Here is a 57,439-nt window from a genome sequence, read left to right on the forward strand (position 1 = left end):
GATCCTGCTGCTGGACGAATCGACGTCGTCGCTGGACGGCGTCAACGAGAAGCGCATGCGCGAGGCGATCGACGCGGTCTCTGCCGACCGCACGCTGGTGGTGATCGCGCACCGGCTCTCGACCGTCGTCGACAGCGACCTGATCGTCGTGCTCGAGGGTGGCGAGGTCGTGGGCAGCGGCACGCACGCCGAGCTCATCGAGTCGACCCCGCTGTACCGGGATCTCGCCCGCCATCAGCTGCTGGCGTAGCGTTCGGGGTGGGAGGGCTTCGACTCGCTCAGCCCGTTTCGTCTCGCTCCGCTCGCTCAACGACCCGCTCGGGGACCGGTGCGCGAGAGGTCGCGGAGGTGCGGACGCTGTCCCGTTCTGCAGACTGATTCCCCCGAAACGTCCGCAGAACGGGACAGGCCCGGCTATCTCGCGGCGGCAGGATGACGGGACCACTCAGCCATGGGTCTGTCCCTGCCATCCCGCCGCCGCGGGTCTGGTGCGCGGCGCTTACTGCGCCTGCGCGAGTCGGTAGCGCAGCGAGGCGAGCTCGGTGCGCAGGGCCGCCGGCAGTGTCTCACCGAAGGTGTCGTAGAACGCCTCGGTCGAATCGGCCTCCTGCTGCCACGCGGCGGGGTCGACGCTGAAGAGCTCGTCGAGGTCCTCACTCGGGATCTCGATGCCGTCGAGGTTGAGGTCCTCCGTGAGGGGCAGCCGGCCGATCGGGCTGTCGACGGCGGCGACCTCACCGCTGATGCGGCGGATGAGCCAGTCGACCACGCGGGCGTTGTCGCCGAAGCCGGGCCACAGGAACCGGCCGTCGGCGCCGCGACGGAACCAGTTGACCTGGAAGATCCGCGGTGCACGGTCGAAGCGCAGGGACCGGCCGACCTTGAGCCAGTGCGCGAAGTAGTCCCCCATGTTGTAGCCGCAGAACGGCAGCATCGCGAACGGGTCGCGGCGCAGCTCGCCGAGGGTGCCCTCGGCCGCAGCGGTGCGCTCAGACGAGATGGTCGAGCCGAGGAAGACGCCGTGCGTCCAGTCGGTGGCCTCGACTACGAGGGGGACGTTGCTCGCCCGGCGGCCGCCGAACAGGATGATGTCGAGCGGGACCGCTTCTTCCCAGTCGTCCGAGATCTGCGGGCACTGCGCTGCCGCGACGGTGAAGCGCGAGTTCGGGTGCGCGGCGGGGCGCCCGGAGTCCGGCGTCCAGTCGTTGCCCTCCCAGTCGATGAGGTTCGCCGGAGGCGTGTCGGTCAGCCCCTCCCACCACACGTCGCCGTCGGGACGGAGCGCGACGTTGGTGAAGATCGTGTTGCCCCAGAGGGTCTCGATCGCAGTGACATTTGTCGACTCGCCGGTGCCAGGTGCGACGCCGAAGAAGCCGGCCTCAGGGTTGATGGCCCACATGCGACCGTCTTCGCCGGGACGGATCCATGCGATGTCGTCGCCGAGCGTCTCGACCTTCCAGCCGGGAATGTTCGGGCGGAGCATCGCGAGGTTCGTCTTGCCGCAGGCCGAGGGGAACGCAGCGGCCACGTGGTACGCCTTACCGTTCGGGTCGATGACGCGGATGAGCAGCATGTGCTCGGCCAGCCAGCCCTCGTCGCGGGCGATCACCGAGGCGATGCGCAGCGCGAAGCACTTCTTGGCGAGGATCGCGTTGCCGCCGTAGCCCGAGCCGTAGGAGTACACCTCGAGCGAGTCGGGGAAGTGCACGATGTACTTGTCGTCGTTGCAGGGCCACTCGACATCCTGCTCGCCCGGGGCGAGCGGGGCGCCGACGGAGTGCACCGTCTTGACCCACGGGGCGCCCTCGGCGATCTGACGGGTGACGGCGTCGCCGACGCGGGTCATGATGCCGATGGATGCCACGGCGTAGGCGCTGTCGGTGATCTGCACCCCGATGTGCGAGAGAGGCCCGCCCACGGCGCCCATCGAGAACGGCACGACGTACATCGTGCGACCGCGCATCGACCCCTCGAAGATCTCGGTCATCTTGGCGCGCATGTCGGCGGGGTCTGCCCAGTTGTTCGTGGGGCCGGCATCCTTCTCCTGCTCGGAGGCGATGAAGGTGCGCGCCTCGGTGCGTGCGACGTCGCTGGGGTGCGAGCGCGCCAGGTACGAGCCGGGGCGCCACTCGGGGTTGAGCTTGATCAGCTTGCCCTCGTCGACAAGACCGCGCAGCAGAGCGTCGTTCTCGGCCGCCGAGCCGTCGACCCAGTGCACTGCGGCAGGCTGGGTGAGTTCGCGGATCTCTTCGACCCAGGCTTTGAGCTCGGCCATCTCCGCAGTGTCATACGTCGGAGCGGCGCCCAGCGAACGCACCGGGGCGACTGCCCGAACGCGAGATGTGAAGGTCTCGACCATAGCCATGACTGCTCCTTGAGGATCGAAGAGATCGGTGTCTGCATCCATTCTGAGCAACCAACACGCGCACTTTCGGTCGATTTCGTTCTAAAGAAGTGCGTTTCTTTCGGTATGCTCAAGGAATGAACACGGGCCTCCATCTCACGACCCTCGGTCATCGCATCAGGCACCACCGTGTGTCTCAGGGGCTCACCCTCGACGAACTCGGCGCGAAGGTGGGTGTCGCCGGTTCCCAGCTCAGCTTGATCGAGAACGGCAAGCGCGAGCCGAAGCTCTCACTGCTGCAGGCGATCGCCCAGGCCACCGGAACCGAAGTTCCTGATCTGATCTCGGATGAGCCGCCGAACCGGCGCGCCGCCCTGGAGATCGAACTCGAGAACGCGCAGGCGAGCCCGGTGTTCCGCCAACTCGGCATCACGCCGGTGCGGGTATCGAAGGGGATGCCCGACGAGACGATCGAGGCGATCCTGGGGCTCCATCGCGAACTGCAGCGCCGCGAACGCGAGGCCATCGCGACGCCGGAGGAGGCACGCCGGGCGAACACCGAACTGCGCCTGCGCATGCGCGCGCAGAGCAACTACATCGGCGACATCGAGAAGCTCGCCGAGAAGCAGCTCAAGGCCGCCGGGCACGTCAGCGGGGCGCTCACCCACCGCACCGTGATCATCATGGCTCAGCAGCTCGGCTTCGAGCTGCTCTATGTCAACGACCTGCCCCATTCCACGCGCTCGGTCACGGACCTCGAGAACAGCAGGATCTATCTGCCCCCGGCATCCATCCCCGGCGGTCACGGACTGCGCTCGATGGCGCTGCAGGCGATGGCGCACCGCCTGCTCGGGCACACGCCGCCGACCGACTACGCCGACTTCCTGCAACAGCGGCTGGAGATCAACTACTTCGCCGCGGCGTGCCTGATCCCCGAGACGGCGGGGGTCGCCTTCCTGCAGCAGGCGAAGAAGGACCGCAACCTCGCCGTGGAAGACTTCCGCGACGCGTTCGGTGTGACGCACGAGGCGGCCGGTATGCGGATGACCAACCTCATGACCGAGCACCTGGGCATGAAGCTGCACTTCCTGCGCGTCGACAACACCGGTGCGATCACGCGCGTGTACGAGAACGACGATCTGCCGCTGCCGATGGATGTCACCGGCGCCGTGGAAGGGCAGCCGGTGTGCCGCAAGTTCCAGGCGCGCGCCGCCTTCACTCAGCAGAACCGCACCACCGAGCGCTACCAGTACACCGACACGCCGTCCGGAACCTTCTGGTGCGCGACGCAGACCGGTTCAGGAAGCGACGGCGAGTACTCGGTCACCGTCGGCGTGCCGTTCGATGACGCACGCTGGTGGCGCGGGCGCGACACTCCGGATCGCACCGTGTCGACCTGCCCGGATGAAGCGTGCTGCCGCCGGCCCGATCCCCATCTCACCGACCGGTGGAGCAGCCAGTCGTGGCCGAGTGCGCGCGTGCACATGCACATGTTCTCGCCGCTCCCCCGCGGCGCCTTCCCTGGCGTCGACGACAGCGAGGTGTACGCATTCCTCGACCGGCACGCGGCGGAGTGAGCTTGTCTCCCGCATGCGGGAAGGGTTTCGCCGGTTACGGGCGCTCAACACCCGCGAAAAGCTTCCCGCATCATCCGGTGATGAACGCGGCGTAGCGGTCGAGGGCCGCGGCGATGGCCGCATCGCTCGCGCCGCCCGGAGTCAGCAGCTCGGGCACCGGGTCGTCGGTGTGCCGCCCGACAGCGGTGGAGTGCCGCCAGGTTCCGACGACGACGCCGTCCGCGAGGAGGATCGGGCGCACCATGCCGTTCTTGCCCGGTCCGACGGCGGCCAAATGCTCGGGCGGGCAGGCGATCGTGCGGTCACGATACGAGATGTAGTACTCCTCGAACGGGCCGAGGGCGAGGACGGATGCTGCGCGCGAGCTGCGCCGCGGATGCGTGCGCGCGGCGAACACGCCCTCCGTCGTCTCGTGGATGCGCTGGTCGGAGACGGATGCCGCGGCGCGGGCGGTTCCGAGGGTGACACCCGCCCACCAGGCGAAGTCCTCGGCGGTCGCCGGTCCGTGCCCGACGATGAAGCGCACGAACATCTCGGCGGCGGGGTCGGCCGGTGCTGCAGCGGGTGTGCGGATGTGCTCGTCGGTGAGCACGAACAGCTGCTCACGCGAGGCGCCGCCGGGCCGTGGGACGACCGGCCCCTGGCAGAGGATGCCACGCAGCGCCAGGTTCTGGATGGCATGCAGCCCGCGCTGACCTGCCGGGTCGATACCGGCGTTCTCGAGCACGGTGAAGAGTTCGGTGCGTGTCATCGCGTTGCCACCGCGCAGCGCACCGCAGAGCACCCGTTCGACCGTCGCAAGCACGTCGGTGTCGAGCCCGAGTTCGCGATATCGCGGTGCGGCCAGGCGCAGCTGACGCTCCCCCGTCACCGCTAGCACCCACGCCAGATCTTCGGCGGGGAGAACGTGCAGGGTGCCGCGCTGAGTCCACGCACGGATGAGCGTGCCGCGGTCGAAGAGTCTGTCGACCGCGCGCAGCGTCGGCGCACCGGTCGTGCGCGCGGCGATCGCCCAGCGCCCGGCCCAGAACTCCTGCGCCTGCACCGCGAGCATGTGGCGCGCAGCATCCAGCACTGTCCGCGCCGGAGCCGTGAGCCGATGCGAGCGCAGCCGCTCTGCGCGGAGCATTCCGGGGGTCATGCTCCCATCCTGCCCGCTGCCACCGACATCAATACCTCGCGATGCGAGATGATCCATGTCGGTTATGGAACTCCGTAGCCGACCGAAACCATCTCCCCTAGCGCGAGACGACAGGTCACGCCGCGATCGGCTCCAGCACGAAGACCGCGATCCGGCGATCCGTCTTGGTCTGATACTCGGCGTAGTCGGGAAAGGCCTGGACCGCCCGGTCCCACCACAGTGCGCGCTCCTCGCCGTCGACTTCCCGAGCGATGTAATCACGCCGGACGTCGACGTCCTGCAGTTCGACGTGCGGATGCTTGCGGATGTTCGACGCCCACTTCGGCTCCTGCGGCGCACCGCCGAGCGATGCGATCACCGCGTACTGACCGTCGTGCTCGACGCGCATGAGAGCTGTCTTGCGCAGCGCGCCGGTCTTGGCGCCGACTGTCGTCAGCACGATGATCGGCATCCCCCTCAACGACCCGGCTTCCGTGCCCGCCGATGCTTCGAACTTCTCGGCCTGCGTGCGCGCCCAGTCCGACGTGGACGGCTGATATTCCCCGTTCAATGGCATGCTTTCATCCTAGACATCCCGCTCCGAGACGGTGAGCCGGGTCACGCCTGCAGCGTCACCTCGCGACGCGGGGGCAGTACGACGGGGTGGGAGCCGGCCATGACCTCGAGCACGCGGATGACCTGGCACGAGTAGCCGTACTCGTTGTCGTACCAGACGTACAGCACGACGTCGCGGTCGTTCGCGATCGTGGCGAGGCCGTCGACGATGCCGGCGCGGTGCGAGCCGACGAAGTCCGTCGAGACGACCTCGGGAGATTCGACGTAGTCGATCTGCTGCCGCAGCTTCGAGTGCAGCGAGACCCGGCGCAGGTAGTCGTTGAGCTCGTCCTTGGTCGCCGCGTTCTCGAGGGTCAGGTGCAGCACGGCGAGCGAGACGTCGGGGGTGGGGACACGGATCGCCGACCCCGTGAGCTTGCCCTCGAGCTCCGGCAGCGCGCGGGCGACGGCCTTCGCGGCGCCGGTCTCGGTGATGACCATGTTCAGCACCGCCGAGCGGCCGCGCCGGTCACCGGAGTGGAAGTTGTCGATGAGGTTCTGATCGTTCGTGAACGAGTGCACCGTCTCGACGTGGCCGCGCACGATTCCGTAGGCCTCGTCGACGGCCTTGAGTACCGGGGTGATGGCGTTCGTCGTGCAGGATGCCGCCGACAGGATGCGGTCCTCCGGGGTGATGGTGGCGTCGTTGATGCCGTGCACGATGTTCTTCAGCATCCCCTTGCCGGGAGCGGTCAGCAGCACCCGCGCGACCCCCTTCGCCTCGAGGTGGCGGCTGAGGCCCGCCTCGTCGCGCCAGCGCCCGGTGTTGTCGACGACGATCGCGTTCTGGATGCCGTAGGACGTGTAGTCGACGGATGCCGGATCGTCTGAGTAGATCACCTGGATGCGCGTGCCGTTGGCGATGATCTGCGAGGCTTCTTCGTCGACGGTGACCGAGCCGGCGAAGCGGCCGTGCACGGAGTCGCGCATCAGCAGCGACGCGCGCTTGACGAGGTCGTTGTCCGAACCGCGGCGCACGACGATGGCGCGCAGGCGCAGTCCGCTGCCGCCGCTGGTGTGCGCGATGAGGATGCGGGCGAGCAGGCGCCCGATGCGGCCGAAGCCGTACAGCACGACATCGGTGGGATCGGCGGGTTCCGCCCCCATCGCCGGGGCGAGGGCCTCGCGCAGGTACTCGTCGAGGTCGGCATCCGTGCGCCCGGCGACGAGCCGTGCGACATCGATCGACGATGCTCCGGGCGCCAGCTCACGCAGCGCCTCGAGCACGGCGAGGGTGTCCTCCAGCGCCAGTTCCTCGTGGCCGAGCTGGGCGACGCGCTCGTGCATCTCGATGATGCCGGTGGTCGACAGGCCCAGCAGACGATGCCCGTGCAGCGAGGTCACCACCTCGTGATCGCGGCGAAGAGCTCCGATCAGCGGAACCATCCGCTCGGCGAGCTCTTCCTTGGTCATCCAGTCGTCACGATATGCCGCGAAGTCGTTCATCAGCGTCCTTGCATGTTCTGAGCGCGCCGAAGATCGTCCGGCGCGCGAGTTGCCGGGTGGAACATCGGGGGATGCCACCAGAATAGTCGGCGTCGGAACCCGCTCGTGACCGGGCTAGCCTGGATGCATGGCAACCGTCACCGCCCGCGCCGCGCTCCTCGACATGGACGGCACTCTCGTCGACTCGACCGCCGTCGTCGAGCGCCTCTGGTGGGAATGGGCTGAGCCGCACGGCCTCGATCAAGACACCGTGCTCAAGACGGTCCACGGACGCCAGGGCTGGCAGAGCATGGCGATACTGCTGCCCGAGCGCGACCACGAGATCAACCTCGTCGAGAACCAGCAGCTGCTCGCCCGCGAGAGTGCCGAGACCGACGGCGTCTTCGAGATCTCCGGTGCCGCCGAACTGCTCAGTGCTCTCGCCCGCCTGCCGCACGCCATCGTCACCTCGGCCGACCTCGCTCTGATGACCGCCAGGATGGGCGCCGCAGGGCTGGCCATCCCCGAACTCGCGATCACCGCCGAACGAGTGACGAACAGCAAGCCCGATCCGGAGGGGTTCCTGCTCGCAGCATCCCTTCTCGGCATCGACCCCGTCGACTGCGTCGTATTCGAGGACTCCGGCGCCGGCATCCGCGCCGGACTCGACGCGGGCATGATCGTCATCGGCGTCGGGCCGCACGCCCCCGAGTTCGGCCCGGCGCATCACGTCGACGACCTCACGCAGATCGAGATCTCCCCGGCCGGCGACGGCTTCGAGGTGCGGATCAACTGAGCGCTGAGATCGCCTCACGCAGGATGCCGCCGGCCTCGGCCAGCGCGGCCCGCGCACGTTCGACGTCGGCACCGCTGGCGAGGGTCAGCAGTGCGAGCTTCACGGAGCCCCCCGCCTCTCGCAGCGCCGCGGCCGCCTCGTCGACGCCGACCCCGGCGAGTTCGGTGACCGTACGGATCGAGCGGGCGTGCAGCTTCTCGTTGGTGGCGAGCAGATCGACCATGACGCCGCGGTAGGTCTTGCCGAGCTTGATCATCGACAGGGTCGTGAGCATGTTCACGACGAGCTTCTGCGCTGTGCCCGACTTCAGCCGGGTGGAACCGGAGATGAATTCGGGGCCGGTGACGACCTCGATCGGGATCTCGGCTGCGGCACCGATGGCGGAGTCGCGGTTCGATGCGATCGCGACGGTGAGCGCGCCGATCCCCCGGGCGTACTCGAGGCCGCCGACGACGTACGGCGTGCGGCCGGATGCTGAGATACCGACGACCGTGTCGCGGTCGGTGAGTGCGAGGTCGCGCAGGGATGCCTCAGCGGCATCCGCATCGTCTTCGGCGTTCTCGACGGCCGCGCGGATCGCAGTCTCGCCGCCGGCGATGATGCCGACGACCATCGACGGATCCGTGCCGAACGTGGGCGGGCATTCGCTGGCGTCGAGCACGCCGATGCGTCCCGCCGTCCCCGCACCGATGTAGATGAGGCGCCCACCGCGGCGGAAGCGCTCGGTGATTCCGTCAACCGCGCGGGCGATCTCCTCCGTCCGCTCGGCGACGGCGACGGCGACCCGCTGGTCTTCAGCGTTCATCCGGCGGACGAGCTCGACGGTGCCCTGCAGATCGAGGTCGCCGCGTTCAATGGTCGCCGCCTCTGTGTCGAGCTGCGAGAGCACCCCGAGCAGTTCGGCCAGGCGAGCGGGATCGTGGTCAGGGGCTGCTGCATCAGGCACGGTGGACGAACCTTTCGTGGGGCATATCGGTACGGCGGGCGAGGAGTGCGGCGCCGTCGAGGGCGTCGCCAGCGGCAGGGGTGACGTCTCGGCCGGCGGAGGTCAGGGAGCTCTCCAGTCGGGAGCGGAATCCGTCGTGGTCGGTCAGTCCACCGTGGACGACGACGCGCGGAGCATCGGATGCCGCGACGGCGGATGCCGTGAGCAGACGAGTCGCCTCGGCCACGATCCGGTCGGCAACGGCGTCTCCGGTGACGGCAGCGTCGAGCACGAGGGGTGCGAGCGAGGCCAGCTGCCGTGCCACAGCGAGATCGCCGGCGAGCCACGCGACGGCATCCGAGGCGGGTGCGATGTGTGCGCGGATGGCATCGGTGAGTGCGGTCGCCTCTCCGAGCCCGTCGCGGGCGCGCAGCGTTGCCCGGATGCCTTCGCGGCCGATCCATGAGCCGCCGCCGAGGTCGCCGAGGTCGGGCCCCCAGCCGTCGACGAGGTGGACGCCGTTCGTTTCGACGGCGTTCTTGTCGACGCCGTTTTTATCGACACCGAGCGCTGCGGCGCCGGTGCCGGCGATCAGGAGCGTTCCGGGTGCGCCCTCCAGTGCACCGGCATGGGCTGTGACGACGTCGGAGGCGACCGCGACGCGGGCGCCGGTCTCATCGGCGAGCCGTCGTGCGAGTTCGAGCGCCTGATCGGGTGCGGTCCAGGCGCCCGCGGCGCCCACTCCCAGTGCGTCGATCCGCCCCGTGTGCCCTGCCTGCCCCGCTCGCTCGAGCAGTGGCAGGATCGCGCCGAGCGCGGCGTCGATGCCGTTCGCAGAAGCCAGACCCGGCGCACCGTCACCGAAGAATGTGCGCAACCCGCCAGCATCCATGACCGCGACCCGGCAGCGGGTCTTGCCGAGGTCGACGGCGGTGGTGATCTGCATCTCTCGACTCTCGGTCGGCGTCATATGTAAAGAGTCTATACATACTCACGAGCCGCCGCGGGAACGGTCACCACAACGGGCGCGAGCTCGTGCGCGGCACGCAGGAAGACGATGATCCAGCTGAAGATGAGAATGGCGGCGATCAGTTCGACCGCGGTGAGGTTGTAGTAGCCGGTGACGAAGAAGATGGCGAGCAGCGCGATCACGGCGACGTAGACGTAGCCCAGACCGATGAAGACCTTCGAGATCGTGGGCAGCAGCCAGGGCAGCGCGATCACGACGGCTGCGAACGCGACGGTCATACCGGTGGCGACGGTGTTGTGCACGAGGAAGAAGGCGTCGATGGGAAAGATGCCGACGCAGGTGAGGAAGATGCCGACGCAGATCATGCCGATGCGGATGAGGCGACGACCCCGCTTCTCCTTCCGAGTCGTCACCGGCAGTCCGGCCGTCGCGTAGCGGGTGATGATGGTGACGATGACGCCGGCGACGATGAGCGTTCCGTTGAAGATCCACCGCGAGTCGTTGCTGGCCATGCCGAGCGCCGAGAGGTTGTCGCGCCACCAGTGCACGTCCGACGCCGTCAGCATACTGGCGAAAGCGCCGACGACGAGGAAGATCGCGAGCACCAGTGAGAGCATCATCGGCGTGAGAGATGCGGCGCTGAGGAAGCACACATACGCCGTCAGGGCGAAGGCGACGCCGACGATCACCGCCCCGGGGAAGTCGAAGACCGGCGCATCGGTGAAGCTCATCTCGAGGAGCGACGCGATGCCCGACCAGCCCAGCAGTGCCGTCACCGCGTATGCCAGCGTGATCGCCGCCGTGTCATACCAGCGCAGGCGATCGTCGCGCATGGTCAGGCCGTCTCGGCGCGACCTCATCCGCCCGTGCAGCACCGCGGCCCGGCCCAGCAGGACGGCGATCACGGCGACGGCCGCCCCGCCGACCGCCGCATAGGCACCGATCGACCATGCCCCGGAGATCCGCAGCTCGCTCCCCCAGAAGATGATCAGCGTCACCAGGAACCCGACGATGAAGAAGGCCGCTCCGACGAGCAGCGCGATGTTCTCCAGCGACAGTGCGCCGTCCCGAGCACGCCGAACCAGGTCATGCCGGAGAGTATTGAGTCGAGTCGCCATGGACCCATTCTGGCGTCAACGCAGAGCTAGAATCGACATGTCCGGCACTGCCGGTGCTCGAAAAAAGGGCACGAAGCCTCCGACGCGCGGAAGCGTCGAGCGAGACACATACGGAATCCGCAACCGTACCGTCTCGAAAGGCTCCGTCATGCCCACCGTATCCGCGCACGCCGCCATCACCCTCGCCCGCCACGTCGACCATGTCTTCGGAGTGATGGGCAACGGGAACGCGTACTTCCTCGATGCCCTCGAACGCGAGACGTCGGCGTCGTTCACGGCGGTCCGCCATGAGCAGGGCGCCGTGGTCGCCGCAGACGCGCATTACCGCGCCTCGGGGCGCATCGCCGCAGGCACCGCCACCTACGGCGCCGGATTCACGAACACGCTCACCGCGCTCGCCGAGTCTGTGCAGGCGCACATCCCGCTCGTGCTCGTCGTGGGAGACGAACCGACCTCGGGCCCGCGCCCCTGGGACGTCGACCAGATCGCACTCGCCTCGGCCGTCGGCGCCCGCACCTACACGGTCGGGCGAGCGGATGCCGCGGCAACCACCGTCATCGCCATGGAGCACGCCCTCACCTATCGCGTGCCCGTCGTGCTCGCGATCCCCTATGACGTCGCCGCGCTCGAAGCCGGCCCCGTGCCCGATGCGCCCGCCCCCCGCGTTCCGCGTGCACTCGACCCTGCCGGCGGGTTCGCCGAGGGGATGCTGGATGACATCGCCGCAGCCCTGCGCGATGCAGAGCGGCCATTCCTGCTCGCCGGGCGCGGCGCCTGGCTCGCCGGCGCCGGGGAGGCGCTGGGGGCTCTGGCCGACGCATCCGGAGCGCTCACAGCATCCACCGCCCTCGGGTGCGGCGTGTTCCCCGCCGCCGAGTACGACCTCGGTGTGACCGGCGGATTCGGGGCCGAGGGGGCGATGGAACTCGTCCGCAACGCCGACGTCGCCGTCGTGTTCGGGGCGTCGCTGAATCAGTTCACGATGCGATTCGGCGAGCTGTTCGCGCCGGGGACGCGGGTGTTCCAGGTCGATGTGGCTCCGGCGGCGACCCACGCGCACGTGGGCGGGTACGTCCGCGGCGACGCCCGTGTTGTCGCAGAGGCACTGGTCGAGCGGCTCCGCCCCGCGCACGATCTCCGCCCCGTGCACAACTTCGGATCCGGCGACCGACACGCCGGCGCGCACGTGCCCGCCGACGGCGTGTCGTCCACGGCATCCGAAGCTGTGCGGCGGCCGTGGCGCGAGGCCATCGACGTCGTGGCCGCCCGGGCGTACGACACGGGTGACGAGCTCGCGCCGGACGGGCGCCTCGATCCCCGCTCGGCGGCACGGCGCATCGCCGAGCTGCTGCCCGAGGACCGTGTCGTCGTCTCGGACGGCGGGCACTTCATCGGCTGGGCGAACATGTACTGGCCGGTCGCCTCACCCGATCGCATGATGATGGTGGGCACAGCGTTCCAGGCGATCGGTCTGGGGTGGCCGAGCGTCGTCGGGGCGGCCAGAGCCCGGCCCGAGTCGACCGTCGTTCTCAGCACCGGCGACGGCGGCGGGCTCATGGCGATCGCCGACCTCGAGTCAGCGGTGCGCACCGCCGGCGGCCGTGGGTGCGCCGTCGTCTGGAACGACGCCGCCTATGGCGCAGAGGTGCACCTCTACGGACTCAAGGGGCTCGCCGAGGAGCCCATGCGCATCCCCGAGGTCGACTTCGCGGCGTTCGCCGCAGCGGTCGGCGCCGAGGGCGTCGTCGTGCGCACCCTCGACGATCTCGACCGGCTGGGGAGCTGGGCGGCGCAGCCCGTCGCCGAGCGTCGGTTCCTGCTGCTCGACCTGCGCATCTCCCCGATGGTGATCGCGCCGTATCAGCAGGAGATCATCCGCGTGAACAGCTGAGGCCAGCTCGCGTCTACCCCGGGTCAGCCAGCTGCGCTGTAATCCGGTATCTGCTGGAGCGTCCAGCTGTTGCCGTCGGGGTCGTCGAACGTGACGAACCGGCCCCAAGCCTGCTCGTCGACGCCGTTCGCCTCGACGCCAGCATCGCGCAGCTGCGCCAGCGCAGCATCCGCATCGGGCACCACGACCTGGATCGAGTCCTGCTGCCCCGGTTCGAGATTCCCGCCGATGCCCGTTCCGAACGCGATCGAGCACGCCGAACCCGGCGGGGTCATCTGTACGAATCGCAGACCTTCGTAGGGCACGTGATCATGGTCGGCGTTGAAGCCGATCTTCACGTAGAAGTCCTTCGCCCGGTCGACATCCGTGACCGGCATGAAGATGAGTTCGATCTTCCAGTCCATCGTGCACTCCTCCTGGTGGGCGTCGGCGCCCGACCGTCGTCAACGCTACGCGCGGGGTCAGACATTGCGCCCGGCACCGGGCGCCCGGCGCCCGGCGCCGGCCAACCCAACACGTTCAGGTCGCAATCTCTGCCGCTATGACGCGCACATGCCGACAAGGATTGCGACCTGAACAGTCCCGCACCGGGACGCCGCGGCTAGATCCAGCCCTTGTCCTGCGCGATTCGCACGGCCTGCGCGCGGTTCGCCGCGCCGACCTTGCCGATCGCGGCGGAGAGGTTGTTGCGCACGGTGCCCGCAGACAGGAACACCTCGGCGGCGATCGCGGCGGCGCTGCGCCCGTCGGCGGCGAGCCGCAGCACCTGCTGCTCGCGTTCGCTCAGCGGATTCGCGCCGTCGAACAGACTCGCCTCGGCGAGAGCCGGGTCCACGACCCGCAGCCCTGCGTGCACCCGGCGCACGGCGTCGGCGAGCTGCTCCGCCGGGGCATCCTTCACGACGAAGCCGCTCGCTCCGGCATCCAATGCGGCACGCAGGTACCCAGGGCGCGCGAAGGTCGTCACGATGAGCACGCGCGTCTCGGGGCTTGCTGCGCACACCGCCTCGGTCGCCGCGATGCCGTCCATGCCCGGCATCTGGATGTCCATGAGGCACACGTCCGGCGCGGTCTGCGACACCAACTGCACGGCTTCATCTCCGTCGCCAGCGACGCCGACGACCGTGAGATCGTCTTCGAGCTCCAGCAGAGCCGCGAGCGCACCGCGCAGCATCGCCTGATCGTCGATGATGACGAGGCGGATCTGTTCCGTATCGGTCACCATGTCACCTCCACCTGCGTGCCGCCGTGCGCTCCCGCGGTCACCGCGAGTGTCGCCCCGCCGGTGGTCGCCCTCTCCCGCATCCCGCGCATTCCGTTGCCCTCGCCGGATCCGAGGCCGCGGCCGTCGTCGACCACGGCGAAGCTCCCCGGCGCGATGCGCACCGTCACCGCGCGCGCACCGGCATGGCGCAGCACGTTCGTCGTCGCCTCGCGGAGGATCCAACTCGCTGTCAGCGACTGCGCGGGTGAGAGCGCCGCGGCATCCCCCTCCACCTCCATCAGCACGTCGGCGGCCTTCAACGCCTCACGGCACGAGGCGATCTGCTCGGTGAGCGCTGCGCTGCGAACACCGGCGACGGTGGCTCGCACTCCGGAAATCGCCTCTGCGGTGAGGGTTTCGATGTCGGAGAGCTCTGCCTTCGCCCGCTCCGGATCGCTGTCGATGAGTCTGCGCACGAGCTGCGCCTTCAGGCTCACCACCGTGAGCGAGTGTCCGACGAGGTCGTGCACGTCGCGGGCGACGGCCTCGCGGCCTTCGCTGGTGGCGAGCTCGAGCCCCAGCTGTTCGGCCTGGGCAGAACGGATGATCAACGTCGTCGAAACCGTGTTCACCACTCCCAACAGCCCGACGATCACCAGCACCGTGATGTAGTTCGTGCCACTTGGCGTGAAGAAGACGACGGCCGCCGTAATCACGATGCTGACGATGAACGTGGTCCAGTGCGCGATGCGCGTCAGCCCGTACGACGCGAACGACATGATGAACGGCAGGAAGCTCAGCGCCGCCCCGAGCGTCGCCGGAACCGTCAGCGCCGCACACACGATGAGAACGACGAATACGACCCACTGAATCGGCTTCGGAGGGTCGGTGAGTCCGCCGCCGCCGAAGCTCATGCCGTGGACGAACCCGGCGACATAGGAGACGACGAAGGTTCCGAGGCCGATCCAACCGGTGATGATCCAGCCCTGGGCGGCATCCGATCTCACCAGGGCGACGATCGGATACGTGAGGAAGACCAGCCACACGGCCGCCATCACCCAGCCGAAACGTTCCCAGGGCGACTTCGCGCCTTCGCTGCCGGCGCGACGAGTTCCCTGCGCCGCCCAGGCGGCGGGAGCGGCGCCGGCCGCTGAGGCCGCCGCCGCTCGCCGGGTCAGGTCATCCGCCATGCAGTCGACCCTATCGGCGCGATCGCGAGCGCTTGGCGCCTGCCGCGACGAGCGCGGCGAACACTCCGAGCCACACGAGAATGTTCAGCACGACCATCCACAGCTGATCGGTCTGGCCGGTCGTGAGGACGCCGTCGGTGAGCGGCCAGCGGCTCAGCGCGACGAAACCATACAGCGGGGTGAAACGGGCGATATCGAGCATGACACCATCGAGCGGGATGAACACGTTTCCGAAGAACGCGAAGAAGGTCATCGAGATGGATGCCAGGGCCGCCGCAGAGTCGGAGTTGAAGAACAGTCCGACCCCGAGTCCGTAGAGACCGTAAATGAGTCCGACGGCGAGCATGATCCCCGCCGCGGCCCACCAGCGCCAGGCATCAGCAGCCTCCGCCCCGGTGAGCAGCCCCGCAGCGAACACGAGGACCACGGCGAGCGCGGCGAACGAGACCGCCGTGAGCAGCTTCGTCATCGCGTATCCGGCTGTGCCGAGCGGGGTCATGGCGAGTTGGCGGCCCCAGCCCTGCTTCGCCTCGGTGGCGGCGAGCGATGTGAGCGAGCTCATGGCGACGGCCGTTCCGTATGCTCCCATCGACACCATCACGTAGAACTTGACGTTGCCGTGCCCGGCCGACATCGAGCCGTAGCCCATGCTCGCACCGAACAGCAGGTACATCGCCACTGGCATCGCGAGGGTGAAGGCGAGCGTGTAGGGGTTGCGGAGCTGCCGCATCGCTTCGATGCGCATCATGGTGGGTGAGATCGTCATGGTCATGATCAGTCCTCCGTCAGGGCTGTGAAGGCGGTTTCGAGGGTGGGGGCGGTGATCTCCAGATCGTGCGCGCCGGCGTTCAAGAGGGCGGATGCCGCGGCATCCGAATCCTTCGCACGCAGGCTCACGCGATCGCCGTCGACATGGACGTCGACGATGCCCTCGGTCGCGGTCAGCTGCCGGACGATCGTGTCGGCGCCCCCCGCGGGAAGGCTTGCGGCGACGGTGCGGCCGCCGAGGTTGGCGCGCAGTTGCGCGGTCGGAGCATCGGCGACGATGACACCACGGTGCATCACCACGGTTCGCCGTGCGAACTGCTCCGCCTCCTCCAAGTAGTGCGTGGCGAAGATGATCGTTCGACCGGCATCCGCATCCGCGCGCATGACGTCCCAGAAATGCCGGCGGGCGTTGACGTCCATACCGGCGGTCGGCTCGTCGAGCACGAGGATGTCGGGGTCGGCGACCAATGCGAGCGCGAACTTGACGCGTTGCTGCTCACCGCCGGAGCATTTCGAGAGACGGCGCCGAGCAATGGGCGCAAGTTCGGTACTGGCGAGCACATCGGGCACGCGGGAGAGCGCCTCCCGGCCGTGCAGCGATGCTATGACTTCGACGGTCTCGCGCACGGTGAGGTCAGACAGCAGGCCGCCGGTCTGCAGCACGCCGGCGATCACACCCGCCTTGGCTGCCTTGATGGGTTTCTGGCCGTACACCGAGAGGGTGCCGTCGCTGGGGTCGGTGAGACCCAGCAGCATGTCGAGCGTGGTCGTCTTACCGGCGCCGTTCGGGCCGAGAAGTGCGATGACCTCGCCACGGCGGATGCTGAGATCCACACCGTCGACGGCCTTCACCGTGCGCTCGCCCAGGCCGAAATGCCGGTGCAGATTGGTGATGACGACGGCATCGTCGGATGCCGTGGCGCGTGGTTTCGTCGATGCCCGTGTGTCCGGTGCTGTGCTCATGCTTACAGCCTGGCCGCCGACGGCTGCGGTGTCCGGACGGCGGTGTCACCGGATACTCGTGACAGGTGTCATGCGGTGTGCTTCAAGTCGCAAACGCTGCCGCTCTGGCGGCGCCACACCGGCGGTTTCTGCGACCTGAGTGATCTCGTCCTGCTTCGGGGCAGTTCACAGACTGGCGAGATGAGCGGCGATGCGCTCGGCGATGTCGTTCGACGTGCGCATGGACTCGCGCCAGTCATCGTGGAGCAGGGCGTGGTCAGCGCCCTCGACGCTGACCAGTTCGGCGGCTGTGCCCTGGACGGCCTCCGGAATCCAGTGCCGGTCGTTCGTACCGCCCACTGCCAGGTGACGCCGGTCGGCTGTGAGCAGCGCCGCGGCGACCTCGCTCCTGTTGAGAAGCGGTGTCAGCCAGACGCCGGCGATGTTCTCGTCGATGCACCGCGGCAGAGCGAGAGTCCCGAGCGACTTCGCGACAACGAGGTCGAGCGTCCCGGCTCCTTCTGCCGCGTTGAGTTCGAACACGTGCTCGATCAAGTCCTGTGGGGTCGCGTGCGCCCGATCGCCTTCTTCCCAATCCGCGATGCGGATGTGCCAGCCCGCCGAGAGGAGCACCGCGGTGGACCAATACAAAAGCGGCGCCTGCGCGGTGTAATTGACCCCGGGAAGCAACAGTGCCGATCGGCGCCCCGTTGCCTCATCCGAGCCCAGCGTTGTGATCCGAACCATGAGACGAGAATAACGACGCCCACAGTTCAGGTCGCAAACGTTGCCGCTCTGGCGGGTGCCACACCGGCGGTTTCTGCGACCTGAACAGCGGGCATACGACTCAGACCGCGAGGAAGACACCCTGCAGGAATGCGTCGAGCTCGGCGACGCCATCCAGCGGCAGCACGGCGGCCACGTACTGGTCCGGCCGCACGACGACGACCACGCCGTCCCGCGCGAGCTCGCGCTCGTCGAAGATGTCCGTCGGGCACCACGCGTTCGGCGTCGCGGCGTAGACCTTCTCCCAGTCGATGAGCCCGAGCGGACCGGTGCGCGGCACGAACAGCGACGGTGCCGACAGCACGTCGAGCTCGTCGAACGCCTCCTGGTAGATGACCTTCGCGTCGATGACGGCATCCACATCGGCATCCGCCGGCGTGACGCGCGCGATCAGCGGCTCGACAGCCGATGCCCACTCGCGCAGGCGTGCGCCCCCGGCATCCGCGAACGCGTACACGCGCCAGCGGCCATCGGCCTTCGCGTGGTGGCCGAGGTGCACGGCGTTTCCGTCGCTGACCCGCACGACCTCGGACGACTTGAACCGCCGCCCGATCGGGAATCCTGCGGCGAGCGCCTGGTGCTCGCTACCGCCGGTGATCGCCGAGGGCGTGTAATGCGTCATGAACCCGGACGGGAACTCGGCCGTCGCGAGGTAGTAGTTCGACAGCTCCTGCGGGTCCGAGATCTCCTCGGGCTTGCGGGCCATGAGTGACGACCACTCGCGGTCGAAGTCGATGAGGTGCTGCGCGACGGGCTGCCGCTCGGCAGAGTACGTGGCCAGCAGGCTCTCCGGCGAACGCTCCGTGAGCACCGCTCCGAGCTTCCAGCCGAGGTTGAAACCGTCCTGCATCGAGACGTTCATACCTTGCCCTGCCTTCGCGCTGTGCGTGTGGCAGGCATCGCCGGTGAGGAAGACCCGCGGCGAACGGTCTGAGTCCAGGGCGTCGTCGAAGCCGTCCGTGACGCGGTGCCCGACCTCGTACACGCTGTGCCAGGCGATCTCTTTCACATCGAGCGTGTAGGGGTGCAGGATCTCATTGGCCTTCTCGATGACCTTCTCGATCGGCGTCTGACGCACCCGATGATTGTCGTCGGAGGCGACCTCACCGAGATCGACGTACACCCGGCTGAGGTACCCGCCCTCGCGCGGGATGTGCAGGATGTTCCCCGCCTTCGCGTTGATCGCGCACTTGGTGCGCCAGTCGGGGAAGTCGGTGTTGACGAGCACATCCATGACGCCCCACGCGTGGGCCGCGAATTCGCCGACGTGGGTGCGGCCGATGGCCTCGCGCACGCCGCTGCGGGCGCCGTCGCAGCCGACGACGTACTTCGCGCGGACGGTGCGCTCCCCCGCGGCATCCTGAACGCGCACCTCGACGGGGAACTCGCCATCGTCGTGCACGGTGAGCCCGAGGAACTCGACGCCGTAGTCGGGAACGATGCGCCCCGGGCCGTGCGCTGCGGCCTCGGCGAAGTAGTCGAGCACGCGCGCCTGGTTCACGATGAGGTGCGGGAACTCGCTGATCTTCAGCCCGTAGTCCTCAGTGCGCGTGGTGCGGACGATGTTGTCGGGGTTCTCCGGATCCGGGTTCCAGAAGTTCATGTAGGCGATGTTGTACGCCTCGGCGGTGATCCGCTCGGCGAAACCGAAAGCCTGGAACGTCTCGACGCTGCGCGGCTGGATGCCGTCGGCCTGACCGAGCACGAGGCGACCGTCGCGCTTTTCGATGATCCGCGTGGTGATGCCGGGGAACTGCGACATCTGTGCGGCCAGCAGCATGCCGGCGGGACCAGAGCCGACGATGAGCACGTCCATCTCATCCGGCAGATCGGCGGGGCGATCGACACCGGTGCCCGCCGCCGCGATGGTGCGCGGGTCCTCGGAGACATAGCCGTGGTGATGGAACTGCATCGGAACTCCTTCTTGGTTCTTGCGAACCCTTCGGTTCTGGGGCGGATGCCGCAGCATCCGCCCCAGAGATCTGTCAGGCCCTGGCGAGGCCGCGGATCGGACTGACCGACTGCTCTTCCTCGTGGTCCGGGCCGAGCGGGATGCCGCTGCGGTCGCGGAGCAGGAGCGTTGCAATCAGTCCGATCACCGTCATGCCGGCGAGGTACCAGGTGACCATCTCGGTCGAGCCGGTGGCATCGACGATCGCCGCGGCGATGGTCGGGGCGAACGCGCCGCCGACGATCGCGCCGATCGCGTACGAGATCGACACTCCGGAGAAGCGGATGGATGCCGGGAACAGCTCCGTGTACAGCGCGGCCTGCGGGCCGTAGGTGAACCCGAGCCCGATCGTGAGGACGGCAAGCCCGAGGAACAGCAGCCCGACGTTCGCCGTGTTCACCAGCGGGAACAGCAAGAAGACGCCGCCGAGCTGCAGGATCCACCCGGCGATGTAGGTGTTTCGTCTGCCGATCCTGTCGGAGACCCATCCGGCGAGCAGCGTCGTCAGGAGCCACGTGACAGCCGACCCGGTGACGGCCCAGAGCACCGGCCCGCGGTCGAGGCCGATGTGCCCCTCGGGGTCGGTCGCGTAGCCCTGGATGTACCCGCCCGTGGTCATGTAGCCGACGGCGTTGTTGCCCGCGAAGACCAGGGCTGCGATGACGACGAGCAGCGTGTGCTTGCGGAACAGCTGCACGATCGGCATCTTCGCCTTCTCCTTGCGCGCGGCGAGTTCGGCGAACACGGGGCTCTCCTCGACGTTGCGGCGCACGTAGTAGCCGATGAGGATCAGCACGACGCTGAGCAGGAACGGAATGCGCCAGCCCCAGGCGAGGAACTGATCACCCGGGGCGATCGCGGTCATGATCGCCATGACGCCCGATGCCAGCAGCAGCCCGAGCGGGACGCCGATCTGCGGCGAGGCGCCGAAGATGCCGCGCTTGCGCTTGGGGGCGTGCTCGACGGCCATCAGCACAGCACCGCCCCACTCGCCACCGGCCGAGATGCCCTGCAGGATGCGCAGCAGAACGAGCATGATCGGGGCGCCGACGCCGATGACCTCGGCGGTGGGCAGCACGCCGATCAGCGCGGTGGCCGCGCCCATCAAGATGAGCGTCCACATCAGCACGCGCTTGCGGCCGAGCTTGTCACCGAAGTGGCCGGCGAGGAACGCGCCCAGCGGACGGAACAGGAAGCTGATGCCCACGGTCGCGAACCCGAGGATGACGGTGTTCGTGCCGAGTGCGGAGAAGAACAGCTGGCCGAACACGAGTCCGACCGCGGTTGCGTAGATGAAGAAGTCGTACCACTCGACGGTGGTTCCCACGACCGTGGCGAACACCACGCGTCGCCGGTCTGCGGCACCGGCGATGGTGCCGGTCGGTGTGAAGCCGGGCTGATCAGTCATTGAAGCTCCTTGAGAGACGTCGTTGTCCGGGTGTTCTCTTCGCCTGGAAGCGATGCTTGCCACCCGTTGTCAGGATGATATACGATTTCAAATACATCGCACAAGGCCGATGATTCAGACGCAAGGAGGCGCACAACGTGACAGACCAGATCGCCCGCCCCGGCAAGATCATCGCGATCCACCTCAGCTACGCATCCCGAGCCGATCAGCGCGGCCGGCGCCCTGCACACCCCTCCTACTTCTTCAAGGTCGCCAGCTCCATCGCAGCATCCGGCGGTACGGTCGAACGCCCCGCCGGCACCGAGCTGCTCGCCTTCGAAGGCGAGATCGCCCTCGTGATCGGCACGCCCGCTCGCCGCGTCAGCCTCGAGAACGCCTGGTCGCACGTGGCATCGGTCACCGCGGCGAACGATCTCGGCCTCTACGATCTGCGCGCGAACGACAAGGGCTCGAACGTCCGCTCCAAGGGCGGCGACGGCTACACCCCGCTCGGCCCGAACCTCATCGATGCGCAGACTGTCGACCCCGCAGCCATCCGCGTGCGCACCTGGGTCAACGGCGAGCTGCGTCAGGACGACGACTCTGCCGGGCTCATCTTCCCGCTCGCGCAGTTCGTCGCCGATCTTTCGCAGCACTTCACGCTCGAGACCGGCGATGTGATCCTCACCGGCACGCCCGCCGGGTCGTCGGTGATCGTTCCCGGCGACGTCGTCGAGGTCGCGGTCGATGCCCCGAACGCACCGGGCGCGCCGACCTCGGGGCGCCTGGTGACCACGGTCACGCAGGGCGATGTGCCGTTCGACGAGACGCTCGGATCTTTGCCGACCGTCGACGACAAGCAGCGCACCGAAGCGTGGGGGTCAGCAGAGGAGGCCGGGATCGCGTCCGGGTCCACCGGCCTCTCCCCTGACCTGCGCGCCAAGCTCGAGAAGGCGCCAACCGCGGGCCTCTCGTCGCAGCTGCGCAAGCGCGGCCTCCACCACTGCTTCATCGACGGCGTCAGCGCCAATCTTCCCGGCACGAAGATCGTCGGCACCGCCCGCACGCTGCGCTTCATTCCGGCTCGAGAAGACCTGTTCAATACTCACGGCGGCGGCTACAACGCGCAGAAGCGACTGTTCGACGCGGTCGGCGACGGCGAGATCATCGTCATCGAAGCACGAGGGGATGCCACGACCGGCACCCTCGGCGACATCCTCGCCCTGCGCGCCCAGGCACGCGGTGCGGCAGGCGTCGTCACCGACGGCGGCGTGCGCGACTTCGACGAGGTCACCCGCATCGGCCTGCCGGTGTTCTCGCAGGGCGCGCACCCCTCGGTGCTCGGCCGCAAGCACGTGCCGTGGGAACTGGATGTCACGATCGGATGCGGCGGCGCAGCCGTGCAGCCCGGCGACATCATCGTCGGCGACGGAGACGGCGTGGTCGTCATCCCGCCGTCCATCGCCGCTGAGGTCGTCGACGCCACGCTCGCCCAGGAGGACGAGGATGCCTGGATCGCCGAACAGGTCGAGGCGGGGCATCCGGTCGACGGGCTGTTCCCGATGAACGCGGAATGGCGCGCGACGTACGAAGCGTCACGCACGACGGACGGCGAGCGCGCATGACGAAAACCCTCAGCAAGTCTCAGCAGGCGTACCTCTGGATCAAAGAGCGCATCGCTGGCCAGAGCTTCACGCCGGGCTACCGACTGGTGCTGGGCAGCATCGCCGGCGAACTCGACATGAGCGTCGTGCCGGTGCGCGAAGCGATCCGGCAGCTCGAGGCCGAGGGGCTCGTGCACTTCGAGCACAATGTCGGCGCGCGCGTCGCGATGGTCGACGACTCGCAGTACCGGCACAGCATGGAGGCCCTCAGCATCCTGGAGGGCACCGCCACCGCGTTGTCTGCACCGCACCTCACGGTCGATGACCTGAAAATCGCACGCGCCATCAACGCCAAGATGATCGAGACCCTGGACCATTTCAACCCGTCGGCGTTCACGCGGCTCAATCAGGAGTTCCACGCCGCGCTCATCGCACCGTGCCCCAATCCGCGTATGCGCGACCTCGTGGGCGCCGAGATGGAGCGGCTGAACCGACTGCGCGACTCGACGTTCAGCTTCGTTCCCGGTCGCGCGCACGAGTCGGTGCGCGAGCACGAGCAGATCGTCGCGCTCATCGAGAACGGCGCACCGATCGCCGAAATCGAGCGCGCTGCACGCGATCATCACGCGGGCACCCTCGATGCGTACCTCACCAAGAAATACCCCGACGAAGCCGTCGGCGCACCCGTCCACTGATATCGGAGGAACAATGACTGATTCACGCATTCCCGCTGATCTGCCCGACCGCATCCAGCACTACATCGACGGCGAATACGTCGACTCGATCGACGGCGACACCTTCGATGTGCTCGACCCGGTCACCAATAAGACCTACATCCAGGCGGCATCCGGCAAGGTCGCCGATATCGACCTCGCCGTCGCCGCGGCAAAGCGCGCGTTCGAAGAAGGCCCATGGCCGCAGATGCTGCCCCGCGAACGCTCGCGGGTGCTGCACAAGATCGCCGACATCGTCGAGTCGCGCGACCAGCGCCTGGCCGAACTGGAGTCATTCGACTCGGGACTGCCGATCACGCAGGCGCTCGGACAGGCCCGCCGCGCCGCCGAGAACTTCCGCTTCTTCGCCGATCTGATCGTCGCGCAGGCCGATGACACCTACAAGGTGCCGGGACGCCAGATCAATTACGTCAACCGCAAGCCGATCGGCGTCGCCGGCCTCATCACGCCGTGGAACACGCCGTTCATGCTCGAGTCGTGGAAGCTCGGCCCTGCGCTCGCGACCGGCAACACGGTGGTGCTCAAGCCCGCCGAGTTCACGCCGCTGTCGGCATCCCTGTGGGCCGGGATTTTCGAAGAGGCAGGGCTCCCGAAGGGCGTCTTCAATCTCGTGAACGGTTTCGGCGAAGAGGGTTTCGCCGGCGATTCGCTGGTCAAGCATCCTGACGTGCCGCTCATCTCGTTCACCGGCGAGAGCCGCACCGGGCAGATCATCTTCGCCAACGCCGCGCCCTACCTCAAGGGACTGTCGATGGAACTCGGCGGCAAGTCCCCCGCGGTCGTGTTCGAAGACGCCGATCTGGAGGCCGCGATCAACGCGACCATCTTCGGCGTGTTCTCGCTGAACGGCGAGCGCTGCACGGCCGGCTCCCGCATCCTCGTTCAGCGCAGTGTCTACGACGAATTCGTCGAGCGCTACACCGCGCAAGCGAAGCGCGTGAAGGTCGGCCTGCCGAACGACCCGGCCACCGAGGTCGGCGCTCTCGTGCACCCCGAGCACTACGACAAGGTCATGAGCTACGTCGAGATCGGCAAGTCCGAGGCGCGCCTGGTCGCCGGCGGCGGACGCCCGGAGGGCTTCGAAACCGGCAACTACGTCGCCCCGACTGTCTTCGCCGATGTCTCCCCCGACGCCCGGATCTTCCAGGAGGAGATCTTCGGCCCGGTCGTCGCGATCACGCCGTTCGACACCGACGAAGAGGCGCTGGAGCTGGCGAACAACACCCGGTACGGCCTCGCCGCGTACATCTGGACCAACGACCTCAAGCGCGCGCACAACTTCGCGGGCAACGTCGAGGCCGGAATGGTGTGGCTGAACTCGAACAACGTGCGGGACCTCCGCACCCCGTTCGGCGGCGTGAAGGCCTCGGGTCTCGGGCACGAGGGCGGCTACCGCTCGATCGACTTCTACACCGACCAGCAGGCGGTGCACATCAACCTCGGCGAGGTTCACAACCCCGTCTTCGGAAAGAACTGACCCCTCCTCCAGGTCGCGATTTCTGCCGCTCTGGCCCGCTCAAACCGGCAGATATCGCGACCCGAACCACCTAGCAAGGATGCTGACATGACGAACCGTGCAGACATGACCCTCACCTCCTCGGGCTACTACGTGAGCCAGGAGGCCCCGATCGAGACCGACAACCCGGTCGCGACCCCGCAGGCATCCCCGCCGGACATCCTCCGCTGCGCCTACATGGAACTCATCGTCACCGACCTCGCGGCATCCCGCCAGTTCTACGTCGACATCCTCGGCCTGTACGTGACCGAAGAAGACGACGAGGCGATCTACCTGCGCTCGACCGAAGAGTTCATCCACCACAACCTCGTGCTGCGCAAGGGCGCGATCGCGGCGGTGCGGGCGTTCTCGTACCGTGTGCGCACCCCGGAGGACCTCGACCGCGCCGTCGAGTTCTTCACGGAACTGGGCTGCGATGTCCGACGCGAGGTGGGCGGGTTCGTCAAGGGGATCGGCGACTCCGTGCGCGTGGTCGACCCGCTCGGCTTCCCATACGAGTTCTTCCACCAGTCCGACCACGTCGAGCGGATGTCGTGGCGCTACGACCTGCACGTCCCCGGCGAGCTCGTGCGTCTGGACCACTTCAACCAGATCACCCCCGACGTGCCGCGCGCTGTGAAGTACATGCAGGATCTCGGCTTCCGCGTCACCGAGGACATCCAGGACGAAGAGGGCACCGTCTACGCCGCGTGGATGCGCCGCAAGCCCACCGTGCACGACACAGCGATGACGGGCGGCGACGGCCCGCGCATGCACCACGTGTGCTTCGCGACGCACGAGAAGCACAACATCCTCGCGATCTGCGACAAGCTCGGCGCCCTTCGCCGCTCGGACGCGATCGAGCGCGGCCCGGGCCGCCACGGCGTCAGCAACGCGTTCTACCTCTACCTGCGCGACCCCGACGGCCACCGCGTCGAGGTCTACACGCAGGACTACTACACCGGCGATCCCGATAACCCGGTCGTCACCTGGGACGTGCACGACAACCAGCGGCGCGACTGGTGGGGCAACCCCGTCGTCCCGTCGTGGTACACCGACGGGTCGCTCGTGCTCGATCTCGACGGCAATCCGCAGCAGGTCGTCGCTCGCACTGACGACAGCGAGATGGCTGTCACGATCGGCGCCGACGGCTTCTCGTACACTCGCAAGGATGAGGGCGAGGACTCGATGCCCGAATGGAAGCAGGGCGAGTACAAGCTCGGCAACCAGCTCTAGGAGGACGGATGCTGTCACCCGAAGCGATCGAGCAGATCGCCGAAGAACTCGCAGAGGCCGACCGCGCGCACAGCGTGGTCCCGCGCATCACGGCGCGCTACCCGGATGCGACGATCGAGGACTCTTATGCCATTCAGGGCATATGGCGGGACAAGAACCTCGCCGCGGGGCGGAAGCTGGTCGGCCGCAAGATCGGGCTGACGTCCAAGGCGATGCAGCAGGCGACCGGGATCACCGAGCCGGATTACGGCGTGATGTTCGACGACACGGTGTATCCCACGGGCTCGGAGATCGCGTTCGACGAGTTCTCGAACGTGCGCATCGAGGTCGAGCTCGCGTTCGTGCTGAAGGAGCCGTTGGCAGGCTCGGACTGCACGCTCGATGACGCTCTGGCCGCGATCGACTACGCCGTTCCTGCCCTCGAGGTGCTCAACTCGCACATCGAGCTCGAGGGCAGAACGATCGTCGACACGATCAGCGACAACGCCGCGTACGGCGCGATGGTGCTCGGCGACGTGCGCATGCGGCCGGACGAGATCGACCTGCGCTGGGTGCCCGGCGTGCTCTCGCGCAACGGCGATATCGAAGAGACCGGGGTCGCCGCAGGCGTACTCGGCCACCCGGCCACCGGCGTAGCGTGGCTGGCGAACAAATTCCACCAGCACGGGGCGCGGCTCGAGGCCGGAGAGATCATCCTCGCCGGATCCTTCACCCGCCCGATGTGGGTGCACAAGGGCGACGAGGTGCGCTGTGATTACCGCGAGATGGGAGTCGTCGAATGCCGTTTCGTGTAGAGCCCGCACCGTCGTTCCGCGACCGCTTGGCCGCTGTCGATCGGCCGCTGGCCGGCGCGTGGATCTGCTCCGGCAGCCCGATCGCGGCGGAGATCGTCGCCGGCTCCGGTCTCGACTGGACGCTCATCGATGCCGAGCACAGCCCGATCGGCCTGGAGTCGATCCTCGCGCTGCTGCAAGCTGTCGCCCCGTACCCGATCACGCCGGTCGTGCGGGTGCCGTCGGCGGACGCGACCCTGATCAAGCAGGTCCTCGATGTCGGTGCGCAGAACCTGCTGGTGCCGATGGTGAACACCGCTGAGGATGCCGCGGCCGCCGTCGCCGCGACCCGCTACCCGCCGCGCGGCATCCGCGGGGTCGGCAGCGCGCTCGCCCGCGCCGGACAGTTCAACCGCATCGAGAACTACCTGCAGCGGGCGCACGAGATCACCTCACTCAGCGTGCAGATCGAGACGGATGCTGCGGTGCAGAACGCCCGAGCGATCGCCGAGGTCGACGGGGTGGATGCTGTCTTCGTCGGGCCGAGCGACCTCGCGGCATCGATGGGACTGCTGGGTCAGCAGGAGCACCCCGACGTCGTCGCCGCCGTCGAACGCGCCATCGCCGAGGTGCGCGCCGCCGGCAAGCCGGTCGGCGTGAACGCGTTCAACCCCGACATGGCGCGCCGCTATCTCGATGCCGGCGCAACGTTCGTGCTGGTCGCCGCCGATGTGTCGATCCTCGCGCGTGCGACCGAGAAGCTCGCCGCCGAGTGGATCCCCGACGCCGACGCGACGGAGCGCGCCGGGTACTGACCGCCTCTGTTCAGGTCGCGAATACGGCCGTTCTCAGCTGCGCAGAGCGGCAAGGTCTGCGACCTGGACCCGGTGCGCGCCGAACTAGGGTGGCCCTATGCCTCGTCTGCTGGTTGTGCACCACTCTCCGACGCCACGCATCGCCGAGCTCAGCGCGGCCGTGCTGCGGGGCGCCCGCACGGCCGAAAGCGAGGGTGTGGAGGTCATCGAGCGCGCAGCTCTTGAGGCCACGGCGCAGAATCTGCTCGATGCGGATGCGGTGATCTTCGGCACGACCGCGAACTTCGGTTACATCTCCGGCGCCCTCAAGCACTTCTTCGACACCACGTTCTACGAGACGCTCGAGCAGACCACGGGCCGCCCCTTCTCGTACTGGATCCACGGCGGTCACGACACCACCGGCGCCGAGCATGCGATGCAGTCGATCACAACCGGCTATGGCTTCCGTCTCGCCGCCGAGCCCGTGGTGTTCACCGGTGGCATCGACGACGCGCACCTCGAGCGCGCCGAGGAAATGGGCGCGAGCGTCGCCTGGACACTCACGATCTGAGCGACGCTGCGTGACGCCGAAGAAGCGATCAGCCCAGCGGGTCCGCAAGCAAGCGGGCGAAGGCCGCCTCGGCAGCTCCGATCAGCAGCCGGTCCTGCCCGAGCGCGGCCGAAGCGATCTGCAGATCTTCCGCCGCAACGGCCAACGAGCGCTCACGCACGTCAGCGTCGAATCCCTCGGGGTCCTGATCACGCAGGATGCCGAGGAAACCACCGAGCACGACCATCGAGGGATTCAGCACGTTGACGGCATTGCTGATCGTCGCCGCCAGCACCCGTCGCTGTCGCGCGATCTCCTCGTGTGCGGTTGGGCCCGAGCCGACAGTGAGAGCAGCGGCGAGCGCAGCGTCATCCCCACCGACCAACTCGGCCGCGGCCAAGAGCCGGGCACGACCCACCTCGTCTTCGAACACGCCGTCATGCGTGCGACGGTGCGACTCGTTCGCGATGCCGGGCCGGGTCTGCCCCCACTCCCCCGCGTAGCCGCCGGTACCGCGGATGATCGTGCCGTCCATGATGAGCCCGCCGCCGATACCGCTGGCGCCGCCATTGAGGTACACCACGTCACGGTGCTCACGTGCGGCACCGAACAGATACTCGGCCTGCGCGCCGAGAGAGGCGTCGTTGTCGACCGTCACGGGCATCTCGAGCGCATCGGCCAGCGGCGTGGCAATGTCTTCGTCGCGCCAGTCCAGGTGCGGCGCGAGCCGCACGAGTCCGTCGGATGCGCGCACCAGGCCCGGGACCGCGACACCCGCGCCGATGAGCCGGCAGCCGGCGAGCTCGTCCCGCAGCCACGTCGTGATGACGTCGGTGGCGATGGCGACAGCATCCCTCACGGTCGGGACGTCGGCGAGATCGATACGTGCACGGGCGCGCGTTTGTCTCCCGAGACCGACCGCGCCGATCTCGATCGCATCGACCTCCGGGTTGATGCCGATCGCGACGATGTCATGGTTCGCCGTGACCACGGGACTCGGCCGTCCCACCCGCTTCGTCGGGTCAGGGCCGTGCTCATCGACAAGGCCGCGCTCGGCGAGCGCGGTGACGAGGTCGGCAATGGTCGACCGGTTCAATCCGGTCTCGGCAGTGAGAGCTGACCGCGACCGCGGTCCCTCCCGATGCACGAGCCTCAGCAGAGCGCCGAGGTTCGCGCGACGAACACTCTCGATGCCGGGCGTCTTGTCCGCCATGTGTGCTCCTCATCCGATTCGACCTCTGTCACCCTACTCGCCGTTCATGATATGTTTCCACTCACAACATTTCCTCGACGAAGCTGGATCCTCATGTCTCTCACCCCCACCCGCGAAGACAAGTTCTCCTTCGGCCTCTGGACGGTCGACTACTCCGGCACCGATCCGTTCGGCGGTCCGACCCGCCCGCACCTCGACGTCGTCCATGCCGTCGAGAAGCTCTCCGAGCTCGGCGCGTACGGCCTGACGTTCCACGACGACGACCTGTTCGCCTTCGGCTCCACGGACGCCGAGCGCCAGAAACAGATCGACCGACTCAAGGGCGCACTCGCCGACACCGGCCTCGTCGTCCCCATGGTCACCACCAACCTCTTCAGCGCACCGGTATTCAAGGACGGCGGCTTCACCTCGAACGACCGCGACGTGCGCCGCTATGCGCTGCGCAAGGTGTTCCGTCAACTCGACCTCGGCGCCGAGCTGGGGGCGAAGACCTTCGTCATGTGGGGCGGCCGCGAGGGCGCCGAGTACGACACCGCGAAGGACGTGCGTCAGGCATTGGAGCGCTACCGCGAGGCCGTCAATCTTCTCGGCGACTACGTCACGGACAAGGGCTACGACATCCGTTTCGCGATCGAGCCGAAGCCGAACGAGCCCCGCGGCGACATCCTGCTGCCCACGCTCGGCCACGCGATCGCGTTCATCGGCTCCCTCGCGCGTCCCGAACTGTTCGGCGTGAACCCCGAGGTCGGCCACGAGCAGATGGCGGGCCTCAACTTCACCGCCGGAATCGCCCAGGCGCTGTACCACGGCAAGCTCTTCCACATCGACCTCAACGGTCAGCGCGGCATCAAATACGACCAGGATCTCGTGTTCGGCCACGGCGACCTGCACAACGCTTTCTCGCTCGTCGACCTGCTCGAGAACGGCGGCCCCGGCGGCGTCCCCGCCTACGACGGTCCGCGCCACTTCGACTACAAGCCCAGCCGCACCGAGGACGAGACCGGAGTCTGGGACTCGGCGGCCGCCAACATGCGCACCTACCTGCTCCTCAAGGAGCGTGCCGCGGCCTTCCGCGCCGACCCCGAGGTGCAGGAGGCACTCGCCGCCGCCAAGGTCGACGAGCTCGCCACCCCGACGCTGAACCCCGGCGAGAGCTACGACGACTTCCTCGCCGACCGCAGCGCGCTCGAAGACTTCGACGCCGACGCATACCTCGGCGGCAAGGGCTTCGGCTTCGTGCGGCTGCAGCAGCTCGCCACCGAGCACCTGCTCGGCGCACGCTGACCCGCCCCTGCGGCATGTCGGGGAAGGTGCGGGTGCGGTCGTCCGTCACCCGCACCTTTCCGGACACGCCCCCGCGGCATGTCGGGGAAAACGCCAGCGAACCCCCGCCCGACCCGCACCTTCCCAGACACGCTCGCACCGCCCGCACGCCTGCACGCCCGCACCTTCCCAGACACGCCCGCACCATCTGAAAGGATGACTCCGTGCCTCTCGTCCTCGGCGTCGACAGCTCGACCCAGTCCTGCAAGGTCGTCGTCGTCGACGCATCGACCGGTGACGTCGTCCGCACGGGGCGCGCGCCCCACCCCGACGGCACGTCGGTCGATCCTGAGGCGTGGTGGCTGGCTCTGAATACCGCGATCGAGGATGCTGGTGGCCTGAGCGACATCGCCGCGTGGGCGATCGGCGGACAGCAGCACGGGATGGTCGCGCTCGACGCGGACGGCCGCGTCATCCGTGACGCCCTGCTCTGGAACGACACACGATCGGCGGATGCCGCCGCAGCACTGATCGCGGAGTTCGGCGCGGACGAGCTCGCCGCCCGCACCGGGCTCGTGCCGGTGGCATCGTTCACGATCACGAAACTGCGCTGGCTGCGCGACAACGAACCCGAGAACGCCGCCCGTGTCGCGGCCGTCGCTCTCCCCCACGACTGGCTGACCTGGCGATTGCGCGGCTTCGGCCCCGAGAACCCGAATCTGGACGAGCTCGTCACCGACCGCTCGGACGTGTCGGGAACGGGCTACTGGAGTCCGGCAACCGGTGAGTACGACCGCGAGCTGCTGATCTCGGCACTGGGCCATGGAGCCGCACTCCCCCGCGTACTCGGGCCAGCAGAGCACGTGCTCGATGACGAAGGTAGGCGAGTCGGCCCCGGCGCCGGCGACAACGCGGGGGCCGCCCTCGGCCTCGGCGCAGAACCGGGCGATGTCGTGGTCTCCATCGGCACCTCCGGCACGGTTTCCGCCGTCAGCGCCCGCCCGATCACGGATGCTTCGGGCACGGTGGCGGGGTTCGCCGATGCGACCGGAAACTTCCTCCCCCTCGTCGCGACGATCAATGCCGCGCGGGTGCTGGAGGCGACAGCATCCCTGCTCGGCGTCTCGCTCGATGACCTGGGCACCCTCGCCCTGGAGGCCGAGCCCGGTGCCGGCGGGCTGACCCTCCTCCCCTACTTCGAGGGAGAACGCACCCCGAACCTGCCGAACGCCACGGCAGAGCTCACCGGCATGACACTGTCGTCGACGACGCGCCCGAACCTCGCGCGCGCTGCCGTCGAGGGGATGCTGCGCGGACTCGGCGCCGGCCTCGACGCGATGCGTGCGCTCGGGGTCCCGCTGGATCGCGCACTGTTGATCGGCGGCGGGGCGCAGTCCGAGGCCGTGCGTCTGATCGCGCCGGAGGTGCTCGGCGTCCCGGTCGAGGTGCCCAGGCCCGCTGAGTACGTCGCGCTCGGTGCCGCCCGTCAAGCGATGAGCATCCTGCCCCGTTAGTGACCGACCGCGTCAGGAATTTTCCCCACGATCGGCGATGGGCAGATCTCCCCGCAGGCGCCAGTGGCGGAATCATAGGCTCTGCGGCCAGACTGGTCGTATGACCTTCGCAGCACTCCAGCCCCTCGCCGACCGCGCAGCCCTCTTCGCCGCCCTCCGTCAGGACGCGCTCACCACCGCCGTGGACGCGCTCGGCGAATACCGCTGGGACGCTGACATGGCCGCCGGCACGCTGACCTTCAGCTCGACGACCGACCCCTCGCACAATCTGGTCACCCGCCCGCACCTGATCGCGACGATCGCTCCGGGGCCGCGTTCCCTGCTGTGGGCCTGGGCGCACCCGCAGGGCGACCGGGAGGGCGTCGCCGCGCAGCTGCGCGACTACGGAGCCCAGTACGACATGCCTGAGCTGACCCAGTCCGAACTGCCGTTCCCCGAAGACACCGGATCCGACATCGAAGCGTGGATCGCCGATACCGCGCACCAGATCGGCACCATCGCCGTGGAGATCACCGGCCGGTCGCCGTATTATTCCGCTCCCATCGGCGGCGGCACGCGCGCGGTGTTCCTGCTCGACGCGCCGATCCCGCCGACGACGGTCGCCGAGGTGGTGATCAAGTCGCCCCGCCTGCTGTCGAACCTCGGACTCGACGACGCGCGCTCCTCGGTATGGGATGCTGCGCGCCTCGCCGGCTGGAACCTGCAGTGGTCCGACGCAGAGTTCACCGGTGCGACCATCAGCGACGGGTCGAGCTCGGCGACGTTCCAGTTCGACGAGCAGGCCCGTGTCACCAACGTGGAAGGATCCCTCCGGTCATGAAAGCCTGGCTCATCCGCGCGCTCTCCCTCTACGTCTTCAACGTCGTCGTACTGCTGCTGATCGGTCTGTTCATGCGCGGCGTTGCCGTCGGGTGGAACGCGCTGTGGGCCTCTGTCATCCTGACGCTGGCGACGCTCGCTCTCAAGCCGCTGCTGCTGAAGGTGTTCCGCAGCGCTGCCTCGAAGTCCGCCAGTCGGCGCTCGAAGCTCGGCGAGAAGGGCATCCAGTATTTGCTGGTCTTCGCCGTCGCGCTGATCATCTGGGTGCTGACCGTGATCTTCAGCGGTGTCAGCATCGGCGGCTGGTTCTGGGGTTACCTGCTGCCGCCGGTTTTCCTGCTGATCGCCTGGGTCATCTACGATCTCGTCGACGATCGAATGGAGGCGAAGACCGGTCAGATCATCGGGTCGGTCTCGTCTCGTATGAAGAGGACGGATGCCGCGGCGCCCGCCTCCTCGACCACCCCGTCGCCGGAGTCGAAGATCGGGAGCACCGAGCTCGCCGACGAGCTGACGCCCGAACAGCGCCGCATGCTCGACGAGCTGTAGCCCCGGCTTCACTCAACGCCCCGTAGGGCCGAGATCGCCGGTCGTTGAGCGAAGGCGGCGCAGCCGCCGCAGACGAAACGCGTTGAGCGAGCGTCAGCGAGCCGAAACGACCTCAGCCCGCGAGCCGCTCCGCGGCCTCGACGACGTTCGTCATGAGCAGCGCGACCGTCATCGGCCCCACTCCGCCCGGGTTCGGGGACAGGTAGCCGGCGACCTCTGCGACGTCAGGATGCACGTCGCCGAAGACCTTGCTCTTGCCGGTCTCGGGGTCGTTCTCTCGGGTGACACCGACATCGAGCACCGCGGCGCCCGGCTTGACGTCTTCGGCACGGATGAGGTGCTTCACCCCGACGCCGGCGATGATCACGTCCGCCATGCGAAGGTACGGCGCCATGTCCGGCGTGCCGGTGTGCACCTGAGTCACCGTCGCGTTGATGCTGCGGCGGGTGAGCAGCAGCCCCATCGGACGCCCGATGGTCACCCCGCGGCCGACGACCACGACGTGCTTGCCTGCGAGGTCGTAGTCGTTGCGCAGCAGCAGCTCGATCACGCCGCGCGGCGTGCACGGCAGCGGCGTGTGGATCGGCCCGTTCACGTTCAGCACGAGGCGCCCGAGGTTGGTCGGGTGCAGACCGTCAGCGTCCTTCGCCGGGTCGATGCGCTCGAGGATCGCGTCGGTGTCGATGTGCTTCGGCAGGGGCAGCTGCACGATGTAGCCGTGGCAATCCGGGTCGGCGTTCAGTTCGTCGATCAGGGCCTCGACCTCGGTCTGCGTGGCGTCCGCTGGCAGCTCGCGCTGAATCGAGTTCATGCCGATCGCCTCGGACTGCCGATGCTTCATGCCGACGTAGAGCTGCGATGCCGGGTCGGCCCCCACGAGCACCGTGGCGATCCCGGGCACGATGCCCCGTGCCTTCAGCGCCGCGACCCGTTCGGTCAGCTCGCTCCGGATCTCGGCAGCTGCCGCCCGGCCATCCAATACTCTCGCAGTCATGTCACGCTCCGTTCATGTGCGTCTCGCGAGACTGCATTCCGCGGATGAGATCGCTCGGAGTCCGGCGCGTTTCATCCGCGGAATGCAGTCTCGAAGAAGAAAAAGAAGAAGAAGAAGAAAGGAAGTTACTGGGCGAGGGTCGGGTAGAGGGGGAAGCCCTCGGCCAGACGGTCGACGCGGGCCTTGAGAGACGCCGCATCCGCCCCGGGGAGCAGCGCGAGGGCGATGATGTCGGCGACCTCGGTGAACTCGGCATCCCCGAACCCGCGGGTGGCGAGCGCGGCCGTGCCGATGCGCAGCCCCGAGGTCACCATCGGCGGACGCGGGTCGTTCGGGACGGCGTTGCGGTTCACGGTGATGTGGATGTCGTGCAGCAGGTCTTCGGCCTGCTTGCCGTCGATCGCGGCATCCCGCAGGTCGACGAGCACGAGGTGCACGTCGGTGCCGCCGGAGCGCACGGCGACGCCGGCATCCTTGACGTCCTGCTGGGTGAGGCGATCGGCGAGGATGCTGGCGCCGGTGAGCGTGCGCTGCTGACGGTCCTTGAACTCCGGGGTCGCGGCAAGCTTGAACGCCGTCGCCTTCGCGGCGATCACGTGCATGAGCGGCCCGCCCTGCTGGCCGGGGAAGACGGCGGAGTTGATCTTCTTCGCGATGTCGGCGTCGTTCGAGAGGATGAAGCCCGAGCGCGGGCCGCCGATCGTCTTGTGCACGGTCGACGAGACGACGTGCGCGTGCGGCACCGGGTTCGGGTGCAGGCCCGCGGCGACGAGGCCGGCGAAGTGCGCCATGTCGACCCACAGGTACGCACCGACCTCGTCGGCGATCTCGCGGAACTTCGCGAAGTCGAGCTGGCGCGGGTACGCCGACCAGCCGGCGACGATGACCTTCGGCTTGTTCTCGATTGCGAGGCGGCGCACCTCGTCCATGTCGACGAGCGAGGTCTCCGCGTCGACGCCGTACGCGACGATGTCGTACAGGCGGCCCGAGAAGTTGATCTTCATGCCGTGCGTGAGGTGCCCGCCGTGGTCGAGCGAGAGCCCCAGCAGCGTGTCGCCGGGGCGCGCGATCGCGTGCATGACAGCCGCGTTCGCGGTGGCGCCGGAGTGCGGCTGCACGTTCGCGAACTCGGCACCGAACAGCGACTTCACGCGCTCGATGGCGAGCGACTCGGCGACGTCGACCTCTTCGCAACCGCCGTAGTAGCGACGGCCAGGGTAGCCCTCGGCGTACTTGTTGGTGAGCACAGAGCCCTGCGACTGCAGGACGGAGACGGGTACGAAGTTCTCGGATGCGATCATCTCGAGGAACGTCCGCTGGCGGTTCAGTTCGCGATCGAGGACCTCGGCGATCTCGGGGTCGACCTCTGCGAGCGGGGCGTTGAAGTACGGATCAGTCATGTCCTCTTCTTTCGTTGCGGAAACGGCCATCGGGGATGGATGTCATCGGCCCAGGCGCGCGGTCGAATTCCGTAACGGTCGCTCCCCGGTGGTGACCCACCCAGACGCCAGTCGCGACGTTTCGAGCATAGCGGAATCACTCGCGCGGGGTAGGTTTTGTTCATGGTCTCAACCGTCATCCACTCCGCCAGACTCATCACCGATGGAACCGAGACGGCAGACGGTTGGGTGCGATTCGAGGACGGATTCGTCACGGCCGTCGGCGCCGGTTCCGGCTGGACGGATGCCGACACCGTCGTGGATGCAACGGAGGTCGCCGGTCCCGGCGCGATCCTCACGCCCGGGTTCGTCGACATCCACGGGCACGGCGGCGCCGGCGCATCTTTCGATGAGGGGATCGGTGCGATCCGCACGGCGCGCGACCTGCACCGTGCGCACGGCACGACACGTGCCGTCGTCTCGCTCGTGACCGCCCCGCTCGACGACCTCGCCCGTCGCGTCGACGAGATCGCGGAACTCGTGCAGACGGATGCCGACATCCTCGGCTCTCACCTGGAAGGGCCGTTCCTCGACCCCGCGCACCATGGCGCACACGAGCCGTCGCTGTTGCGCGACCCGGTCGCCGCAGACGTGCAGCGCCTGCTGGATGCCGGTCGCGGCACCGTGCGCCAGGTGACCATCGCACCGGAACTGCCCGGCGGCATCGAAGCGATCCGACTGATCGTCGCCGCGGGTGCTGCCGCCGCCGTCGGCCATACCGATGCGGATGCCGCGCAGACCGCCGCCGCGTTCGATGCGGGAGCCACGATCCTCACCCACGCGTTCAACGCGATGCCCGGCATCCATCACCGCGCGCCGGGGCCGGTGCTCACGGCCGCCGCCGATCACCGCGTCGTGCTGGAGGGCATCGCCGACAACGTGCACCTGCATCCGGCCGTCGTCAGGCTGCTGTTCGATTCCGCTCCCGGGCGAGTGGCGCTGGTGACGGATGCGATGGCTGCTGCCGGCAGCGCCGACGGCAGCTACGACCTCGGAGCCGTCCGGGTGACGGTGACCGACGGCATCGCCCGTGCCGATGACACCGGCTCGATCGCGGGGTCGACCCTCACACAGGATGTCGCGCTGCAGCGCGCCGTGCAGGCGGGCGTGCCGCTTGTCGATGCCGTGCGCGCCCTCACCTCGACGCCAGCCGGGGCCATCGGGTTCGGCGGCCGGCTCGGTTCACTGGCTCCCGGATTCGCCGGAGACGCCGTACTGCTGGATTCGACACTGCAGGTCGCGCAGGTGCTGACCGGCGCTGCCGTGCGCTGAGCCGGCCGTGGGCCGCCATCCTCTCGACGGCGGCCCCTCGCGCTCCGGCCCGAGACCGGGCGGCTCGGCTTCTCCTCCCCCGAGGAACCCGAGCCGGCCCGACCAGCGCAATTGCCCCGCGCCAGTGCCGGACTCCGCCCCCCGGTGGAGTCATGTCGGCTGTCTCTATGTGATGAGACGACACCGCACGCCGTTCACTACGCGATCCGCGAAAAAAGTTCTGCGAACCCCCTCCGAGTTATCAACAGGGGTGGCCAGGCTGGGAGTTTCGAGGGAGAATAGCTGAGGCGCGTGGAGATCCAACGATTCCCGCGTCTCTTCATGTGAGGGCACACAACACGCCCCCACGACCGATTGATGATTTGTGCGAACTGACGAACCCAGACACCCCCATTCCACCGCAGACGCCGACCTGATTCTCCGGACACGATCCGGTGACGGCGGTGCGTTCGGCGAACTGTGGCGCCGCCACTACCCGTCGGGGATGTCGGTCGCGCGATCGATCACCTCGAGCATCGATCCGGACGACCTGGTGCAGGAGTCGTTCACGCGCATCTACCAGGCGGTCCTCAAGGGCGGCGGCCCGAACGGATCCTTCCGCGCCTACCTGTTCACCAGCATCCGCAACACGGCTGCGGCCTGGGGTCGTTCCCGTCGCGAGACCGCGATGGACGAACTCGACACCGTCCCTGATCCCGACAGCACCGAGCAGGCGGCCAGCGAGGCCCTCGACCGCGGACTCACGGCACAGGCGTTCCGCAGCCTGCCCACGCGCTGGCAAGAGGTGCTCTGGTACACCGAGATCGAGCAGATGAAGCCGGGCGAGATCGCCCCGCTGCTGGGCATGAAGGCCGGCGCGGTGTCGCAGCTCTCCTTCCGTGCCCGCGAGGGTCTGCGCGAGGCGTGGATTCAGGCGCACCTGCGCAGCACGGGCGCCGATTCCGAGTGCCACTGGACCATCGAGCATCTCGGCGCGCACTCGCGCGGAAACCTGAGCACTCGCGACCGCAAGCGCGTCGATGCGCACCTCGATGACTGCGCGCGCTGCCTGATCGTCGCCGGCGAAGCCAAAGACGTCTCGAGCCGTCTCGCGCTGGTTCTCCTTCCGCTGGTGCTCGGCGTCAGCGGCGCCACCGGGTACGCCGCCCTGCTGCAGAGCGGCGGCGCCACGGCGGTTGCCGTGGCGGCCATGCCGTCCAGCGTCGTGGCGGGCGGTGTCGTGGCGGACGGTGTCGTGGCGGGCGAGGGCCTCGTCGGCCTCCCTGTCGGCGTTGACGGAACATCGGCCGCCGGCGGCGCGGGAGGTGCCGGTGGCACGTCCGGCGGCGCCATCACCGGCCTCGGCGCGCTCGTCGGTGCTGGTTCTGCCGCACTCGTGGTCGCCGGCGTGGTCGCGGCCGCGACGATCGTCCCCGGGCTCGTCAACGCGAGCCCTGTCACGTCGCTGCCCAATGCCGGGGACGCCGACGACTCATCGATCTCGTCGGACGTCTCGCCGGACAACGGTATCGACTCCACCGAGAAGCCGCTTCTCAAGGTGCCGGAAGATGCACCTGAGGAGAAGGACGACGAGGGCCGAGCGCCCGAGACCAGTCCCCCCGTTGCACCGCCGGTGGCCGACGAGGTTCTCGAGATCCCCGCGGAGACGCCCGCCGGTGAAGGCGGCGACCAGAGCGTGCCGCCCGAGCCCGATCCTGATCCCGGCAACGACGCGGGTCAGGAAGAAGAAGACAACGGCGGTGAAGACACCGGCGGCGGCGATGACGGGGAAGACAACGACGGCGGCGAAGAGGGAGAAGGTCCCGAGGACCCGACCGATCCTGAGGACCCGTCCGACCCCGGAGACCCAGAGGAGCCAGCCGCTCCGACCGGTCCAGTAAGCATTGCGGATACATCGATCGAGCGCAGCGACGAAGGATGGCGGCGCTACATCCTGACGATCACTGTCGATGGCGTTCCCGGAACAACCGTCGAGACGCTTCTTGGCGACAATACGATCTCCGACCCGGTCGTCCTCAACGAGCAGGGGTCGGGCGACATCGTCCTGAATCTGCCAATAACGCAGTCTCCGTTCACGGTCGTGACAATCCAGTACCTCGTTGATGACGTCGCACAGCACCCCCTGCGCAAGCGGCTTTGGCAGCTCGGCCTCGAAGCACTGCCGTCATCCGCATCGGCACCGACAGAAGATGCGGTGGCGAAACCCACCGACCAGGAGCGACCAGCAGCTGATCAAACTGCTGAGCCACCGACCGAAGAACGCGACACTGAAGATGCCGTCGCCGAAGAGCCTGCTGTCGAAGCACCTCCGGTTGAAGAGCCTGTATCCGAAGAGCCCGTCATCGAAGACCCCGCTCCTGAAGAGCCACAGGCCGAAGAGCCCGTGACCGAAGAGCCCGTCGTTGAAGAGCCCGCTGTCGACGCGGCACCAGAGTCCGTTCAACCGACCGAACAGGCCGTCGAGACTCCGGCTGAGGACGCCGCCGCGACCGAGGACACCGCGCCCGCCGAATAGACTGGGAGCATGTCCGAAGCCCCCGACGCAGTCCCCGGTGTGAACCGGCCGAACATCACTCCGCTCGACATCATCCGGGCCATCGTCCTGGTCGTGGCGCTCGCCTCGCTGGTGCTGTGGGGCTTCGCGATGTGGGTCTTCCCGTGGAACCTGATCTTCGGCATCGGCGCACCGCTGATCGTGCTGCTGGTGTGGGCGCTCTTCCTCTCACCGCGCCCCGTACTGCGACTGCATCCGTTCATCCGCGCCGTCGTCGAACTGCTCATCTATGCCGGCGTGACCCTGGCGTGGTGGTCGATGGATCAGGCGTGGATCGGCCTCGCCTTCGCCGTCGTCGCCGTCGCCGCCGGGCTCTTCGCGGGGCGGCGAAACCTGAGGTGACCGTCGCCGCAGACCTGCGGAACGCGCTCGGCGACATCGTCGACGTCACCGACGAGAGTCTCGAAGCCGCCCGCGCCGACCGCTCCGGGCATCGCTCCGCCGGGCGTCCCCTCGCGATCGTTCACGCCGAGAGCGTGGATCACGTGCAGCAGACCATGCGGATCGCGAGCAGTACGCACACGCCCGTCGTGATCCGCGGTGCGGGCACCGGGCTCGCCAGCGGCGCCAACGCGGGCCCAGGCGAGATCGTGCTCTCGACGATCCGGATGAACCGAGTGCTCGATGTCCGCCCAGACGATCTGCTGGCCGTCGTCGAGCCCGGCATCCTGAACGCCGAACTGAATGCGCAGCTCGCCGATCACGGCCTGTGGTGGCCACCCGACCCCGCCAGCCGCGACATCTCGACCGTCGGCGGCAACATCGCCACCGGCGCCGGCGGGCTGCTCTGCGCGAAGTACGGCGTCGTGCGCGATGCCGTCCTGGGCGTCGACCTCGTGCTCGCCGACGGACGGCTGCTCCATCTCGGGCACCGCAGCGTCAAGGGCGTGACGGGCCTCGACCTCACCTCCCTCGTGATCGGCTCCGAGGGCACGCTGGGCGTCGTCGTCGGCGCGACACTCAAGCTCCGCCGGCTCGTCGAGGGTGAGAGCTGCACCCTCACGGCTCTCTTCCCCGACGTACGCACTGCTGCCGCAGCATCCGCTGCGGTCACGGCATCCGGAACGCAACCGGCGATCATGGAGCTGATGGATGCCGCCTCCCTCGCGGCCGTGCACGCGCATCTCACAATGGCGGCGCCCTCCTTCGGCACCGCGCAGCTGACGATCCAGACCGACGGCCCCGCTGCCGCAGCCGAGGCCGACCGCATCGCCGAGACGCTGCGCGCCGCCGGCGGAATGGTCACCGTCACGAGCGACGCCGCCGAGGGCGAGCGACTGCTCACGATCCGCCGGTCGATGCACGGCGCGATGGCCGCCCTCGGCACGACGCTCATCGAAGACGTCTCGGTGCCGCGCAGCGCGCTGCCCGCGATGTTCGACGAGATCGGCCGCATCGAGACGGCGTTCGGCTTGACCATTCCGACGGTCGCGCACGCCGGCGACGGCAATCTGCACCCCAACTTCATCTTCGAGGGACCCGAGGTGCCGGCGCAGGTCTGGTCGGCCGCCGACGAACTATTCCGTGCGGCGATTCGTCTCGACGGAACGCTCACCGGCGAGCACGGGATCGGAATGCTGAAGAGTCGCTGGCTCGCCGAAGAACTCGGGCAGGATCAGTGGGAGCTGCAGCGGCAGATCAAGGCCGTGTTCGATCCGCTCGGCATCCTGAACCCGGGAAAGGTGTTCGACCGTGCCTGACATCCACGTGAGCGCAGCCGTCATCCACGACGAGGCCAGGCGCGTGCTGGTCGTGCGCAAGCAGGGCACCACGGCGTTCATGCAGCCCGGCGGCAAGCCCGAGGCCGGGGAGAATCCCGCCCAGACGCTTGCTCGCGAGCTCGATGAGGAGCTCGGGCTCCGGGTCGATGAGCGCACCCTCACGCCGCTCGGCCGGTTCATCTCGGCCGCGGCGAACGAACCCGGTCATCGCGTTATCGCCGATGCCTTCGCCCTCACGATCGCAGCGGATACCGTCACCGTGCAGGCCGAGCTCGCCGAGCTGCGCTGGATCACCCCCGGCGAGATCGGCCCTCTCGAGCTCGCACCGCTGAGCCTCGAGCACCTGCTGCCGCTCGCCTGGCCCGACGCTCTCCCACAGGGCGTATCCGAGTAATCGAGCATGTCGGGAAAGTTGCGGGTGTTCCGGCCCGCGACCGACAGGTTCCCGGACACGCCTTCGGCGCGTGTCGGGAAAGGTGCGGGTCAAGGCCTCTGCGACCGGCAGGTTTCCCGACATGCTCCGGGCTGCCGGGCCGCCGGGCTGCCGGGTTGCCGGGCCGCCGGTCCGGGCGGGGCAGCCTCAGAGGCCCTGCCAGGACGGTTTGTTGTCGAACGCGTAGCGGTAGTAGTCGGCGAGCCGGAGCCGCGAAGCGGCCGCCTCGTCGACGACGACGGTCACGTGCTCGTGCAGCTGGATCGCCGACCCCGGCAGAATCGCGCTGATCGGCCCCTCGACGGCCTCGGCCACGGCCCGGGCCTTGCCCGCACCGAACGCGAGAAGCACGAGATGCCGCGCGCGCAGGATCGTGCCGAGCCCCTGCGTGATGCAGTGCATCGGCACGTCGTCGATTGAATCGAAGAAGCGGGCGTTGTCCCTGCGGGTCTGTTCCGTGAGCGTCTTCACCCGCGTGCGCGAGGCGAACGACGATCCCGGTTCGTTGAACCCGATGTGCCCGTCCGTGCCGATGCCGAGGATCTGCAGGTCGACGCCGCCTGCCGCTTCGATGGCCGCCTCGTAGTCGGCGCCGGCGTGCTCGACGCCGTCGACCGCCCCGTTGGGCGTCGAGATGCGCGCGGGGTCGAGGCCGAGCGGTTCGACGACCTCGCGGTCGATCACGGAGCGATAGCTCTCGGGGTGGGCCGGGTCGATGCCGACGTACTCGTCGAGTGCGAACCCGCGCACCCCCGAGGCGTCGATGCCGGCGACGCGTGCCTGCAGCGCCTCGTACACCGGCAGCGGGGTCGATCCGGTGGCGAGTCCGAGCACAGCATCCGGCTTCGCAGTGATCAGGTGCACGATCTCATCGGCCACCAGAGCGCCCGCAGCGGCGGCGTTCTCGACGATGACGACTTCAGCCATGGATGACGATCTCCTCTTCGGGGACGAGCGCTCCGACCAGCGCGGCGCCGAGGGCGGCCGCAGGGGAACCGGAGGGGAGCAGTTCAATTCTTTCATCGAGGTGCAGCGAACGCAGGAACGGCGAGCCCGCAGCGTCCGCGATGAGCGCCCGGCGGATGCCGTCGCCGAGACGGTCTCCGAGCGCGGTGAGCCCACCACCGATGACAACTGTTTCGACGTCGGCGCTGAGGATGAGGACACGCACGGCTGCCGCGGCGCCGCGTGCGAGATCGGCCCGCAGCAGCATCGCCTCGGTGTCTCCGCCGTCGGCGGCGTCGAAGATGTCGCGGACGGGCAGCGACCCACGGCGCCCCCAGGCGCGCGCCAGTGCTCCGCCGCCGCAGAGCGTCTCGATGCATCCGCGCTGACCGCACGTGCACACGCGTCCAGCCGGGTCCACGGAGATGTGGCCCACCTCGCCTGCTGTCCCCCGCGCACCGCGCCAGAGCCCGTCTTCGGTCACGATGCCGGCGGCGACGCCGGTGCCGAGATTGAGGTACGCCATCGAGGTGCCGACGTCGGCACCGCGGAGAGCTGCCGCCCCGAGTGCCGCCGCATTGACGTCGTTCTCGAGAGCGACCGGAATACCGAGCTCGGCGCGGGCGAGCCGGGCGAGTTCGAGGGATTCGACGCCGAGATTGACGGCGTGCAGCACTCTGCCGCTGGCCGCATCGACAAGACCGGGGATGCCGACGCCGACGCTGCGCACCTCGGCGAGGTCGAACTCCGCGTCGGCCTGCAGCTCCCGGACACCCTCGACGACGTCCGCGACGATCTCGTCGTCGCCGTGTCCGGTCGTCCGGCGGATGCGGCCGATGATCTCGTCGTCGACGGTTATGGCGACAGCATCCGTCTTGGTGCCGCCGATGTCGAGACCGATGCGGATCGACCCGTTCTTCTTCGGGCGCCCGTGCGCCGCGGATCGCACTACGAGACCCCGAGCTGGCCGGAGAGCACCGTGACCGCGGCTCCGCGCAGCACGATGTCGTCCTGGCGAGTGAGGCGGATCACGACGTCGTCGAAGACGCCCTCGAGCGTGCGTGCGCGCAGCGTCTCGGTGGCCGCGTCGATGAACACGCCGTCCAGCAGGTCGGAGGGTCCCGAGAGCACGACCTCGGACAGATCCAGTGCGGTGACGATCGGGGCGACGGCGATCGCCATGCGCGCGCCCGCGTCGCGCAGGATCGCATCGCGCTCGTCGGGACGGGCGCCGACCTCATCGCGCAGTCGGGCAACGCTGAGCCACGCCTCCAGGCAGCCGTCGCGCCCGCAGACGCAGTGCGGTCCGCCGTCGGTTCCGACGACGACGTGGCCGATCTCGCCCGCGGCGAACCGGCTGCCCATCAGCGGCTGGCTGCCCGAGATGAGCCCGGCGCCGACACCGAAGCCGATCTTGATGAGGATGAAGTCTGACCGCGCCGCTCCGAACGTGTACTCGGCGAGCACGGCCGCGTTGGCGTCGTTGCGGGCGACCACCGGCAGATCGAGATCACGGCTGAGCTGTGCTTCGAGGGCGAAGTCCGTCCAGCCGAGGTTCGGTGAGTTGAGCACGAGCCCGTCGGGACGGACCACACCGGGCGTGCCGACGCCGACGCCGAGCAGCGACGTCGTCGCGGCCGAGACGAGCTCGCGGCCCAGCTCGAGCATGGCGGCGTACGCGGCCTGTCCGTCGGACGGTGCAGGGCGGGGGACGTCGCGGCGTTCGATCACGTCGCCGTCGATGCTGAGCACTGCTCCGCGGAAGACCTCGGCGTCCGAGAGATCGAGGCCGATGATCTGATGTCCGTGTCGGTCGATATCCACGAGGGTGGGGGGCTTCCCCGGCCCGACGGTCTCACGGATGCCGAGTTCGACGACGATGCCGTCGGCGATGAACTCCGCCACGAGGTCGGAAATCGTCACACGAGTGAGTCCGGTCTCGCGGGAGAGGTCGGCGCGACTCATGGATCCGGAGTGATACAGGGTCTGCAGCACCAGGGCCCTGTTGTGTCCGCGGGCGTGCTCGGGCAGCACTTTGGCGCGCGAGCGCAGGTGGCGAGCCGGCCCGAAGGCATGCGGCTGGACGGTGACGTACTCGGCAGGTGTCTCCTGCTGCGGTTCATCCGTATCGGACATGTTTGTTAGTACACCTTACGAACGGGGGTCTGCGCAAGTCTGAGACCGGCGACGAGCTCTTCGACGATCCGCTCGCGGTCGGCGACGCTCATGGGTTTCCCGGGTACGCCCGTTCGTCTCTGATCGGGTGTCGGACCGTGAAGCTGACGATACTGCACGCCGGCGCTCGCCAGACGCCGCAGATGCACGGGAAGTCTGCGGAGGAAGTCCTCGACGTCACCCGCCTCTCCCCCGGTCCACAGCCGCTCGGCGATGGCGCACAGGCGCGGGAACATCGCATAGTCCACCCGGTCGCGGGTCGGCAGATGCTCGGTCCACGTGTTCGCCTGCCCGCCGACGACACCGTCCGGCAGGCTCAGCGAGTAGGCGCGCTCGATCGTCAGGGGCGGGCCGACCGGCACCGGCTCGTCCGCCGACTCGGACTGCCGATAGTCGAGATACACCTCCAGATCAGGGCAGCCGACGACCGGGATGCCGCGGCGCAGCGCCTCTGCCATCGCCAGCGGTCCGCGCCATGCGAGGATCTGCACGCCGTCGGGAACCTCGCCTTCGAGCACCTCGTCCCAGGCGAGGGCGGTACGCCCGCCCGAGCGGACATGCTCCACGAAATGGCGGGTGAACCAGGGCTGCACCCCGTGCGGGCTCGCAACCCCTGCATCCTTCATCCACTCGGCCACTGCCGGGCTCTGCGCCCATTCGTCGACGGGCACCTCGTCGCCGCCGATGCCGATCCAGGGTGAGTCGAAGATGTCGCACAGAGCGTCGATCGCCACGCGCCCGAACGCGAGCGCCTCGTCGGTGGGCGCCAGCACGCGAGGGTTTACGCCGAACCGTTCCCACGGCGCGGTGACAGGTTCTCCGGCATCCGTGTTGCCGAGTTCCGGATACGCGGCGAGCGCGGCCTGCACATGACCGGGCAGTTCTACCTCGGGAACGAGGGTGACGAACCGCTCGGCGGCGTAGTCCACGAGTTCGCGCAGTTCTGCAGTCGTGAAGAACCCCTTGTGCACGCCGGGTTCGACGGTGGCGAGCGGTCCGTGTCCGTGCTGGGTCGCCTCGCGACGGGCGCCGACCTCCGTGAGCCGCGGATACCCGGGCACCTCGTATCGCCACCCCTGGTCGTCGGTGAGGTGCAGATGCAGCACGTTCAGGTGGTGGGCGGCGAGCAGGTCGATGAGACGACGGATGTCGGCGGCCGGTCGGAAGTGCCGCGCGACGTCGAGCATGGCTCCGCGCCAGCCGTATGCCGGCTCACCGTGCCAGGTGCCGGCGGGGATGCGCGCGGTTCCGCCGTCGGGCAGCCCCTCCGGCGGGCAGAGCTGGACAAACGTCATGGCGGCGCGGAAGACGCCGGCGGGTGCGGCGCCGGAGAGTTCGACCCGGTCGGCGGTGATGTCGATGCGGAACGCTTCTTCACCGCCGAGCCCCTCGTCGATCCGCAGTACGATCTGCGCGGCATCCGTGGAATCGCCGAGCACCAGCTGCTCGCGCAGGATCGTCGCGGTGCCGGTCAGCGCTTCGGGTGCGGAGACCGCAGCGCCGCGCTGCAACAGGAACGGCGGTGCCTGCTCATCGATCACAGCGTCGATGTGCGGCACCGTGGCACGGTGCGGGGGCGGCGGCATCCGCAGCAACCGACCCGGCGTTGCCGACGTGACCTCGCCGTCTGCCACGACCGGGATGCCGTCGACGAGCACCTCCACGATGTCGGGCGCCAGTGCGTGCGGATCGAAGAGCACGATATCGGCGGTCGCGCCCTCACGGATCACGCCGCGCGCAGCGTCGCCGCGGTCGAGACCGAGCCGTCGCGCGGGCACTGCCGTCCGCTCCCGCACCGCCTCCTCCAGGCTCAGCGCGTCGGTCTCGAGCGCGTCCCGGTACCCGTCCCGTTCTCGATCGTCAGGGCCGTCGCTGTTCGGCGCCCAGTAGCCGCCCCGCTCGGCGACTACGCGGTAGAGCGCCTCGAGCTCCGACGTAAGCACGTCCGTCCCGGGGGTGTCGGTCATTCCGCCGGACAGGCCGAAGGCCCCAGCATCCAGCGCTGCGCCGAGCAGGGCGCACATGCGCTCGAGCTCGTCGGGCGTCGCTGTCCGGGCCTCATTCCCGATGACCATTTCCCGCAGGTGCTCCAGCGATACGAGAGCGGCGACGTTCGACGCCGTCGCACTATAGGCCGCGGTGAGCAGATCGTCCTGCGCGATGACCTCGGTGGTCACCCCCTGTCGAACCGTCGAGCCCTGTCGAACCGTCGAGTCCTGTCGAACCATCGCGTCGATGGAACCGGGCGCGAGCACGAGCCCGTGCGCATCGATCTCGACGGCTCCCGGTGGGAGGTCCAACGTGCGCTCGTCGTCGGCGTCGATGATCGCGACGACCAGAGCCCCCTCGACGGCGACGTCGGCACGGTATCGGTCTCTGCCGGTGCCATCGACGACCGTCGCGCCGCGGTAGATGCGCACACGCCCGGCTGATGCGTGCTCCGCGCTCAGAAGCATGTCGATTCCGGAATTAGTAGAGGCATCTAACAAGGCTACTAGGCTGAAAGCATGAGCACGAAGACCCGCATCACTACCGAGTCCGCCCCGACCCCAGCCCACACGTTCTCGCAGGGCGTGCGCAAGGGCCCGTTCGTCCAGGTGTCGGGTCAGGGACCGGTCGACCCGACGACGGGCGAGTACCTTTTCCCCGGCGATGTCGCCGCCCAGACGACCCGCACGCTCAAGAACGTGAAGGCGATCGTGGAAGCATCCGGCGCATCGTTCGACGACGTCGTGATGCTGCGCGTCTACCTCACCCAGCGCGCGGACTTCGCAGCGATGAACGACGCCTATGGCGCGTTCGTCGACGCCCACACGCCCAGCGGAGTGCTGCCCGCGCGCACCACGGTGTTCACCGGGCTTCCCCGCGAAGAGATGCTCGTCGAGATCGACGGCATCGCCGTCGTCGAGGGCTGACGACCGGCCCGATGGGTTCTTCTCCCCATCGGGGGCATGACATGAAGTGTGCTTGACTAGGTCACCGACCGGAGAATCGCACTGCATTTTTGCGGTGCCATCACAGAGGAAATCACACATGAACCGTCGTATCGCAGCATTCGCTATCGCCAGCGTCGCCGTCCTCGGCCTCACCGCCTGTGCAGGGGGCGCAGCGGAAGAGCCCACCGAAGACACCGCAGACTCGGCTGAGGCTCCGGCAGAGGAGACCAGCACCGACCAGTCCGTCGAAGAGGCCTGCGGCATCGTCATTCCCCAGCTGACGGAAGCCAGCAGCGCCGCCGGTGAGATCGACACCACCGGTGGAACCGACCCGCAGACCACCGTCGACCAGTTCAACGAGGTCGTCAACGCCTTCGGCGAGGCAGCGGACAGCGTCTCCAACACCGAGGTCAAGGACGCAACCACCGCCGTCTACGAAGACTTCGTCGCCCTCGGCGACGTGCTGAACAAGGTGCTCGTCGAGGAAGACCTCGACGCGGCATCCGACATGACCACCATCACCGGCGACATGACGGAGTCGGCCACGGCGCTGCAGGAGCTCTGCAGCTGACACGCAGCCGCAACGAATGCCCCGGGATCATCGGATCCTGGGGCATTCGTGCGTTTCAGGAACCGTTGCCTCCTCGTTATCTTCGGGCCCGTATGATAGGAGGACTTGTCACGTTGATACCACGGGGGGTGAAATCGTGACTGACATCCTTGACGCACCCAGTGCTGACGCCGCACAGACCACGGCGATCACTGAGGCGATGCCACCGAGCGATGGCTCCAGGCCGCTCGAGTGGGCGCCCCGCGAGCCCGCGCCCAAGAAGCACCGCACCGGCCTCTGGGTCGGAATCGGTGTCGGCGCGCTGGCGATCGCGGCTGGTGCCGCATCCATGATCCTGATCGCTCCGGGTACGACGATCGCCGGCGTTCCGGTCGGCGGGCTCACTCCGGGCGCCGCCGCAGACGTCGTCAACGAGCGACTCGCCGACGTTCAGATCAATCTCGCCGGCGCCGAGGGGCAGGGCTCCGTCACGGGCGCCGACCTCGGCGCGACGGTCGACGCTCAGGCTCTCGCCGAGCAGGCCTTCGCCGAGCATCCGATGTGGAACGTCGGCTCCTGGGTGCCCGAGCCCATCACCGGCGGGCTCGCCCTCGACCCCGTGGTGGCGCACGACGTCCTGCGCGATCTGGTGCCCGCCAGCTACGTGGATGCCGTCGACGCCACCGTCGTCTTCGATGCAGACGCCGCCAGTTATACGACCACGGCTGCGGAGCCGGGCTCTGGGCTCGACCTCGATGCGCTCACCGGTGCGATCAGTTCGGCCCTGGCCGATGGCGAAACTGCCCTCGAGTTCTCCGGCGAGCCGGCCATGGCACCTGCCGCCGTGAGTGACGAAGACGCCGCAGCTGTCGCCGACGAGCTGAACACGATGCTCGGCACGATCGGCTTCTACGTCGGCGAAGAGCGCACCGTACCGGTGAAGCCCGAGGTCGCCGCGACCTGGCTCGATGTCGTGGATGAAGACGGCGAGCTGCGCATCGTGGCCGATGAGGGTGCGATCCAGGCCACCGTCGACAAGCTGCCCGCCCTGGTCGAGCGCGAACCCGTCGCCCAGGAAGCCATCGTCAACACGAACGGCACCGTGCTCGACGAGATCACTGCCGGCGTCAGCGGACGTACGCTCGCGGACACCGACACCGTGGCATCGAACTTCGCCGAGCAGCTCGAGGCCGGCAACGCCGTCCAACCGCTCGAGGTCACCGAGGTCCCCTTCGAGAGCACGTCGCTCGTGCGCGAGATCGACATCAACCTCGCCACGCAGACGGTATCCGCGATCGAGAACGGCTCCATCGTCAACTCGTGGAGCGTGTCCTCCGGCGCGGGCGAGTTCGCCACGCACACCGGCTCGTTCCAGATCGGGTGGAAGACGTCGAGTCAGAACATGGGCAACAGCGACCTCACGCAGGCGCCCAACTACTTCCAGCCCGACGTGCCGTGGGTCATGTACTTCAACGGCGACGAGGCTCTGCACGGCGTCTACTGGCACAGCAACTGGGGTACGCCGATGAGCCACGGCTGCGTGGGCATGCCCATCCCGGCCGCCGAGTGGCTGTACAACTGGTCGCCCGAGGGCGTCACCGTCAACGTCCACTACTGAAGCCGCGCCGGGCTGACGCCCGCTCGCTTCAGAAACGCGCGAAGGGCCCGAGGCTGTGTAGCAAACGGCCCCGCGCGCTTAAGCGCGCACTGCGCGGCGATGTTCCCCGTCAGCGTCTGCGACGGACGCAGGAACGTCACCACCTTGTCGACGTCGGGGCGGTAGTAGCCGCCGATGTCGGCTGCGGCGCCTTGCGCCCCGTTGAGCTCTGCGACGATCTCCTGCTCCTTGGCCGTGAGATCAGCAGCGATCGGACCGAAGGCGGCCGCGAGATCGGCATCCTTCGTCTGCGCGGCCAGTTCCTGCGCCCAGTACAGGCCCAAGTAGAAGTGGCTGCCGCGGTTGTCGATCGTGCCGAGCTTGCGCCCGGGCGAGCGGTCTTCTTCGAGGAAGGTGCCGGTCGCAGCATCCAGGGTCTCGGCGAGCACGCGAGCCTTCTCGTTGCCGGTGCGGTCGGCGAAGTGCTCGAGCGAGGCGGCGAGGGCGAAGAACTCGCCGAGCGAGTCCCAGCGCAGGTAGTTCTCCTCGACGAGCTGCTGCACGTGCTTCGGTGCTGAGCCGCCGGCACCGGTCTCGAACAGTCCACCGCCGGCGAGCAGCGGCACGATCGAGAGCATCTTCGCCGACGTGCCGACCTCGAGGATCGGGAACAGGTCGGTGAGATAGTCGCGCAACACGTTGCCGGTGACCGAGATGGTGTCCAGGCCATGGCGCATGCGGGCCAGCGTGTACCGCGTCGCCTCGTCGGGCGGGAGGATCGAGATCTGCGCGCCGTCGGTATCGAGCGTCGCGAGAGCCTGGTGCACCTTGGCGATCAGCTGCGCATCGTGCGCGCGGTTCAGATCGAGCCAGAACACGGCCGGAACCCCGGTCGCCTGCGCACGGGAGACCGCGAGGCGCACCCAGTCCATGATCGGGATGTGCTTGGTCTGCGTGGCACGCCAGATGTCTCCGGCGCCGACGTGGTGCTCGATCACGACCGTTCCCTGGCCGTCGACGACCTCGACGCGACCGGCCGAGGCGATCTCGAACGTCTTGTCGTGGCTGCCGTACTCCTCGGCCGCCTGCGCCATGAGCCCGACGTTCGGCACGGTGCCGATGGTGGCGGGGTTGAGCGGTCCGTTCGCGATGACATCGTCGATCACGGCCTGATAGACGCCGGCGTACGACGAGTCGGGGATCACAGCCAGCGTGTCCTCCTCGCCGCCGTCGAAGCCCCACATCCTGCCGCCGTTGCGGACGAGTGCGGGCATCGAGGCATCCACGATGACGTCGGAGGGCACGTGCAGGTTCGTGATGCCCTTGTCGGAGTTCGTGTACGACAGGCGGGGACCGTTCTCGATCCGCGCGGCGAACTCGTCGGCGATCTCCTTGCCGCCATCGATGCTCGACAGGCCGGTGAGGATCGAGCCGAGACCGTCGTTGGCGCTGAGACCGGCGGCGGCGAGCTGGTCGCCGAACCGGGCGAAGACATCGGCGAAGAACGCCTTGACGACGTGACCGAAGATGATCGGGTCGGAAACCTTCATCATCGTGGCCTTCAGGTGCACCGAGTACAGCACGTCGTCGTTCTTCGCGGTCTCGAGCGTCTCGGCGAGGAAGGCGTCGAGTGCAGATGCCGACAGGAACGTCGCATCGATGATCTCGCGCGGCAGCACCTTGAGGTTGTCCTTCAGCACGGTGACGCTGCCGTCCTCAGCGGTGTGGCGGATGGTGAGGACGTCGTCGTGCGCGGCGATCCAGCTCTTCTCGTTGTGCTTGAAGTCGTCGTGGCCCATGGTCGCGACGCGGGTCTTCGAGCCTTCGGGGAACGGCTTGTTCGTGTGCGGGTGCTTCTTGGCGTAGTTCTTCACCGCCAGCGGTGCGCGTCGGTCGCTGTTGCCCTCGCGCAGCACCGGGTTCACAGCCGACCCCTTGATGCGGTCGTAGCGGGCCCGGATGTCCTTCTCCTCGAGCGAGGAGGGCTCGTCGGGGAAGTTCGGGATGTCGTATCCCTGACCCTGCAGCTCGGCGATGGCTGCCTTGAGCTGCGGAATGGATGCCGAGATGTTCGGCAGCTTGATGATGTTGGCCTCGGGGAGAGTGGCCAGACCGCCGAGTTCGGCGAGTGCGTCTGACACCTCCTGCTCGGCGCTCAGGCGCTGCGGGAAGGCGGCGAGGATGCGCCCCGCGAGCGAGATGTCGCGCGTCTCGATCTCAATACCGGCCTGGCCTGCGTAGGCCTGCACGATCGGGAGGAGCGATGCGGTGGCGAGAGCCGGTGCCTCGTCCGTGTAGGTGTAGATGATGGCGTCGTCGGTCACCGGGAGATTCTCCGTTCACGAGTCAATTTGTCTCGATACCAAGATACCTGAGTGGCCTTGTCCACGTTCTCGATATCTTTCCACCCGCAGCGTCTCGGAGAGGTTACCCTGGGCATATGACTGAACTGCGCGTGGTCGAACTCTCCGCTGCGACGATCGTCGCGGTCAACAACCTGTCTCTGAAGCCGGGGCAGGAGCAGTTCCTCGCACCGGTGTCGTACGGGATCGCCGCCACCGTGATCAACCCCCAGACGTCGTGGCAGCGCGTCGTTCTCGACCGCAACGAGGTCGTGGGCTTCGTCAGCGCGAACTTCGATACCGAGGCCCCGGAGGAGCACTTCCGTTCGGTGCTGTGGCGCATCAACGTCGATGCAGACGATCAGGGGCGCGGTATCGGTCGCTTCGCGGTCGACGCGCTGATCGACGAGGCCCGCCAGCGCGGGATGAACCACGTCGATGTCATCTATGAGGCCGGCGACGCCGGCCCTGCCGCGTTCTTCGAGCGGGTCGGCTTCACCCAGGTCGGCGAAACCGAATACGGCGAGGTCATCGCCTCGATTCGGGTCGCCCCCTAATACCGGCGGCGGGGTCTCGGATCCCCTCCCCCACCGAGGCTCCGTCGCCTTCCCGCGCACTGCACGCTGCTCGTTGAGCGTTGCCCGCGTGACGCCTACTGCTCAGGCGGTGCATCCTTGCCGCTCTTGCGCCGCGCCGACCACGCCGCGATGGCGGATGCCGCGGCGCCCGCCGCCTTGTCGATCGCTTCGGCCGACCGGCTGAGCACCTCATGCGCGCTGTCCTGCCAGGCCGGCGGGGTGTTCGGATCGCGTCCGGCAGCGCGCTCCTTCGCCGTATGCTCTGCGACGTCGAACGCACGCTCGAGATGGGTCACGGCATCCCGGTACGCGGCGTAGTCCTGCGGGGTGATGCCCGCAGTCGACGCGGGCCGCAGATCGCGCGCGTCACGCGCTGCGGCGAGGAAAGCCGCCATCGCCGGGTCCTTGCCGTCGCTCATGACGGGGTACGCGATGAGCTTCGCCGGGTCGGTCTCATAGTCCATCCACCGCGCGGTGACCGCATCGTGCGCGCGGTGCAGACGAGCGACCGGGTAGCGCTCCGGCCGGGATGCTGGCGGCACCTCCGCCTGCGCCACACTGACCTGCACGCGGCGCGAACGAACGTCGGCCGACGCCGCCTTGGCGTTCTGCTCGGCCTGCTTGACCGCTCGGCGCGCACTGGCGACCTCGGCGCTCGACGCTCGAGATGCCGTGCGCTCGGCGACCAGGCGGGCGTGCTCGGCACGCGCGAGCTTCACGGCCCGCCGCTGCTCACCGACCTCGCGCTGTGCTTCGCGCAGGTCATCTCGCGCAGCATCCAGCGCCAGCCGGCGCCCGTTCCGTCTGCTGCTGCGGCGCACGCCGACGGTGGTGACGGCACCGACTCCGACCACGGTCGGAGCGATCCACCACCATTCGGCGGCCAGCATCCAGAACGGATCCACGATTCGATCGTATCGGTGCCTAGACCAGCGTCTCCTGCCACGCCGCATGCAGTTGCGCGAACTTGCCCGTACCCTTGATGAGCGCGGCAGGGGTGTCGTCCTCGATGATCGCGCCGTGCTCCATCACCAGCACGCGATCGGCGATCGCCACCGTCGACAGCCGGTGCGCGATGATGATCGCCGTCCGGTCGGACAGCAGGGTCTGCAGAGCGTCCTGGATGAGGCGCTCCGACGGGATGTCGAGAGATGCCGTGGCCTCATCGAGGATCAGCACCGCGGGGTCGGCGAGGAAAGCCCGCGCGAACGAGATCAGCTGCCGCTGCCCCGCCGAAACGCGACCACCGCGCTTGTTCACATCGGAGTTGTAGCCGTCCGGCAGCGCCTCGATGAACTCGTCGGCCCCGACCGCGCGTGCGGCCGCCCGGATCTCGTCGAGCGTGGCATCGGGCTTGCCGAGCGCGATGTTGTCGGCGACCGTCCCGCTGAACAGATAGGCCTCCTGCGTCACCATGACGATCGCGCGGCGCAGATCCTTCGGGTGCAGCGAACGCAGGTCGACCCCGTCGAGGGTGACACTGCCCACAGAGGGGTCGTAGAACCGCGAGATCAGCTTCGCCAGGGTCGACTTGCCGGCACCGGTGGTGCCCACCAGCGCGATCGTCTGCCCCGCGGGGATGTCGAGCGTGAAGTTCGGCAGAATCGTCTTCTCCCCCGAGTAGCCGAAGGTGACCTCGTCGAACCGCACGTGCCCGCGCGACTCCCACAGGTCGACCGGCTTCTCGGGGTCGGGCACGGTGGGCTCCTCCTCCAGCACACCCGACACCTTCTCCAGCGCGGCTGTGGCCGACTGGTACGAGTTCAGGAACATCGCGATCTCCTGCATGGGCGCGAAGAAGTTGCGCACGTACAGCACCGCAGACAGCAGCACGCCGACCGTCAGGGCACCGTCGGCGACGCGGATGCCGCCCCACAGCACGACGAGTCCGAGCGTGAGCGCCGCGACCGACATCAGGCCGGGCTCGAACGTGCCGAACAGCAGCATCGACCGGCGGTTCACGTCGCGGTAGTCACCGGCGACCTTCTGGAAGGCGGTGTCGTTGCGTGGCTCCTTGCGGAACGCCTTGACGGCGCGGATACCGGTCATCGTCTCGACGAACTGCACGATCACCCGGGCGCTGATCACGCGCGACTCGCGGAAGATGACCTGCGACCGCGAGTAGAACCAACGCATCAACAGGAACAGCGGGATGCCGGCGAGCAGGAGGATCACACCGGACTGCCAGTCCCACACGATCAGCGCGACGAACGTGAACGCGCCGAAGAGCACCCCGGAGACGAGGTTGTTCAGTCCTCCGTCGAGCAACTCGCGGATCGAGTCGAGGTCGCTGGTCTGGCGCGAGATGATCCGGCCCGACGTGTACGTCTCGTGGAACTCGAGGCTCAGCCGCTGCGTGTGCAGGAAGATGCGCTTACGGAGGTCGATGAGGATCGCCTGGGTGATGCGCGCGGCGACCACGACGTACCAGCCGATCAGAGCCGCCGCGGCGGCTCCGGCGAACAGGTAGATGGATCCGATGGCGAACGTGGGCATCCAGTTCGCGTTCTCGAGCACCTGGGGCAGAGCCCAGTCGAGGCCGATGCTGATGAGGATCGGGCCGGCGACCTGCCCCGCCGTCGAGATGACCAGGACGACGGCGGCGAGCGCGATCTGCATGCGCAGGGGCGATACGAGCGAGCCGAGCAGGCGCAGCGAGCGCTGGCGGATCGCACGGCTCTCCTCGCGGGTGTATGTCGAGCGATCCTCATCCTGGGTGCCGGTCAGTACCGTGCTCATGCCTGCACCTCCTCTTCCTCGTTCTGCGTATCCGTGCGGCCCCGACCGGATGCCGTGGCGGCAGCCTCCTCGGCCGCCTCCAGGCTCTCGTCGGTGATGATCGGGATCGCACCGGTCTGCGCCGCCTCCTCGGCCTCGAGACTGGAGATCACGTGACGGTAGTGCGTGCTCGTGCGCAGCAACTCGGAGTGGGTTCCGACGGCGGTGATCCGCCCGCGCTCGAGCAGGGCGACGCGATCGGCGAGCGCCACGGTCGACGGGCGATGCGCGACGATCAGCGCGGTCGTCTCGGCGAGGACGTGGCGCAGCGCCTCTTCGACGAGCGCCTCGGTGTCGACGTCCAGCGCCGACAGCGGGTCGTCAAGGACCAGCACCTTGGGTGCCGCGGCGACCGCACGTGCGAGGGCGAGGCGCTGACGCTGGCCGCCCGAGAGGCTGAGCCCTTCCTCGCCGATGACGGTCTCCACGCCCTCGGGCAGTTCGTCGACGAAACCGGCCTGGGCGACATCGAGCGCTTCGCGCAGGGTGCGCTCCCCTTCGTCGCTGTGGACGTCGAGCTCGGCACGCCCCAGCAGCACGTTCTCCCGCACGGATGCCGAGAACAGCGTCGCGTCCTCGAACGCCATCGCGATGTGCCGGCGCAGCTCGACCAGGGACAGATCGCGCACATCGACGCCGTCGAGAGTGACCCGGCCACCGGTGACGTCGTACAGGCGCGTGGGGAGAGTCGTCAGCGTGGTCTTGCCGCTGCCGGTGAGACCGACCAGCGCCATCGTCTCGCCGGGGCGCAGCACGAGGTCGATGCCGTCGAGCAGGTCGCGCTCGGAGGCACCAGCATCCTGATAGCGGAAGTGCGCGCCCTCGAAAGCGAGCTCACCGCGGGGTTCGGCGATCTGCACGGCATTCTCGGGGTCGGTGATGCTGTTGGTCTCGGCGAAGATGTCGAACACGCGGTCGGTCGCGGTGCGGGCATCCAGCATGAACGAGAACAGGAATCCGATCGATTCGATCGGCCAGCGCAGCACCGTCGCCATGGCGAAGAACGCGAACAGTTCGGGGAGCTGAATGGCGTCCTGCGCGATCAGCCAGATGCCCGACATCAGGCTGACGCCGAATGCGATCTGCGGCATCAGGTCGAGGAAGAACCACAGACCGCCGACCGAGCGGGCCTTGCTCATCTCGGTCTCGCGCAGCGTCTCGGCCTGGCCGGAGAAGCGGTTCAGGGCGTGCTTGCCCCGACCGAAAGCCTTGAGCACACGGATGCCGTGCACGCTCTCCTCGACGCTCGTCGCGAGGTCACCGGTCTGGTCCTGACTGCGCCGGGTGAGCACGCCGTAGCGCTTCTCGAACAGGTAGCCGCGGATCCACATCGGGATGCCGGTGACGAGGAAGATCACCCCCAGCAGCCAGTGCCAGCGGAACAGGAGCGCCGACCCGATGATGATGGTGAGGATGTTCACGACGAGCAGGATCAGGCCGAACGACAGCCAGCGACGGATGAGGCCGATGTCCTGCATCATGCGGCTGAGGAGCTGCCCGGACTGCCAGCGGTCGTGGAAGGCGACCGGCAAGGTCTGCAGGCGGGAGTACAGCAGCGTGCGCATCCGGTAC

50 protein-coding genes and 1 riboswitch (2 of these 51 only partly in view) are annotated in these 57,439 nt (G+C 68.3%); of the genes, 24 read left to right on the plus strand and 26 right to left on the minus strand.

From position 1 onward, the window contains the following. On the plus strand, window positions 1-250 hold the 3' portion of the coding sequence (locus tag ACTICP_RS00280) for an ABC transporter ATP-binding protein (protein WP_441888342.1). It extends 1,646 nt beyond the left edge of the window; 250 of the gene's 1,896 nt are visible here — the last part of the coding sequence; its start codon lies off the left edge, out of view; its stop codon occupies window positions 248-250. Window positions 251-499: 249 nt separating this feature from the next. Here the strand turns inward: ACTICP_RS00280 and ACTICP_RS00285 are convergent, their stop codons facing one another. Further along, entirely contained in the window at window positions 500-2,365 is a 1,866-nt protein-coding gene (locus ACTICP_RS00285) for a phosphoenolpyruvate carboxykinase (GTP) (RefSeq protein ID WP_441888344.1), read from the minus strand. A 116-nt stretch (window positions 2,366-2,481) separates the two neighbouring features. On the opposite strand from ACTICP_RS00285, the gene ACTICP_RS00290 reads away from it, so the two are divergent. Next, entirely contained in the window at window positions 2,482-3,921 is a 1,440-nt protein-coding gene (locus ACTICP_RS00290; protein ID WP_441888346.1) for a helix-turn-helix domain-containing protein, read from the plus strand. A gap of 70 nt (window positions 3,922-3,991) precedes the next feature. On the opposite strand, the gene ACTICP_RS00295 is transcribed toward ACTICP_RS00290, so the two are convergent. The 3 genes from ACTICP_RS00295 to ACTICP_RS00305 all read right to left on the minus strand — a co-directional run bounded on the left by ACTICP_RS00295 (window position 3,992) and on the right by ACTICP_RS00305 (window position 7,102). Then, on the minus strand, window positions 3,992-5,062 hold the full coding sequence (locus tag ACTICP_RS00295) for a winged helix DNA-binding domain-containing protein (RefSeq protein WP_441888348.1): 1,071 nt from the start codon (window positions 5,060-5,062) through the stop codon (window positions 3,992-3,994). Between the two features lie 115 nt (window positions 5,063-5,177). Continuing rightward, a complete protein-coding gene (locus tag ACTICP_RS00300; protein ID WP_441888350.1) occupies window positions 5,178-5,618 on the minus strand; it encodes a nitroreductase family deazaflavin-dependent oxidoreductase in 441 nt (146 codons plus the stop codon). Window positions 5,619-5,659: 41 nt separating this feature from the next. Continuing rightward, a complete protein-coding gene (locus tag ACTICP_RS00305) occupies window positions 5,660-7,102 on the minus strand; it encodes a glyceraldehyde-3-phosphate dehydrogenase (protein WP_441888352.1) in 1,443 nt (480 codons plus the stop codon). 127 nt (window positions 7,103-7,229) lie between these two features. Here ACTICP_RS00305 and ACTICP_RS00310 point away from each other — a divergent pair, with 127 nt between their 5' ends. After that, the gene (locus tag ACTICP_RS00310; RefSeq protein WP_441888354.1) at window positions 7,230-7,877 is read left to right on the plus strand and encodes an HAD-IA family hydrolase; all 648 of its coding nucleotides are present in this window, start codon (window positions 7,230-7,232) and stop codon (window positions 7,875-7,877) included. On the opposite strand, the gene murQ is transcribed toward ACTICP_RS00310, so the two are convergent. The 3 genes from murQ to ACTICP_RS00325 are packed head-to-tail and all read right to left on the minus strand — an operon-like array spanning window position 7,870 to window position 10,890. Beyond that, window positions 7,870-8,823, minus strand: a complete 954-nt coding sequence (gene murQ / locus ACTICP_RS00315; RefSeq protein WP_441888356.1) for an N-acetylmuramic acid 6-phosphate etherase — start codon at window positions 8,821-8,823, stop codon at window positions 7,870-7,872. The genes ACTICP_RS00310 and murQ overlap by 8 nt on opposite strands. Then, on the minus strand, window positions 8,816-9,748 hold the full coding sequence (locus ACTICP_RS00320) for a BadF/BadG/BcrA/BcrD ATPase family protein (protein ID WP_441888358.1): 933 nt from the start codon (window positions 9,746-9,748) through the stop codon (window positions 8,816-8,818). Before ACTICP_RS00320 ends, murQ begins: the two co-directional genes overlap by 8 nt. Before the next feature lie 35 nt (window positions 9,749-9,783). Next, entirely contained in the window at window positions 9,784-10,890 is a 1,107-nt protein-coding gene (locus tag ACTICP_RS00325) for a DUF998 domain-containing protein (RefSeq protein WP_441888360.1), read from the minus strand. A 148-nt stretch (window positions 10,891-11,038) separates the two neighbouring features. Between ACTICP_RS00325 and ACTICP_RS00330 the strand changes: the two genes are divergently transcribed. Then, entirely contained in the window at window positions 11,039-12,781 is a 1,743-nt protein-coding gene (locus tag ACTICP_RS00330; protein WP_441888362.1) for a thiamine pyrophosphate-binding protein, read from the plus strand. A 23-nt stretch (window positions 12,782-12,804) separates the two neighbouring features. On the opposite strand, the gene ACTICP_RS00335 is transcribed toward ACTICP_RS00330, so the two are convergent. The 8 genes from ACTICP_RS00335 to ACTICP_RS00370 form a co-directional block, all read right to left on the minus strand. Beyond that, window positions 12,805-13,185 carry a VOC family protein gene (locus ACTICP_RS00335; protein ID WP_441888364.1) on the minus strand — a complete coding sequence of 127 codons (381 nt, stop codon included), beginning with the start codon at window positions 13,183-13,185 and terminating at the stop codon, window positions 12,805-12,807. Window positions 13,186-13,382: 197 nt separating this feature from the next. Further along, window positions 13,383-14,006 carry a response regulator gene (locus tag ACTICP_RS00340; RefSeq protein WP_441888366.1) on the minus strand — a complete coding sequence of 208 codons (624 nt, stop codon included), beginning with the start codon at window positions 14,004-14,006 and terminating at the stop codon, window positions 13,383-13,385. Beyond that, on the minus strand, window positions 14,000-15,175 hold the full coding sequence (locus tag ACTICP_RS00345; protein WP_441888368.1) for a sensor histidine kinase: 1,176 nt from the start codon (window positions 15,173-15,175) through the stop codon (window positions 14,000-14,002). Before ACTICP_RS00345 ends, ACTICP_RS00340 begins: the two co-directional genes overlap by 7 nt. Window positions 15,176-15,185: 10 nt before the next feature. Then, a complete protein-coding gene (locus tag ACTICP_RS00350; protein WP_441888370.1) occupies window positions 15,186-15,947 on the minus strand; it encodes an ABC transporter permease in 762 nt (253 codons plus the stop codon). A 2-nt stretch (window positions 15,948-15,949) separates the two neighbouring features. Next, entirely contained in the window at window positions 15,950-16,906 is a 957-nt protein-coding gene (locus tag ACTICP_RS00355) for an ABC transporter ATP-binding protein (RefSeq protein ID WP_206476830.1), read from the minus strand. 165 nt (window positions 16,907-17,071) lie between these two features. Beyond that, complete coding sequence (locus tag ACTICP_RS00360) at window positions 17,072-17,632, minus strand: hypothetical protein (protein ID WP_206476831.1); 561 nt, start codon at window positions 17,630-17,632, stop codon at window positions 17,072-17,074. Between the two features lie 100 nt (window positions 17,633-17,732). Further along, window positions 17,733-19,583, minus strand: a complete 1,851-nt coding sequence (locus ACTICP_RS00365) for an FAD-dependent monooxygenase (protein ID WP_441888372.1) — start codon at window positions 19,581-19,583, stop codon at window positions 17,733-17,735. Between the two features lie 73 nt (window positions 19,584-19,656). Continuing rightward, on the minus strand, window positions 19,657-21,030 hold the full coding sequence (locus ACTICP_RS00370) for an MFS transporter (protein WP_441888374.1): 1,374 nt from the start codon (window positions 21,028-21,030) through the stop codon (window positions 19,657-19,659). A gap of 137 nt (window positions 21,031-21,167) precedes the next feature. On the opposite strand from ACTICP_RS00370, the gene ACTICP_RS00375 reads away from it, so the two are divergent. From ACTICP_RS00375 to ACTICP_RS00405, 7 genes are all read left to right on the plus strand, one after another. Continuing rightward, a complete protein-coding gene (locus ACTICP_RS00375) occupies window positions 21,168-22,634 on the plus strand; it encodes a fumarylacetoacetate hydrolase family protein (RefSeq protein ID WP_441888376.1) in 1,467 nt (488 codons plus the stop codon). Next, window positions 22,631-23,308, plus strand: a complete 678-nt coding sequence (locus tag ACTICP_RS00380) for a GntR family transcriptional regulator (protein WP_441888378.1) — start codon at window positions 22,631-22,633, stop codon at window positions 23,306-23,308. Before ACTICP_RS00375 ends, ACTICP_RS00380 begins: the two co-directional genes overlap by 4 nt. Window positions 23,309-23,321: 13 nt before the next feature. Continuing rightward, window positions 23,322-24,824, plus strand: a complete 1,503-nt coding sequence (hpaE, locus tag ACTICP_RS00385; protein ID WP_441888380.1) for a 5-carboxymethyl-2-hydroxymuconate semialdehyde dehydrogenase — start codon at window positions 23,322-23,324, stop codon at window positions 24,822-24,824. An 87-nt stretch (window positions 24,825-24,911) separates the two neighbouring features. After that, window positions 24,912-26,078: a 3,4-dihydroxyphenylacetate 2,3-dioxygenase gene (gene hpaD / locus ACTICP_RS00390; RefSeq protein WP_441888382.1), complete on the plus strand. Its 1,167-nt coding sequence runs from the start codon at window positions 24,912-24,914 to the stop codon at window positions 26,076-26,078. A gap of 8 nt (window positions 26,079-26,086) precedes the next feature. After that, window positions 26,087-26,872: a 2-keto-4-pentenoate hydratase gene (locus ACTICP_RS00395; RefSeq protein WP_441888384.1), complete on the plus strand. Its 786-nt coding sequence runs from the start codon at window positions 26,087-26,089 to the stop codon at window positions 26,870-26,872. After that, a complete protein-coding gene (locus ACTICP_RS00400; RefSeq protein ID WP_441888386.1) occupies window positions 26,857-27,666 on the plus strand; it encodes an HpcH/HpaI aldolase family protein in 810 nt (269 codons plus the stop codon). The genes ACTICP_RS00395 and ACTICP_RS00400 overlap by 16 nt, the downstream gene beginning before the upstream one ends. Window positions 27,667-27,763: 97 nt before the next feature. Next, the gene (locus ACTICP_RS00405; protein WP_441888388.1) at window positions 27,764-28,216 is read left to right on the plus strand and encodes a flavodoxin family protein; all 453 of its coding nucleotides are present in this window, start codon (window positions 27,764-27,766) and stop codon (window positions 28,214-28,216) included. Window positions 28,217-28,244: 28 nt separating this feature from the next. Here ACTICP_RS00405 and ACTICP_RS00410 read toward each other — a convergent pair whose 3' ends face one another. After that, a complete protein-coding gene (locus ACTICP_RS00410) occupies window positions 28,245-29,408 on the minus strand; it encodes an ROK family protein (protein WP_441888390.1) in 1,164 nt (387 codons plus the stop codon). A gap of 93 nt (window positions 29,409-29,501) precedes the next feature. Here ACTICP_RS00410 and xylA point away from each other — a divergent pair, with 93 nt between their 5' ends. The 4 genes from xylA (at window position 29,502) to ACTICP_RS00430 (ending at window position 33,553) form a co-directional block, all read left to right on the plus strand. Further along, entirely contained in the window at window positions 29,502-30,692 is a 1,191-nt protein-coding gene (xylA, locus tag ACTICP_RS00415) for a xylose isomerase (protein ID WP_441888392.1), read from the plus strand. Between the two features lie 203 nt (window positions 30,693-30,895). Next, window positions 30,896-32,185: a xylulokinase gene (gene xylB / locus ACTICP_RS00420; RefSeq protein ID WP_441888394.1), complete on the plus strand. Its 1,290-nt coding sequence runs from the start codon at window positions 30,896-30,898 to the stop codon at window positions 32,183-32,185. 100 nt (window positions 32,186-32,285) lie between these two features. Next, the gene (locus ACTICP_RS00425) at window positions 32,286-33,005 is read left to right on the plus strand and encodes a DUF6882 domain-containing protein (RefSeq protein ID WP_441888396.1); all 720 of its coding nucleotides are present in this window, start codon (window positions 32,286-32,288) and stop codon (window positions 33,003-33,005) included. Then, entirely contained in the window at window positions 33,002-33,553 is a 552-nt protein-coding gene (locus tag ACTICP_RS00430) for a hypothetical protein (RefSeq protein WP_441888398.1), read from the plus strand. Before ACTICP_RS00425 ends, ACTICP_RS00430 begins: the two co-directional genes overlap by 4 nt. A gap of 112 nt (window positions 33,554-33,665) precedes the next feature. Here ACTICP_RS00430 and ACTICP_RS00435 read toward each other — a convergent pair whose 3' ends face one another. Next, entirely contained in the window at window positions 33,666-34,547 is an 882-nt protein-coding gene (locus ACTICP_RS00435; protein WP_441888400.1) for a bifunctional methylenetetrahydrofolate dehydrogenase/methenyltetrahydrofolate cyclohydrolase, read from the minus strand. 125 nt (window positions 34,548-34,672) lie between these two features. Further along, window positions 34,673-35,947, minus strand: coding sequence for a serine hydroxymethyltransferase (glyA, locus tag ACTICP_RS00440; RefSeq protein WP_441888402.1), 1,275 nt, complete (start codon window positions 35,945-35,947; stop codon window positions 34,673-34,675). A gap of 41 nt (window positions 35,948-35,988) precedes the next feature. After that, window positions 35,989-36,072, minus strand: a riboswitch (ZMP/ZTP riboswitch). 37 nt (window positions 36,073-36,109) lie between these two features. Between glyA and ACTICP_RS00445 the strand changes: the two genes are divergently transcribed. From ACTICP_RS00445 to ACTICP_RS00465, 5 genes are all read left to right on the plus strand, one after another. Continuing rightward, entirely contained in the window at window positions 36,110-37,258 is a 1,149-nt protein-coding gene (locus ACTICP_RS00445) for an N-acetylglucosamine-6-phosphate deacetylase (RefSeq protein ID WP_441888404.1), read from the plus strand. A gap of 364 nt (window positions 37,259-37,622) precedes the next feature. Beyond that, entirely contained in the window at window positions 37,623-39,773 is a 2,151-nt protein-coding gene (locus ACTICP_RS00450; protein WP_441888406.1) for a sigma-70 family RNA polymerase sigma factor, read from the plus strand. A 9-nt stretch (window positions 39,774-39,782) separates the two neighbouring features. Beyond that, entirely contained in the window at window positions 39,783-40,154 is a 372-nt protein-coding gene (locus ACTICP_RS00455; protein ID WP_441888408.1) for a YrdB family protein, read from the plus strand. Beyond that, entirely contained in the window at window positions 40,151-41,512 is a 1,362-nt protein-coding gene (locus tag ACTICP_RS00460; RefSeq protein ID WP_441888410.1) for an FAD-binding oxidoreductase, read from the plus strand. The genes ACTICP_RS00455 and ACTICP_RS00460 overlap by 4 nt, the downstream gene beginning before the upstream one ends. Continuing rightward, complete coding sequence (locus ACTICP_RS00465) at window positions 41,505-41,927, plus strand: NUDIX hydrolase (protein WP_441888412.1); 423 nt, start codon at window positions 41,505-41,507, stop codon at window positions 41,925-41,927. Before ACTICP_RS00460 ends, ACTICP_RS00465 begins: the two co-directional genes overlap by 8 nt. Window positions 41,928-42,113: 186 nt before the next feature. Here the strand turns inward: ACTICP_RS00465 and ACTICP_RS00470 are convergent, their stop codons facing one another. Genes ACTICP_RS00470 through ACTICP_RS00485 form a run of 4 tightly spaced genes read right to left on the minus strand, consistent with a single transcriptional unit; the run spans window position 42,114 to window position 47,542 of the window. Continuing rightward, the gene (locus tag ACTICP_RS00470) at window positions 42,114-42,893 is read right to left on the minus strand and encodes a glucosamine-6-phosphate deaminase (protein ID WP_441888414.1); all 780 of its coding nucleotides are present in this window, start codon (window positions 42,891-42,893) and stop codon (window positions 42,114-42,116) included. After that, window positions 42,886-43,818 carry an ROK family protein gene (locus ACTICP_RS00475; protein ID WP_441888534.1) on the minus strand — a complete coding sequence of 311 codons (933 nt, stop codon included), beginning with the start codon at window positions 43,816-43,818 and terminating at the stop codon, window positions 42,886-42,888. The genes ACTICP_RS00470 and ACTICP_RS00475 overlap by 8 nt, the downstream gene beginning before the upstream one ends. Window positions 43,819-43,859: 41 nt before the next feature. Beyond that, the gene (locus ACTICP_RS00480; protein WP_441888416.1) at window positions 43,860-45,047 is read right to left on the minus strand and encodes an ROK family transcriptional regulator; all 1,188 of its coding nucleotides are present in this window, start codon (window positions 45,045-45,047) and stop codon (window positions 43,860-43,862) included. A gap of 5 nt (window positions 45,048-45,052) precedes the next feature. Next, the gene (locus ACTICP_RS00485) at window positions 45,053-47,542 is read right to left on the minus strand and encodes a family 20 glycosylhydrolase (RefSeq protein WP_441888418.1); all 2,490 of its coding nucleotides are present in this window, start codon (window positions 47,540-47,542) and stop codon (window positions 45,053-45,055) included. 51 nt (window positions 47,543-47,593) lie between these two features. On the opposite strand from ACTICP_RS00485, the gene ACTICP_RS00490 reads away from it, so the two are divergent. The 3 genes from ACTICP_RS00490 to ACTICP_RS00500 all read left to right on the plus strand — a co-directional run bounded on the left by ACTICP_RS00490 (window position 47,594) and on the right by ACTICP_RS00500 (window position 50,190). Continuing rightward, the gene (locus ACTICP_RS00490) at window positions 47,594-48,001 is read left to right on the plus strand and encodes a RidA family protein (RefSeq protein WP_441888420.1); all 408 of its coding nucleotides are present in this window, start codon (window positions 47,594-47,596) and stop codon (window positions 47,999-48,001) included. 118 nt (window positions 48,002-48,119) lie between these two features. After that, a complete protein-coding gene (locus ACTICP_RS00495; protein WP_441888422.1) occupies window positions 48,120-48,593 on the plus strand; it encodes a hypothetical protein in 474 nt (157 codons plus the stop codon). A 136-nt stretch (window positions 48,594-48,729) separates the two neighbouring features. Then, entirely contained in the window at window positions 48,730-50,190 is a 1,461-nt protein-coding gene (locus ACTICP_RS00500) for a L,D-transpeptidase family protein (protein WP_441888424.1), read from the plus strand. On the opposite strand, the gene ACTICP_RS00505 is transcribed toward ACTICP_RS00500, so the two are convergent. Then, window positions 50,184-52,493, minus strand: coding sequence for an NADP-dependent isocitrate dehydrogenase (locus ACTICP_RS00505; protein WP_441888426.1), 2,310 nt, complete (start codon window positions 52,491-52,493; stop codon window positions 50,184-50,186). The genes ACTICP_RS00500 and ACTICP_RS00505 overlap by 7 nt on opposite strands. Window positions 52,494-52,609: 116 nt before the next feature. Here ACTICP_RS00505 and ACTICP_RS00510 point away from each other — a divergent pair, with 116 nt between their 5' ends. Then, on the plus strand, window positions 52,610-53,068 hold the full coding sequence (locus ACTICP_RS00510) for a GNAT family N-acetyltransferase (protein WP_441888427.1): 459 nt from the start codon (window positions 52,610-52,612) through the stop codon (window positions 53,066-53,068). A gap of 95 nt (window positions 53,069-53,163) precedes the next feature. Here ACTICP_RS00510 and ACTICP_RS00515 read toward each other — a convergent pair whose 3' ends face one another. The 3 genes in view from ACTICP_RS00515 to ACTICP_RS00525 are tightly spaced (at most 19 nt apart) and all read right to left on the minus strand, a layout consistent with a single transcriptional unit that may run on beyond the window. After that, window positions 53,164-53,994 carry a hypothetical protein gene (locus tag ACTICP_RS00515; protein ID WP_441888429.1) on the minus strand — a complete coding sequence of 277 codons (831 nt, stop codon included), beginning with the start codon at window positions 53,992-53,994 and terminating at the stop codon, window positions 53,164-53,166. A gap of 19 nt (window positions 53,995-54,013) precedes the next feature. Beyond that, on the minus strand, window positions 54,014-55,828 hold the full coding sequence (locus ACTICP_RS00520; protein WP_441888431.1) for an ABC transporter ATP-binding protein: 1,815 nt from the start codon (window positions 55,826-55,828) through the stop codon (window positions 54,014-54,016). Continuing rightward, window positions 55,825-57,439, minus strand: partial view of an ABC transporter ATP-binding protein gene (locus ACTICP_RS00525; protein WP_441888433.1) — the 3' portion only. It continues 311 nt past the right edge of the window; 1,615 of the gene's 1,926 nt are visible here — the last part of the coding sequence; the start codon falls outside the window, past its right edge; the stop codon is at window positions 55,825-55,827. The genes ACTICP_RS00520 and ACTICP_RS00525 overlap by 4 nt, the downstream gene beginning before the upstream one ends.

Origin of the sequence: Microbacterium sp. (assembly GCF_052102115.1) — a bacterium.
Lineage (GTDB): Bacteria > Actinomycetota > Actinomycetes > Actinomycetales > Microbacteriaceae > Microbacterium.

Bases quoted from the DNA above. Each gene is read 5' to 3' on its own strand.
- ACTICP_RS00285 (WP_441888344.1), bottom strand. From the start codon at position 2,365: ATGGCTATGGTCGAGACCTTCACATCTCGCGTTCGGGCAGTCGCCCCG.
- ACTICP_RS00290 (WP_441888346.1), top strand. From the start codon at position 2,482: ATGAACACGGGCCTCCATCTCACGACCCTCGGTCATCGCATCAGGCAC.
- ACTICP_RS00295 (WP_441888348.1), bottom strand. From the start codon at position 5,062: ATGACCCCCGGAATGCTCCGCGCAGAGCGGCTGCGCTCGCATCGGCTC.
- ACTICP_RS00300 (WP_441888350.1), bottom strand. From the start codon at position 5,618: ATGCCATTGAACGGGGAATATCAGCCGTCCACGTCGGACTGGGCGCGC.
- ACTICP_RS00305 (WP_441888352.1), bottom strand. From the start codon at position 7,102: ATGAACGACTTCGCGGCATATCGTGACGACTGGATGACCAAGGAAGAG.
- ACTICP_RS00310 (WP_441888354.1), top strand. From the start codon at position 7,230: ATGGCAACCGTCACCGCCCGCGCCGCGCTCCTCGACATGGACGGCACT.
- ACTICP_RS00320 (WP_441888358.1), bottom strand. From the start codon at position 9,748: ATGCAGATCACCACCGCCGTCGACCTCGGCAAGACCCGCTGCCGGGTC.
- ACTICP_RS00325 (WP_441888360.1), bottom strand. From the start codon at position 10,890: ATGGCGACTCGACTCAATACTCTCCGGCATGACCTGGTTCGGCGTGCT.
- ACTICP_RS00330 (WP_441888362.1), top strand. From the start codon at position 11,039: ATGCCCACCGTATCCGCGCACGCCGCCATCACCCTCGCCCGCCACGTC.
- ACTICP_RS00335 (WP_441888364.1), bottom strand. From the start codon at position 13,185: ATGGACTGGAAGATCGAACTCATCTTCATGCCGGTCACGGATGTCGAC.
- ACTICP_RS00340 (WP_441888366.1), bottom strand. From the start codon at position 14,006: ATGGTGACCGATACGGAACAGATCCGCCTCGTCATCATCGACGATCAG.
- ACTICP_RS00345 (WP_441888368.1), bottom strand. From the start codon at position 15,175: ATGGCGGATGACCTGACCCGGCGAGCGGCGGCGGCCTCAGCGGCCGGC.
- ACTICP_RS00350 (WP_441888370.1), bottom strand. From the start codon at position 15,947: ATGACCATGACGATCTCACCCACCATGATGCGCATCGAAGCGATGCGG.
- ACTICP_RS00355 (WP_206476830.1), bottom strand. From the start codon at position 16,906: ATGAGCACAGCACCGGACACACGGGCATCGACGAAACCACGCGCCACG.
- ACTICP_RS00360 (WP_206476831.1), bottom strand. From the start codon at position 17,632: ATGGTTCGGATCACAACGCTGGGCTCGGATGAGGCAACGGGGCGCCGA.
- ACTICP_RS00365 (WP_441888372.1), bottom strand. From the start codon at position 19,583: ATGCAGTTCCATCACCACGGCTATGTCTCCGAGGACCCGCGCACCATC.
- ACTICP_RS00370 (WP_441888374.1), bottom strand. From the start codon at position 21,030: ATGACTGATCAGCCCGGCTTCACACCGACCGGCACCATCGCCGGTGCC.
- ACTICP_RS00380 (WP_441888378.1), top strand. From the start codon at position 22,631: ATGACGAAAACCCTCAGCAAGTCTCAGCAGGCGTACCTCTGGATCAAA.
- hpaE (WP_441888380.1), top strand. From the start codon at position 23,322: ATGACTGATTCACGCATTCCCGCTGATCTGCCCGACCGCATCCAGCAC.
- hpaD (WP_441888382.1), top strand. From the start codon at position 24,912: ATGACGAACCGTGCAGACATGACCCTCACCTCCTCGGGCTACTACGTG.
- ACTICP_RS00395 (WP_441888384.1), top strand. From the start codon at position 26,087: ATGCTGTCACCCGAAGCGATCGAGCAGATCGCCGAAGAACTCGCAGAG.
- ACTICP_RS00400 (WP_441888386.1), top strand. From the start codon at position 26,857: ATGCCGTTTCGTGTAGAGCCCGCACCGTCGTTCCGCGACCGCTTGGCC.
- ACTICP_RS00405 (WP_441888388.1), top strand. From the start codon at position 27,764: ATGCCTCGTCTGCTGGTTGTGCACCACTCTCCGACGCCACGCATCGCC.
- ACTICP_RS00410 (WP_441888390.1), bottom strand. From the start codon at position 29,408: ATGGCGGACAAGACGCCCGGCATCGAGAGTGTTCGTCGCGCGAACCTC.
- xylA (WP_441888392.1), top strand. From the start codon at position 29,502: ATGTCTCTCACCCCCACCCGCGAAGACAAGTTCTCCTTCGGCCTCTGG.
- ACTICP_RS00425 (WP_441888396.1), top strand. From the start codon at position 32,286: ATGACCTTCGCAGCACTCCAGCCCCTCGCCGACCGCGCAGCCCTCTTC.
- ACTICP_RS00430 (WP_441888398.1), top strand. From the start codon at position 33,002: ATGAAAGCCTGGCTCATCCGCGCGCTCTCCCTCTACGTCTTCAACGTC.
- ACTICP_RS00435 (WP_441888400.1), bottom strand. From the start codon at position 34,547: ATGACTGCGAGAGTATTGGATGGCCGGGCGGCAGCTGCCGAGATCCGG.
- glyA (WP_441888402.1), bottom strand. From the start codon at position 35,947: ATGACTGATCCGTACTTCAACGCCCCGCTCGCAGAGGTCGACCCCGAG.
- ACTICP_RS00445 (WP_441888404.1), top strand. From the start codon at position 36,110: ATGGTCTCAACCGTCATCCACTCCGCCAGACTCATCACCGATGGAACC.
- ACTICP_RS00455 (WP_441888408.1), top strand. From the start codon at position 39,783: ATGTCCGAAGCCCCCGACGCAGTCCCCGGTGTGAACCGGCCGAACATC.
- ACTICP_RS00470 (WP_441888414.1), bottom strand. From the start codon at position 42,893: ATGGCTGAAGTCGTCATCGTCGAGAACGCCGCCGCTGCGGGCGCTCTG.
- ACTICP_RS00480 (WP_441888416.1), bottom strand. From the start codon at position 45,047: ATGTCCGATACGGATGAACCGCAGCAGGAGACACCTGCCGAGTACGTC.
- ACTICP_RS00485 (WP_441888418.1), bottom strand. From the start codon at position 47,542: ATGCTTCTGAGCGCGGAGCACGCATCAGCCGGGCGTGTGCGCATCTAC.
- ACTICP_RS00490 (WP_441888420.1), top strand. From the start codon at position 47,594: ATGAGCACGAAGACCCGCATCACTACCGAGTCCGCCCCGACCCCAGCC.
- ACTICP_RS00495 (WP_441888422.1), top strand. From the start codon at position 48,120: ATGAACCGTCGTATCGCAGCATTCGCTATCGCCAGCGTCGCCGTCCTC.
- ACTICP_RS00510 (WP_441888427.1), top strand. From the start codon at position 52,610: ATGACTGAACTGCGCGTGGTCGAACTCTCCGCTGCGACGATCGTCGCG.
- ACTICP_RS00520 (WP_441888431.1), bottom strand. From the start codon at position 55,828: ATGAGCACGGTACTGACCGGCACCCAGGATGAGGATCGCTCGACATAC.